The sequence below is a fragment of the Streptomyces sp. NPDC041814 genome (assembly GCF_055590565.1).
In genome coordinates this window covers 169,344-223,684 of sequence record NZ_JBVJAM010000015.1, presented here as the reverse complement: position 1 = coordinate 223,684, position 54,341 = coordinate 169,344, and the positions used below count along the sequence as shown (strand labels likewise).

At 72.3% G+C, this 54,341-nt stretch carries 53 protein-coding genes (2 of these 53 cut by a window edge); 20 read left to right on the top strand and 33 right to left on the bottom strand.

All coding sequences use genetic code 11. From position 1 onward, the window contains the following. A protein-coding gene (trxA, locus tag ACZ6C6_RS31070; protein ID WP_469207606.1) for a thioredoxin crosses the window boundary here: on the top strand, positions 1-337 show its 3' portion. The gene continues 50 nt to the left of window position 1, outside the view; the window shows 337 of its 387 coding nt (coding positions 51-387); its start codon lies beyond the left edge, outside the window; it ends in the stop codon at positions 335-337. Between the two features lie 26 nt (positions 338-363). On the opposite strand, the gene ACZ6C6_RS31065 is transcribed toward trxA, so the two are convergent. Both ACZ6C6_RS31065 and ACZ6C6_RS31060 read right to left on the bottom strand, forming a co-directional pair. Beyond that, positions 364-693 carry a hypothetical protein gene (locus ACZ6C6_RS31065; RefSeq protein ID WP_469207604.1) on the bottom strand — a complete coding sequence of 110 codons (330 nt, stop codon included), beginning with the start codon at positions 691-693 and terminating at the stop codon, positions 364-366. 50 nt (positions 694-743) lie between these two features. Next, positions 744-1,766 (bottom strand): LacI family DNA-binding transcriptional regulator, encoded by a 1,023-nt coding sequence (locus ACZ6C6_RS31060; protein ID WP_469207602.1) that lies wholly within the window; start codon positions 1,764-1,766, stop codon positions 744-746. A gap of 76 nt (positions 1,767-1,842) precedes the next feature. Here ACZ6C6_RS31060 and ACZ6C6_RS31055 point away from each other — a divergent pair, with 76 nt between their 5' ends. Continuing rightward, positions 1,843-2,307, top strand: a complete 465-nt coding sequence (locus ACZ6C6_RS31055; protein ID WP_469207600.1) for a type II toxin-antitoxin system PemK/MazF family toxin — start codon at positions 1,843-1,845, stop codon at positions 2,305-2,307. A gap of 46 nt (positions 2,308-2,353) precedes the next feature. Here the strand turns inward: ACZ6C6_RS31055 and ACZ6C6_RS31050 are convergent, their stop codons facing one another. Beyond that, positions 2,354-3,181, bottom strand: coding sequence for a TIGR02452 family protein (locus ACZ6C6_RS31050; RefSeq protein ID WP_469207598.1), 828 nt, complete (start codon positions 3,179-3,181; stop codon positions 2,354-2,356). A gap of 147 nt (positions 3,182-3,328) precedes the next feature. Here ACZ6C6_RS31050 and egtA point away from each other — a divergent pair, with 147 nt between their 5' ends. The 4 genes from egtA to egtD are packed head-to-tail and all read left to right on the top strand — an operon-like array spanning position 3,329 to position 7,690. After that, positions 3,329-4,645, top strand: coding sequence for an ergothioneine biosynthesis glutamate--cysteine ligase EgtA (gene egtA, locus ACZ6C6_RS31045; protein ID WP_469207596.1), 1,317 nt, complete (start codon positions 3,329-3,331; stop codon positions 4,643-4,645). After that, the gene (egtB, locus tag ACZ6C6_RS31040) at positions 4,642-5,976 is read left to right on the top strand and encodes an ergothioneine biosynthesis protein EgtB (protein WP_469207594.1); all 1,335 of its coding nucleotides are present in this window, start codon (positions 4,642-4,644) and stop codon (positions 5,974-5,976) included. Before egtA ends, egtB begins: the two co-directional genes overlap by 4 nt. Further along, on the top strand, positions 5,976-6,731 hold the full coding sequence (egtC, locus tag ACZ6C6_RS31035; RefSeq protein ID WP_469207592.1) for an ergothioneine biosynthesis protein EgtC: 756 nt from the start codon (positions 5,976-5,978) through the stop codon (positions 6,729-6,731). Before egtB ends, egtC begins: the two co-directional genes overlap by 1 nt. Further along, on the top strand, positions 6,728-7,690 hold the full coding sequence (gene egtD, locus ACZ6C6_RS31030; protein WP_469207590.1) for an L-histidine N(alpha)-methyltransferase: 963 nt from the start codon (positions 6,728-6,730) through the stop codon (positions 7,688-7,690). The genes egtC and egtD overlap by 4 nt, the downstream gene beginning before the upstream one ends. A 57-nt stretch (positions 7,691-7,747) precedes the next feature. Here egtD and ACZ6C6_RS31025 read toward each other — a convergent pair whose 3' ends face one another. Beyond that, entirely contained in the window at positions 7,748-9,004 is a 1,257-nt protein-coding gene (locus tag ACZ6C6_RS31025) for an extracellular solute-binding protein (protein WP_469207588.1), read from the bottom strand. 201 nt (positions 9,005-9,205) lie between these two features. Here ACZ6C6_RS31025 and ACZ6C6_RS31020 point away from each other — a divergent pair, with 201 nt between their 5' ends. Beyond that, complete coding sequence (locus tag ACZ6C6_RS31020; protein WP_143622752.1) at positions 9,206-9,421, top strand: dodecin; 216 nt, start codon at positions 9,206-9,208, stop codon at positions 9,419-9,421. Positions 9,422-9,457: 36 nt separating this feature from the next. Here ACZ6C6_RS31020 and ACZ6C6_RS31015 read toward each other — a convergent pair whose 3' ends face one another. Then, positions 9,458-9,943, bottom strand: coding sequence for a phosphatase domain-containing protein (locus tag ACZ6C6_RS31015; protein WP_469207586.1), 486 nt, complete (start codon positions 9,941-9,943; stop codon positions 9,458-9,460). An 85-nt stretch (positions 9,944-10,028) separates the two neighbouring features. Here ACZ6C6_RS31015 and ACZ6C6_RS31010 point away from each other — a divergent pair, with 85 nt between their 5' ends. Both ACZ6C6_RS31010 and ACZ6C6_RS31005 read left to right on the top strand, forming a co-directional pair. Beyond that, complete coding sequence (locus tag ACZ6C6_RS31010; protein WP_469207584.1) at positions 10,029-12,449, top strand: excinuclease ABC subunit UvrA; 2,421 nt, start codon at positions 10,029-10,031, stop codon at positions 12,447-12,449. Between the two features lie 247 nt (positions 12,450-12,696). After that, positions 12,697-14,466: a glycosyl hydrolase family 18 protein gene (locus ACZ6C6_RS31005; RefSeq protein WP_469207582.1), complete on the top strand. Its 1,770-nt coding sequence runs from the start codon at positions 12,697-12,699 to the stop codon at positions 14,464-14,466. An 81-nt stretch (positions 14,467-14,547) separates the two neighbouring features. Here the strand turns inward: ACZ6C6_RS31005 and ACZ6C6_RS31000 are convergent, their stop codons facing one another. The 3 genes from ACZ6C6_RS31000 to ACZ6C6_RS30990 are packed head-to-tail and all read right to left on the bottom strand — an operon-like array spanning position 14,548 to position 17,949. After that, entirely contained in the window at positions 14,548-15,294 is a 747-nt protein-coding gene (locus ACZ6C6_RS31000; protein WP_469207580.1) for a succinate dehydrogenase/fumarate reductase iron-sulfur subunit, read from the bottom strand. Continuing rightward, on the bottom strand, positions 15,291-17,240 hold the full coding sequence (locus ACZ6C6_RS30995) for a fumarate reductase/succinate dehydrogenase flavoprotein subunit (protein WP_469207579.1): 1,950 nt from the start codon (positions 17,238-17,240) through the stop codon (positions 15,291-15,293). The genes ACZ6C6_RS31000 and ACZ6C6_RS30995 overlap by 4 nt, the downstream gene beginning before the upstream one ends. Before the next feature lies 1 nt (position 17,241). Beyond that, entirely contained in the window at positions 17,242-17,949 is a 708-nt protein-coding gene (locus ACZ6C6_RS30990; protein WP_469207577.1) for a succinate dehydrogenase, read from the bottom strand. Between the two features lie 95 nt (positions 17,950-18,044). Here ACZ6C6_RS30990 and ACZ6C6_RS30985 point away from each other — a divergent pair, with 95 nt between their 5' ends. Further along, complete coding sequence (locus tag ACZ6C6_RS30985; protein ID WP_469207575.1) at positions 18,045-18,947, top strand: LysR family transcriptional regulator; 903 nt, start codon at positions 18,045-18,047, stop codon at positions 18,945-18,947. Positions 18,948-18,969: 22 nt separating this feature from the next. Here ACZ6C6_RS30985 and ACZ6C6_RS30980 read toward each other — a convergent pair whose 3' ends face one another. Both ACZ6C6_RS30980 and ACZ6C6_RS30975 read right to left on the bottom strand, forming a co-directional pair. After that, complete coding sequence (locus tag ACZ6C6_RS30980) at positions 18,970-21,144, bottom strand: putative bifunctional diguanylate cyclase/phosphodiesterase (protein WP_469207573.1); 2,175 nt, start codon at positions 21,142-21,144, stop codon at positions 18,970-18,972. Next, complete coding sequence (locus ACZ6C6_RS30975) at positions 21,141-21,959, bottom strand: SAM-dependent methyltransferase (protein ID WP_469207571.1); 819 nt, start codon at positions 21,957-21,959, stop codon at positions 21,141-21,143. Before ACZ6C6_RS30975 ends, ACZ6C6_RS30980 begins: the two co-directional genes overlap by 4 nt. Positions 21,960-22,528: 569 nt before the next feature. Between ACZ6C6_RS30975 and ACZ6C6_RS30970 the strand changes: the two genes are divergently transcribed. The 3 genes from ACZ6C6_RS30970 to ACZ6C6_RS30960 all read left to right on the top strand — a co-directional run bounded on the left by ACZ6C6_RS30970 (position 22,529) and on the right by ACZ6C6_RS30960 (position 24,562). Beyond that, positions 22,529-23,062 (top strand): hypothetical protein, encoded by a 534-nt coding sequence (locus tag ACZ6C6_RS30970; RefSeq protein ID WP_469207569.1) that lies wholly within the window; start codon positions 22,529-22,531, stop codon positions 23,060-23,062. Positions 23,063-23,077: 15 nt separating this feature from the next. Further along, positions 23,078-23,845, top strand: a complete 768-nt coding sequence (locus tag ACZ6C6_RS30965; RefSeq protein WP_469207567.1) for a bestrophin-like domain — start codon at positions 23,078-23,080, stop codon at positions 23,843-23,845. Between the two features lie 162 nt (positions 23,846-24,007). Then, positions 24,008-24,562, top strand: coding sequence for a hypothetical protein (locus ACZ6C6_RS30960; protein ID WP_469207566.1), 555 nt, complete (start codon positions 24,008-24,010; stop codon positions 24,560-24,562). Positions 24,563-24,656: 94 nt separating this feature from the next. Here ACZ6C6_RS30960 and ACZ6C6_RS30955 read toward each other — a convergent pair whose 3' ends face one another. Continuing rightward, entirely contained in the window at positions 24,657-25,289 is a 633-nt protein-coding gene (locus tag ACZ6C6_RS30955; RefSeq protein WP_469207564.1) for a hypothetical protein, read from the bottom strand. A gap of 313 nt (positions 25,290-25,602) precedes the next feature. Here ACZ6C6_RS30955 and ACZ6C6_RS30950 point away from each other — a divergent pair, with 313 nt between their 5' ends. Continuing rightward, complete coding sequence (locus ACZ6C6_RS30950; protein WP_469207563.1) at positions 25,603-26,262, top strand: class F sortase; 660 nt, start codon at positions 25,603-25,605, stop codon at positions 26,260-26,262. Positions 26,263-26,271: 9 nt separating this feature from the next. Here ACZ6C6_RS30950 and ACZ6C6_RS30945 read toward each other — a convergent pair whose 3' ends face one another. Next, positions 26,272-27,114 carry a polysaccharide deacetylase family protein gene (locus ACZ6C6_RS30945; protein ID WP_469207561.1) on the bottom strand — a complete coding sequence of 281 codons (843 nt, stop codon included), beginning with the start codon at positions 27,112-27,114 and terminating at the stop codon, positions 26,272-26,274. A 163-nt stretch (positions 27,115-27,277) separates the two neighbouring features. Here ACZ6C6_RS30945 and ACZ6C6_RS30940 point away from each other — a divergent pair, with 163 nt between their 5' ends. From ACZ6C6_RS30940 to ACZ6C6_RS30930, 3 genes are all read left to right on the top strand, one after another. Then, entirely contained in the window at positions 27,278-27,739 is a 462-nt protein-coding gene (locus ACZ6C6_RS30940) for a universal stress protein (protein ID WP_143622725.1), read from the top strand. A 161-nt stretch (positions 27,740-27,900) separates the two neighbouring features. Beyond that, positions 27,901-28,458 (top strand): sigma-70 family RNA polymerase sigma factor, encoded by a 558-nt coding sequence (locus tag ACZ6C6_RS30935; protein WP_469207558.1) that lies wholly within the window; start codon positions 27,901-27,903, stop codon positions 28,456-28,458. Between the two features lie 131 nt (positions 28,459-28,589). Then, complete coding sequence (locus tag ACZ6C6_RS30930; protein WP_469207557.1) at positions 28,590-29,072, top strand: hypothetical protein; 483 nt, start codon at positions 28,590-28,592, stop codon at positions 29,070-29,072. A gap of 22 nt (positions 29,073-29,094) precedes the next feature. Here ACZ6C6_RS30930 and ACZ6C6_RS30925 read toward each other — a convergent pair whose 3' ends face one another. The 10 genes from ACZ6C6_RS30925 to ACZ6C6_RS30880 form a co-directional block, all read right to left on the bottom strand. After that, positions 29,095-30,285 (bottom strand): sensor histidine kinase, encoded by a 1,191-nt coding sequence (locus tag ACZ6C6_RS30925; protein WP_393773092.1) that lies wholly within the window; start codon positions 30,283-30,285, stop codon positions 29,095-29,097. Beyond that, positions 30,282-31,763: a sodium:solute symporter family transporter gene (locus ACZ6C6_RS30920; protein ID WP_161212748.1), complete on the bottom strand. Its 1,482-nt coding sequence runs from the start codon at positions 31,761-31,763 to the stop codon at positions 30,282-30,284. Before ACZ6C6_RS30920 ends, ACZ6C6_RS30925 begins: the two co-directional genes overlap by 4 nt. Then, the gene (locus ACZ6C6_RS30915) at positions 31,760-32,122 is read right to left on the bottom strand and encodes a hypothetical protein (protein ID WP_073967248.1); all 363 of its coding nucleotides are present in this window, start codon (positions 32,120-32,122) and stop codon (positions 31,760-31,762) included. Before ACZ6C6_RS30915 ends, ACZ6C6_RS30920 begins: the two co-directional genes overlap by 4 nt. A 64-nt stretch (positions 32,123-32,186) precedes the next feature. After that, a complete protein-coding gene (locus ACZ6C6_RS30910; protein WP_469207554.1) occupies positions 32,187-32,942 on the bottom strand; it encodes a LytR/AlgR family response regulator transcription factor in 756 nt (251 codons plus the stop codon). 39 nt (positions 32,943-32,981) lie between these two features. After that, positions 32,982-33,842, bottom strand: a complete 861-nt coding sequence (locus tag ACZ6C6_RS30905) for an Fpg/Nei family DNA glycosylase (protein ID WP_469207552.1) — start codon at positions 33,840-33,842, stop codon at positions 32,982-32,984. Positions 33,843-33,875: 33 nt separating this feature from the next. Further along, the gene (locus ACZ6C6_RS30900; protein ID WP_469207550.1) at positions 33,876-34,733 is read right to left on the bottom strand and encodes an amidohydrolase family protein; all 858 of its coding nucleotides are present in this window, start codon (positions 34,731-34,733) and stop codon (positions 33,876-33,878) included. Position 34,734: 1 nt separating this feature from the next. Further along, complete coding sequence (locus ACZ6C6_RS30895; protein ID WP_469207549.1) at positions 34,735-35,046, bottom strand: L-rhamnose mutarotase; 312 nt, start codon at positions 35,044-35,046, stop codon at positions 34,735-34,737. Between the two features lies 1 nt (position 35,047). Further along, positions 35,048-36,031 (bottom strand): aldo/keto reductase, encoded by a 984-nt coding sequence (locus tag ACZ6C6_RS30890; RefSeq protein WP_469207624.1) that lies wholly within the window; start codon positions 36,029-36,031, stop codon positions 35,048-35,050. Between the two features lie 148 nt (positions 36,032-36,179). Beyond that, on the bottom strand, positions 36,180-37,556 hold the full coding sequence (locus tag ACZ6C6_RS30885; protein WP_469207547.1) for a wax ester/triacylglycerol synthase family O-acyltransferase: 1,377 nt from the start codon (positions 37,554-37,556) through the stop codon (positions 36,180-36,182). Between the two features lie 150 nt (positions 37,557-37,706). After that, the gene (locus ACZ6C6_RS30880; RefSeq protein WP_469207546.1) at positions 37,707-39,773 is read right to left on the bottom strand and encodes a SpoIIE family protein phosphatase; all 2,067 of its coding nucleotides are present in this window, start codon (positions 39,771-39,773) and stop codon (positions 37,707-37,709) included. Between the two features lie 272 nt (positions 39,774-40,045). On the opposite strand from ACZ6C6_RS30880, the gene ACZ6C6_RS30875 reads away from it, so the two are divergent. After that, entirely contained in the window at positions 40,046-41,413 is a 1,368-nt protein-coding gene (locus tag ACZ6C6_RS30875) for an FAD-dependent oxidoreductase (protein WP_469207544.1), read from the top strand. Positions 41,414-41,477: 64 nt separating this feature from the next. On the opposite strand, the gene ACZ6C6_RS30870 is transcribed toward ACZ6C6_RS30875, so the two are convergent. Then, complete coding sequence (locus ACZ6C6_RS30870; RefSeq protein ID WP_469207542.1) at positions 41,478-42,074, bottom strand: hypothetical protein; 597 nt, start codon at positions 42,072-42,074, stop codon at positions 41,478-41,480. Between the two features lie 179 nt (positions 42,075-42,253). Between ACZ6C6_RS30870 and ACZ6C6_RS30865 the strand changes: the two genes are divergently transcribed. Then, positions 42,254-43,687: a carotenoid oxygenase family protein gene (locus ACZ6C6_RS30865; protein WP_469207540.1), complete on the top strand. Its 1,434-nt coding sequence runs from the start codon at positions 42,254-42,256 to the stop codon at positions 43,685-43,687. 13 nt (positions 43,688-43,700) lie between these two features. On the opposite strand, the gene ACZ6C6_RS30860 is transcribed toward ACZ6C6_RS30865, so the two are convergent. Next, on the bottom strand, positions 43,701-44,864 hold the full coding sequence (locus ACZ6C6_RS30860) for a DUF6777 domain-containing protein (protein ID WP_469207538.1): 1,164 nt from the start codon (positions 44,862-44,864) through the stop codon (positions 43,701-43,703). 132 nt (positions 44,865-44,996) lie between these two features. Between ACZ6C6_RS30860 and ACZ6C6_RS30855 the strand changes: the two genes are divergently transcribed. After that, entirely contained in the window at positions 44,997-46,400 is a 1,404-nt protein-coding gene (locus tag ACZ6C6_RS30855; protein WP_469207536.1) for a lipase maturation factor family protein, read from the top strand. 4 nt (positions 46,401-46,404) lie between these two features. On the opposite strand, the gene ACZ6C6_RS30850 is transcribed toward ACZ6C6_RS30855, so the two are convergent. The 9 genes in view from ACZ6C6_RS30850 to ACZ6C6_RS30810 are tightly spaced (at most 53 nt apart) and all read right to left on the bottom strand, a layout consistent with a single transcriptional unit that may run on beyond the window. Next, positions 46,405-47,754, bottom strand: coding sequence for an ammonium transporter (locus ACZ6C6_RS30850; RefSeq protein WP_469207534.1), 1,350 nt, complete (start codon positions 47,752-47,754; stop codon positions 46,405-46,407). A 33-nt stretch (positions 47,755-47,787) separates the two neighbouring features. Continuing rightward, complete coding sequence (locus ACZ6C6_RS30845) at positions 47,788-48,759, bottom strand: urease accessory protein UreD (RefSeq protein ID WP_469207532.1); 972 nt, start codon at positions 48,757-48,759, stop codon at positions 47,788-47,790. A gap of 1 nt (position 48,760) precedes the next feature. Then, positions 48,761-49,381, bottom strand: a complete 621-nt coding sequence (ureG, locus tag ACZ6C6_RS30840; protein ID WP_018099943.1) for an urease accessory protein UreG — start codon at positions 49,379-49,381, stop codon at positions 48,761-48,763. 29 nt (positions 49,382-49,410) lie between these two features. Then, positions 49,411-50,157, bottom strand: a complete 747-nt coding sequence (locus tag ACZ6C6_RS30835; RefSeq protein ID WP_469207531.1) for an urease accessory protein UreF — start codon at positions 50,155-50,157, stop codon at positions 49,411-49,413. A 5-nt stretch (positions 50,158-50,162) separates the two neighbouring features. Continuing rightward, positions 50,163-51,887: an urease subunit alpha gene (gene ureC / locus ACZ6C6_RS30830; RefSeq protein ID WP_469207529.1), complete on the bottom strand. Its 1,725-nt coding sequence runs from the start codon at positions 51,885-51,887 to the stop codon at positions 50,163-50,165. Next, positions 51,887-52,363 carry an urease subunit beta gene (locus ACZ6C6_RS30825; RefSeq protein WP_469207527.1) on the bottom strand — a complete coding sequence of 159 codons (477 nt, stop codon included), beginning with the start codon at positions 52,361-52,363 and terminating at the stop codon, positions 51,887-51,889. Before ACZ6C6_RS30825 ends, ureC begins: the two co-directional genes overlap by 1 nt. Next, a complete protein-coding gene (locus ACZ6C6_RS30820) occupies positions 52,360-53,202 on the bottom strand; it encodes a sirohydrochlorin chelatase (RefSeq protein ID WP_469207622.1) in 843 nt (280 codons plus the stop codon). Before ACZ6C6_RS30820 ends, ACZ6C6_RS30825 begins: the two co-directional genes overlap by 4 nt. Then, complete coding sequence (locus tag ACZ6C6_RS30815) at positions 53,199-53,504, bottom strand: urease subunit gamma (protein WP_469207525.1); 306 nt, start codon at positions 53,502-53,504, stop codon at positions 53,199-53,201. Before ACZ6C6_RS30815 ends, ACZ6C6_RS30820 begins: the two co-directional genes overlap by 4 nt. A 53-nt stretch (positions 53,505-53,557) precedes the next feature. After that, positions 53,558-54,341, bottom strand: the 3' portion of a protein-coding gene (locus tag ACZ6C6_RS30810; RefSeq protein ID WP_469207523.1) for an urea transporter. The gene runs 176 nt beyond the window's last position; 784 of the gene's 960 nt are visible here — the last part of the coding sequence; its start codon lies beyond the right edge, outside the window; its stop codon occupies positions 53,558-53,560.

The window sequence follows — 54,341 nt, the reverse complement described above, 5'->3', positions numbered from 1 at the left end:
CAACGAGTTCGTCCTGATCGACTTCTGGGCTTCCTGGTGCGGCCCGTGCCGGCAGTTCGCCCCGGTGTACGACGCGGCGTCCGAGCGCCACGCGGACCTGGTCTTCGCCAAGGTCGACACGGAGGCGCAGCAGGAGCTGGCGGCGGCCTTCGACATCCGCTCGATCCCCACGCTGATGATCGTCCGGGACAACGTGGCGGTCTTCGCGCAGCCCGGCGCGCTGCCGGAGGCGGCCCTGGAGGACGTCATCGGCCAGGCCAGGAAGCTGGACATGGACGAGGTCCGCAAGGCCGTCGAGGCCGAGCAGAAGGGCAAGGCGGAGGGGCAGCAGCAGTAGCGGCGCCCCTCCCCGCCACGCGGGCCTCAGGTCTCCGCGGCGCGCTCCGCGACCCGGGCCGAGAGCCCGTACGCGAGTTCCGAGCCGTCGACGAGCAGACCCTCGACGGTCTTGGTGCCGGGGTCGATGTCCGCCACCATGCCGTCGCCCGCGTACCGGGGGTAGCCGGTCTCGCCCGTCTCTCCCGTGGCGGTGACCACGGCCGACCGGATGGCGGCGCCCGGTCCCCCGCCGTCGGAGCCCCTGGCCGCCGCGCCCCTGACGCTGGCCCCCGTCGCGCCTTCTCCGGCCGCGGGGGCCTTGTCGTCGGTGAACTCGGGGACGATGAGGATTTCGTAGCTCTGCGGATCGCTCATGGTCACGACGCTAGGCACGGGTGGTGCGCCGCGCATGTCGTCGGGCCGGTTCAGCTGGATTCCCTTCGTACGGCGCGGGCGCGCAGCAGGTCGTGCCGTTCGGGCGGGGTCCGGGGGTGCCGGACGAGCCGGTCCACCAGGTCGGCCAGCGGCTGGGCGGTCGCCAGCTCCATCCGTACGCTGCTGAGCCTCGGGCGCAGCAGCCGCCCGAGCATGGAGTCGTCGGCGCCCACCACGGCGGCCTCGGCGGGTATCCCGATCCCGGCGTCCTGGAGAGCCCGCATCAGCAGCATGGCGTAGGTGTCGTCGTACGCGAAGACGGCGTCCAGGCCGAGCGCGGGCCAGCCGGCGGCCAGGGAGGCGGCCGAGTCCTCCTCGTAGCGCAGCGGAAGCACCTCGACGTGGGCGCCGCCGTTCAGCGCGGCTTCGCGGGCCCCGGCGAGGCGCGGGCCGGCGAAGAGCGTGGTGGCGGGGTCCTCGGGCACCACGACGCCGATGCGGCGCCTGCCGCGTTCCAGCAGATGGCGCACCGCGCAGGCGCCGACCTCCCGCTGATCCATGATCAGGGCATGGGCGCCCTCGACCGGGTGGGGGCCCAGGGTGATGACGGCCTTGGCCCCGGAGCGCCGGAGCACGGCGGTTCCGCGTGGGGCGAGGGGAACGGAGCCGGGCACGATGACGGCGGCGGGGCGGAGTTCCGCCCACGCGCGGGCCGCTTCGTCGGCGCCGAGGCCGAGCGAGCCGTACTGGACGACCGTGTAGTCGAGGCGCCGGAGCCCCGCCTCCAGGTCGCGCAGGAAGCGGAGGTGAAGGGGGCCGGCCGGCAGGTTGCCGGTGGGCAGCAGCACCATGCGCGAGTGGCCGGCGCGCAGGGTGCGGGCGGCGGCATGGGGGACGTAGCCGAGTTCGTCGGCGGCCTCCCGTACCCGGCGGCGGGTCTGATCGCTGATCCGCACCTGCGCGTTGTTGTTGAGGACGTAGGACACGGTGGCCCGGGAGACACCGGCGAGCCGCGCCACGTCGGCGCTGGTCGGGACGGGGCCTTCGGCGGGCTGATCGGGTAACTGACTCATGGCTCCGCGCAGTCTTCCAGACCGCCGCGAGGCACCGGCGCGCAGGCTGCGCGGGGGGACCGCCTAGGGTGATGCGATGACGATCCAGCACCGCGACAGTTACGACGGGCCGGCCGCCTTCCCGGGCCGGACCGGTTCCGCAGCCACCGCCCAGGCCGATCCGCGCGAGGTGGGGCCGGTCCGCACCTCGTACGCGCCCGACCGGGACGGCGCGCCCGACCCCGGGGAGATCGTCTGGACGTGGGTGCCGTTCGAGGAGAACGACGGGCGCGGCAAGGACCGGCCGGTCCTGGTGGTGGCGCGGGAGGCGAAGGGCACGCTGCTGGCCGTGCAGCTGTCCAGCAAGCAGCACGACATGGACCGGGAGTGGGTGTCGCTGGGCGCGGGCCCCTGGGACAGTTCGGGGCGTCCGTCCTGGGTGGATCTGGACCGGGTCCTGCGGGTCCACGAGGACGGGATGCGGCGCGAGGCGTGCGCCCTGGACCGGGCGAGGTTCGAGCTGGTCGTCGGGCGGCTGAGGGAGCGTTACGGCTGGGCGTGAGGGCGCGCGGCGGATCCGGCCCTCACCCTCGGCCTCAGGGTGAGGGTCACCCCCGGTCGGCGAACACCCGGTCGAACGCCACCCGGGTGGGCGCGTCGTCGTCGCGTCCGAGGATGCCGAAGACGACCTGCTCGAAGTGGCCCGCGAACCGGCCCTCCCCGGTGAGCAGCGAGCGGAAGGCTCCGGCCACCTCCGCCGGGTCGTTGCGGAACACGCCGCACCCCCAGGCGCCCAGGACGAGCCTGCGGTAGCCGCACACCGCCGCGACCTCCAGCACCCGTTCGGCCCTGGCGGCCAGCGCGGCCGGGATGCGGTGCGCCTCCTGGGGGGTCCGGGCCCGGATGACCCCGGCGTTGGGGGCCGGCGAGGTGAGGAAGCCGGCCGCGTAGGGGGCGTCGAGCAGCCGGCCGCGGTCGTCGCGGAAGACCGGCACGCCGGGCGAGTGGATGACCCGGTCGGTGTAGAACGCGTCGCGTTCGGCGCGGTGGTGGGCGTAGAAGCCGGGCGCCCGCAGCAGCGTGGCGTACAGCGCGGAGCCCCGGCACAGGGCCTCCTCCTGCGCCTGGGCTCCGTTGAGGTAGCCGCCGCCGGGGTTGCGGGCGGAGGCGTAGTTCAGGACGGCGACCGCGCCGGGGCGTTCGCGGGTCATCCGGGCGGCCGCCTGGAGGCTGCTCTCACCGGTGACCTCGATGGCCGGGGTCCGGTCCCGGTCGGGGGCCACCGGCACCGGCTCGGGGCCGTACAGCCGCGTACCCGCCAGGGCTGCCGCCACGCTCTTTCCGATGCTGATCTCGCGACCGTTTCCGGCGCGGTAGGAGCCCGCCCGGACGATCGCTTCCGTTTCGCGCGCGATGCCGCGCAGCCGGGCGCTCATGCGCCCTCCCCCTTATGGTGCATACGGGGCATGATCGGCGTTCTTCTCCCGGCCACGCAATCGAATTTCCGGCGAAGAAGGCACTCTTGTGCGATGCCTCGGCAGCGGTTTGGGTAGGACGGACGCACCGGAACAAGGAGGCCCGGCATGTCATCCGAGACACCCGGCGGCCACGGTCCGCCACCCGGTCTGATCCCGCCCCTCGGTGAGGGCGAGGCGGAGGATTTACTGCGCGGCATCTGCTTCAAGACGGGGCCGCCGCGCACGGTGGGCGTGGAGCTGGAATGGCTCCTGCACGACCGTGACCACCCGCATCGCACCGTCCCGCCCCACCTGCTGGAGGCGGCCGCAACGGCCGTCCGGGCGCTGCCGCTGAGCGCGGCGCTCACCTTCGAACCCGGCGGCCAGCTGGAACTCAGCTCGCGGCCCGCCGCTTCGCTGATGGCGTGTGTCGAGGACACCGCCGCCGATCTCACCGCCGTACGCGACGCCCTGGGCGCACTGGGCCTCGTTCCGGCCGGTCTGGGCGTCGATCCCTGGCAGACACCGCGACGGCTCCTGCGCGAGCCCCGGTACGAGGCCATGGAGAAGGCCCTCGACCGGTGGGGCCCGGCCGGCCGCGCCATGATGTGCACCACCGCATCCGTCCAGGTCTGCCTGGACGCCGGGGAGGAGGAGCCCGGTCCGCTCGGCTACGCGCGACGCTGGCAGCTCGCCCACCTGCTGGGCGCCGTTCTGGTGGCGGCCTTCGCCAACTCGCCGTTCCGGACGGGCGCGCCGACGCCCTGGAGGTCCACCCGCCAGGTGCTGTGGGCCGGCCTCGACCCGAAGCGGACGCTGGCCCCCGACGGGCTGCTGCCGCCCCGGGACGCCTGGACCGCGCACGCCCTGGACACGCCCGTGCTGTGCGTACGGGGCGAGGGGCCGTGGCAGGTGCCGGACGGGCTCACGTTCCGCGACTGGATCCGGTCGGGGGTGCCCCGGCGCCCGGACCGGAGCGACCTCGACTACCACCTCACCACGCTGTTCCCGCCGGCCCGGCCGCGTGGGCATCTGGAGCTGCGCATGATCGACGCGCAGTCCGGTGACGACGGCTGGATCGTGCCCCTCGCCGTCACCACGGCCCTGTTCGACGACCCGGAGGCCGCGGAGACGGTGTACCGGACCGTGAAGCCGCTCGCCGAGACGGCCGGTGGCGGCGCCGCACCGCGCAATCCGCTGTGGACCGCGGCCGCCCGCGACGGCCTGGCCGACCCGGAGCTGCGCCAGGCGGCGGACGTCTGCTTCCGGCTCGCCCTGGAGGCGCTGCCCCGGCTGGGCGCGGACGTCGCGGTACGGGACGCGGTCGCCGGTTTCCACGACCGCTATGTCGCCCGGGGCCGATGCCCGGCCGACGACCTGCGGGACCTGCTCACCACGGGCGGGGCGCGCCGCCCGGCCCATCCGAAGGGGACCCTGTCATGACCGAATCCCCCGCGCCCCCGCACGCCGGGGACGCCGAGGCGCTGCGCGAGCACGCGCTCGCCGCGCTGCTGACCGCCCGCCGGCGGACCGCGCTCCTCACGGACAGCGTGGACGACCACGAGCTGACCGCCCAGCACTCCCCGCTGATGTCGCCGCTGGTCTGGGACCTGGCCCACATCGGCAACCAGGAGGAGCTGTGGCTGCTGCGCGGTGTGGCGGGACGGGAGGCGATGCGCCCGGAGATCGACGGGCTGTACGACGCCTTCGAGCATCCGCGCGCCACCCGGCCCTCGTTGCCGCTGCTGGCGCCCGGTGAGGCCCGCTCGTACGCCGCCGAGGTGCGCGGCAGGGCGCTGGACGTGCTGGAGTCCGCGCCGCTCGGTGACGGGCCCGCGCTGGTCAGGTCCGGTTTCGCCTTCGGGATGATCGCGCAGCACGAGCAGCAGCACGACGAGACGATGCTCATCACGCATCAGCTGCGTTCGGGTCCGGCCGCGCTGACGGCCCCGGAGCCGCCGCGCCCGGCGGGCGACGTCCCGGCGCTGCCCGCCGAGGTCCTGGTGCCCGGCGGCCCGTTCACCATGGGCACGTCGGCCGAGCCGTGGGCCCTGGACAACGAGCGCCCCGCGCACCGGCGGGACGTCCCCGGGTTCGTCATCGACACGGGTCCGGTGACGTGCGGCGCGTACCGGGCGTTCATCGAGGACGGTGGTTACGGCGACCGGCGCTGGTGGGCGCCCGAGGGTTGGGCGATGGTCCAGGAGCACGAGCTGCGCGCCCCGCTGTTCTGGCACCGGGACGCCGGGCAGTGGCTGCGGCGGCGTTTCGGGGTGACCGAGCCGGTGCCGGACGACGAGCCGGTGCTGCATGTCAGCTGGTACGAGGCCGACGCGTACGCGCGCTGGGCGGGCCGCAGGCTGCCGACCGAGGCGGAGTGGGAGAAGGCGGCGCGCCACGATCCCGCCTCCGGGCGTTCGCGCCGCTATCCGTGGGGCGACGAGGACCCGACGCCGGAGCGGGCCAATCTGGGCCAGCGCCATCTGCGGCCCGCGCCCGCCGGGGCGTACCCGGCCGGGCGGGCGCCGTGCGGGGCGGGTCAGCTGATCGGTGACGTGTGGGAGTGGACGGCGAGCGATTTCCTGCCGTACCCGGGGTTCGCGCCGTTCCCGTACCGCGAGTACTCGGAGGTGTTCTTCGGCCCGGAGCACAAGGTGCTGCGGGGCGGGTCGTTCGCGGTGGACGCGGTGGCCTGCCGGGGTACGTTCCGCAACTGGGACCTGCCGGTCCGGCGGCAGATCTTCGCGGGGTTCCGTACCGCGAGGGACCTCTGATGTGCCGGCACATCGCCTACCTGGGGCCGCCGGTCGCCCTGGGCGAGCTGCTGTCGCGCCCGGCGCACTCCTTGGTGCGGCAGTCCTGGGAGCCCCGCCGCCAGCGCCACGGCACGGTCAACGCCGACGGTTTCGGGGTCGGCTGGTATGCGGAGGGCGATCCCGTCCCGGGGCGTTACCGCCGCCAGGGCCCCGTCTGGGGCGACCAGACCTTCGCCGATCTGGCCCGGGTGGTCCGGAGTCACGCCCTGCTCGCCGCGGTCCGGGACGCGACCGGCGCCGATCCGGACGGCGAGGCGGCGGCGGCGCCGTTCGCCGCGGACCGGGTGCTGTTCAGCCACAACGGCGCGGTGAAGGGCTGGCCCGGCTCGATGGCCGCCGTGGCGGCGACCCTGCCACCGGCCGAGCTGCTGCGGCTCGCCGCGCGCAGCGACTCCGCCCTGGTGTGGGCGCTGGTGCGGCACCGGCTGGCGACGGGCGACGCGCTCGCGCAGGCCGTGGCGGACACCGTGCCCGAGGTGGCGGAGGCCGCGCCGGGCTCCCGGCTCAACCTGCTGCTCACCGACGGCCGCACCATCGTGGCCACCGCCTGGGGCGACACCCTGTGGCATCTCACCGAGCCCGGCCGCCACACGGTCGTCGCCTCGGAGCCGTACGACAACGATCCCCGCTGGTCCGAGGTGCCCGACCGCACCCTCCTGACCGCGACCGCCGGCGACGTCCTGCTGACCCCGCTGAAGGAGCCCCGCACGTGAGTCCCTTCCTGCTGACCCGCACCCTGCCCGAGGACGCGACGGACGCGGCGCTGCGCGCAGATGTGCTGCACGGCCTGTCCCGGCGTCCGAAGACGCTGCCGCCCAAGTGGTTCTACGACGCCCGGGGCAGTGAACTGTTCGAGGAGATCACCCGGCTCCCCGAGTACTACCCGACGCGTGCCGAGCGGGAGATCCTGATCGACCGGGCGGGCGAGATCGCCGCGGCGTCCGGCGCCCGCACCCTGGTGGAGCTGGGGTCCGGCTCGTCGGAGAAGACCCGCCATCTGCTGGACGCGCTGCCGGGCCTGCACAGTTACGTGCCGGTCGACGTCAGCGAGAGCGCGTTGCGCGGGGCGGCCGAGGCCCTGCTGACGGAGCGGCCGGGGCTGTCCGTGCACGCGCTGATCGCCGACTTCACGGCGGGGCTCTCGCTGCCGGAGACGCCTGGGCCCCGGCTGGTGGCGTTCCTCGGCGGCACCCTGGGGAATCTGCTGCCGGGCGAGCGGTCGGTGTTCCTGAAGTCGGTACGCGAGCTCCTGGCGCCCGGGGACACGCTGCTGCTCGGCACGGATCTCGTGAAGGACGAGGAGGTGCTGGTCGCGGCGTACGACGACGCGGCGGGGGTGACGGCGGCGTTCAACCGCAACGTGCTGTCGGTCGTCGACCGGGAGCTGGGCGCGGACTTCGTACCGGAGGATTTCGCGCACGTGGCGCGGTGGAATCCTCGTGAGGAGTGGATCGAGATGCGGCTTCGGGCCCGCCGGTCGCTGACGGTGAAGATTCCGGAGCTGGATCTGGTGGTGCCGTTCGAGGCGGGTGAGGAGCTGCGCACCGAGGTGTCCGCGAAGTTCCGCGAGGACGGGGTGCGCGGTGAGCTGGCCGCGGCGGGGCTCCGGCTGGCCCACTGGTGGACGGACTCCGGGGACAGGTTCGCGCTGTCCCTGTCGACGGTGGACTGACCGGGTGCGGTGCGGGTACGGGGCCGGCGGTGTCCGGTCCCGTACCCGCGCCGGGCGTCAGCTGCCGGCGAGGACCGCGGTGATCTTCTCGGAGGCGGTCTTCGCCTCGGTCGCCGGGTCGCCGCCCTGGAGGACCGACGTCATGTAGGACTTGATGGGGTTGTCGGCCTCGACCGCGGCCCACTGCGGGGAGTTGGGGGTGGCGTGGCCCTGCGCCGCGCCCTCGGCCATCGCGGCGGTGCTCTCCTCACCCTCGATGACATGGGCCAGGGAGGGCTTGTTGGGCACGTAGCTCATCGTCTTGGCCAGGTCCTCCTGCCACTTGGCCCCGGCCAGCGCCTTGATGACCTCGTAGGCGGCGGAGCGCTGGTCGGACTTCTGGGGCACGATCAGGTCGGAGCCGCCGGTGAACACCGAGCCGGGTGCCTTGGCGGTCTTGCCGGGAATCGGGAAGTAGCCGAGCTTTCCCTTGAGTTCGGGGTTCTTCTTCTCGATCAGGGTCGCCGTGCTGGGGGTGGAGATGATCTGTGCGACATTCCCCTCGGCGAACACATTGGCCTGCGGGGGCTTTTCCTCGTCGGCGTCCTTCGGCCCGTCCCCCAGCGCCTGGAGCTTGGAATAGAACTCCATGCCCCTGAGCGCGGCGGGCGTGTCGAGAGTGCCCTCCCAGTCGCCTTCCCCATCGCTGGCGAGTTGCCCGCCCTCGTCCCAGATGAACCCGGCGAGGACGTACCAGTTCTGCCCCGGCAGATACATGCCCTGGATTCCGTCGCGGTTCAGTTTCCCGGTGTCCTCGATCCACTGCGCGCGCGTCTTCGGGGGGTTCTTGATGCCCGCTTCCTCGAAGATGTCCTTGTTGTAGATCACCACGCGGTTGGCCGCGTACCACGGGATTCCGTACTGGACGCCGCCGATGCTCCCCGGCTCGGCGAGACCGGGCAGCCAGTCCTCTCTGCCCAGGTCACGCATGGATTCGAGGGTGAGGTCGCGCAGGTTGCCGCTCTCGGCGTACTGGGCGACCTGGGTGTTGCCGACCTCGATGACATCGGGCGTGTCCTTGCCGGCGAGTGCCTCCAGGACCTTGGGGCCGATGCCGCCCCATTCCTGGATCTTGAACTCCAGTTCGACCGATGAGTGCTCGTCCTCGTACGACTTCTTGAAACGGTCCAGGAAGTCGGCGGTAACACTGTCCTTCATCAGCCAGATCGTCACCTTCTCGCCGCCGGAGCCGCCGGTTCCGGGGATCACGCCGCAGCCACCCAGCGCAACAGTGGAAATAAGGGCGACAGCTCCGACGAGCATGCGGTTTTTCACGATTCACCTTCTGCGGAACGGCAGGACGAAATTTGCGGACCCGGTGTGGGGGACTGCGGGCTGCGCTCGCACGGGCGTGGCTGGATTTTGGTATGGACCAATACTTTGGTCAAGCTCCGTCACGGACATGCGCGATGTCCCCGATCCCTCGCGAACCGGGCCGAGGTAGGGCACCTTGGTAGGAACGAGAGGAGACAAACCGTGTCAAATCACACGTATCGCGTCACCGAAATCGTAGGAACCTCCCAGGAAGGCGTCGACGAGGCCATCCGCAACGGCGTCGCAAGAGCCTCGGAAACGTTGCACAATCTCGACTGGTTCGAGATCACCCAGGTGCGCGGGCAGATCGAGGATGGCCGAATCGCGCACTACCAGGTCGGCCTGAAAGTGGGCTTCCGGCTCGACGACCCGAAGTGACGCGACCGCCCGCCGCCCCACGCGTGCGGGGCCCGTTCAGGTGCGCCCCTCGCGCTCCTGCGCGTCCTTCAGCGCCGGCGAGGCCGAGGTCCAGCGGGCCCGCACCACGGTGAATCCGGCCAGCTCGGCGGCGTCGCAGACCAGTTCGTCGTCGTCCACGAGCATGCGTACCGTACGGTCGCGACCGAGCCGCTCCAGGGTCTCCAGCTTGGTCCGGCGCGCCGGCCTGCGGTCGTCGTTGCGCCGCATGTGCAGCCGCCCCTCGGGCAGCCCCTGGCGGGCGAGCCAGGCCACGGTGTCCTTGCGGCACCGCTCGGGCCGGCCGGTGAGATAGACGGTCTCGCACTCCTCGGCGCTGCTCAGCACCAGCCGTACGCCCTCGTCCAGCGGCGGGTCGTCCACGGCGGCGGCGAAGAAGGCCGCCCAGTCCCGGCGGCCCTCCAGGAAGTGCTGGCGGTGCGTGGTGTCGGCGAGCGTACCGTCGAGATCGAACACGGCCAGCGGCCGGACGTCGTGTGTCATGCGGCCAGCAAACCAAGCGGCCGCCCCGTCCGGCCAGCCGGCACGACCACCGGCACACCGCACCGAGCACGGAGACCTCTCCCCCATGACCTCGCCCCACGATCCGTACGTACGGGTCCGAGGCGCCCGCGAGCACAATCTGCGGAACGCCGACGTCGACATCCCGCGCGACACCCTCACCGTCTTCACCGGCGTCTCCGGGTCCGGCAAGTCCTCGCTGGCCTTCGGCACGATCTACGCGGAGGCCCAGCGCCGCTACTTCGAGTCCGTCGCCCCGTACGCCCGGCGGCTGATCCACCAGGTCGGCGCGCCCGCCGTCGGCGAGGTCACCGGGCTGCCCCCGGCCGTCTCGCTGGAGCAGCGCAGATCGGCGCCGGGCGCCCGGTCGTCCGTGGGCACGGTGACGACGCTGTCCAACTCGCTGCGGATGCTGTTCTCACGGGCCGGGGACTATCCGGAGGGTGCCGAGCGGCTGGACTCGGACGCCTTCTCGCCGAACACCGCCGTCGGGGCGTGCCCACGCTGCCACGGCCTCGGCCGGGTCCACCGCACCAGCGAGGAGCTGCTGGTCCCGGACCCGGAGTTGTCGGTCAGGGAGGGCGCGATCGCCGCCTGGCCGGGCGCCTGGCAGGGGAAGAACCTGCGCGATGTGCTGGACGCCCTCGGCTACGACGTGGACCGGCCCTGGCGGGAGCTGGACCCCTCCGACCGGGAGTGGATCCTGTTCACCGACGAGCAGCCGGTGGTGACCGTCCATCCGGTGCGCGAGGCGGGGCGCATCCAGCGGCCCTACCAGGGCACGTACATGAGCGCGCGACGCTATGTGATGCACACCTTCGCCGATTCGAAGAGCGCCACCCTGCGGGCGAAGGCCGAGCGTTTCCTCAGCAGCGAGCCCTGCCCGGTGTGCGGGGGCAGCAGGCTGCGGCCGGAGGCCATGGCCGTCACGTTCGCGGGGCGCACCATCGCGGAGCTGGCGGGTCTGGCGCTCACCGGACTGGCCGACGTGCTCGCGGCGGCGGGCGGGGACGAAACCGCCCGGGTGCTGACCGCGGACCTCCTGGCCCGCATCGGGACCGTCACCGAACTGGGCCTCGGCTACCTGAGCCTGGACCGCACGGCGCCCACACTCTCCTCCGGTGAGCTCCAGCGGCTGCGGCTGGCGACCCAGCTGCGCGCGGGGCTCTTCGGCGTGGTGTACGTCCTGGACGAGCCGTCCGCCGGTCTGCATCCGGCGGACACCGAGGCGCTGCTCGCGGTGCTGGGGCGGCTGAAGGAGGCCGGGAACACCGTCTTCGTGGTGGAGCACCAGATGGACGTGGTGCGGCGGGCGGACTGGCTGGTGGACGTGGGGCCGCTGGCCGGTGAGCACGGTGGCCGGGTGCTGCACAGCGGGCCCCCCGCCGAGCTCGCCGGGGTCGCGGAGTCGGCCACCCGGCGCTTCCTGTTCCCGGACGCGCCGCCCGCGCCGCGCGGGGCCCGCGCGCCCTCGGGGTGGCTGCGGCTGTACGGGGTGGAGCGGCACAACGTGCGCGGGGTGGACGCGGCGTTCCCGCTGGGCGTGTTCACGGCGGTGACCGGGGTCTCCGGCTCGGGCAAGTCGACGCTGGTGGGGCAGGTCCTCGCGGGGGCGCTGGCGGACCGGGACGGCGCCGAGGAGGACCGGGGCGGCGAGCAGCCGGTCGCCGGATGCGCGCGGGCCGAGGGGCTGGACGCGGTGGACCGGCTGGTGCAGGTGGACCAGCGGCCCATCGGGCGTACACCCCGTTCCAACCTGGCCACGTACACCGGTCTCTTCGACGTGGTGCGCAAGCTCTTCGCGGCCACTCCCCTGGCCCGGGAGCGGGGGTACCGGGCGGGCCGGTTCTCGTTCAACGTGACCGGCGGGCGGTGCGAGACGTGCCAGGGCGAGGGGTTCGTCTCGGTGGAGCTGCTGTTCCTGCCGAGCACCTACGCGCCCTGCCCGGACTGCCACGGCGCGCGGTACAACCCGGAGACGCTGGAGGTCACGCTGCGCGGGCTGAACATCGCCCAGGTGCTGGACCTGACGGTGGAGTCGGCGGCCGGCTTCTTCGCCGGGACCCCGGCCGCCGCGCGCAGCCTGGGGACGCTGCTGGACGTGGGGCTCGGCTATCTGCGGCTCGGGCAGCCCGCGACGGAGCTGTCCGGCGGCGAGGCGCAGCGGATCAAGCTGGCGGCGGAGCTCCAGCGGACGCGCCGGGGGCACACGCTGTACCTCCTGGACGAGCCGACGACGGGGCTGCATCCGGCCGATGTCGAGGTGCTGATGCGGCAGTTGCACGGGCTGGTGGAGGCCGGGTCCACGGTGGTCGTCGTGGAGCACGACATGGCCGTGGTCGCGGGTGCGGACTGGGTCATCGACCTCGGTCCGGGCGGCGGTGACCGGGGTGGCCGGATCGTGGCCGAGGGGCCGCCGGTGGAGGTGGCGCGGGCGCCGGAGAGCCGTACGGCGGGGTATCTGCGGGCGGCTCTGGGGCTTGCCTGAGCGACCGGCCCGCATCAACTCCTCTGGGTGTCATGCGGGTTGGCGCTCGACACGGGGAAGGGAAATGAAACAGTAAAGAACGTTGACAGTTATCTGGTCCATACCAATCATGGGCATGCCACACGGTCGTACACCGCCGTGCGGCATGTGACCCCCGGCCGGGAATCACAGGAACGGGCCGCGCCCCTCCCCGGGCGCGGCCGAGCCGTGCATCCGCCCGTTGTCCCACCCCGCTGGGAGCTGCCCCATGAGACGTCCAAGAACACTCGGCGCCGTCCTGAGCGCCTTGGCCACCGCCGTCGCGTCCGCAGGCCTGGTCCTCGGATCAGGCGCCGGCGCCCAGGCCGCCACCACCGCCGCCACCCCCATGCCCGCGCACGTCTTCGCCCCGTACTTCGAGGCGTGGAACGGCGACAGCCCGGCCGCCCTCGCCCAGGCGTCCGGAGCCAAGTACCTGACGATGGCCTTCATCCAGGCCGCGACCAAGGGTTCCTGCACGCCGTACTGGAACGGCGATTCGAGCATGCCGATCGCCCAGTCCGAGTTCGGCGCAGACTTCACCACGATGCGGTCGCGCGGCGGTGACGTCATCCCGTCGTTCGGCGGCTACACCGCGGACAACACGGGCACCGAGATCGCCGACAGCTGCACCAGTGTGGACTCGATCGCCGCCGCGTACGAGAAGGTCATCACGACCTACGACGTGTCGCGCCTCGACATGGACATCGAGGACAACTCCCTCGACAACAGCGCCGGGATCGACCGCCGCAACAAGGCGCTCAAGAAGGTCCAGGACTGGGCCGCCGCCAACGGGCGCCCGCTCCAGATCTCGTACACGCTGCCCACCACCACGCACGGGCTCGCCGAGTCCGGGCTCGCGGTGCTGGAGAACGCGGTGTCCAACGGCACCAAGGTCGATGTCGTCAACCTCATGACGTTCGACTACTACGACGGCGCCACGCACGACATGGCCAAGGACACCCAGACGTCCATCACCGGGCTGAAGGGCCAACTGGCCTCGCTGTACCCGTCGAAGACCGATGCCCAACTCTGGGGCATGACCGGCATCATCGAGATGCCCGGCATCGACGACTACGGACCGGCCGAGACCTTCACCACGGCCAACGCCCCCGTGGTGTACGACTGGGCCGTCTCCAAGGGCGTCAACACCCTGTCGTTCTGGGCGCTCCAGCGCGACAACGGCGGCTGCCCGGGCACCGGCGGGAGCGACACCTGCTCCGGCATCGCGCAGGACACCTGGTACTTCACGCACACCTTCGCGCCCTTCACGAGCGGCGGCAGCGGCCCGGTGACCGACGACTACTCGGTGGCCGTCACCCCCTCGTCGGCCACCGTCGAGCCGGGCAAGTCGGCCACCGCCACCGTGAAGACCGCGGTGACCTCGGGCGCCGCCAAGACGGTCGGGCTGACCGTCAGCGGAGCCCCCGCCGGGGTGACCGCCGCGCTCAACCCGTCCTCGGTGACCGCGGGCGGCTCCGCCACGCTGACGCTCAGCGCCTCGGCGTCGGCGGCCCCCGGCACGTACACCGTCACCGTGACCGGCACCTCCGGCACCCTCAGCCACTCGGCCTCGTTCACCCTGACGGTGCCCGGCTCCGGCGGCGGGACGGGGTCCCTGGTGAACGGTGACTTCGAGACCGGCGCGCTGGGTCCGTGGACCTGCCAGTCCGGTGGCGCGGTCGTCTCCTCGCCGGTGCACGGCGGCACGCACGCGCTGGCCGTCGCGGCCACCTCGTCGCAGACCGGGGAGTGCGCGCAGACGCTCACCCTCTCCCCCAACACCAAGTACACCCTCGCGGGTTACGTGCAGGGGAACTACGCCTACCTCGGCGTCCGGGGCGACGCGACGGCGAGCACCTGGGGCCTCTTCAACGGCTACACCAAGCAGTCGGTGACCTTCACCACCGGCTCCAGCGGCTCGGTCACGGTCTACCTGCACGGCTGGTACGGCCAGGGCACGGTGTACGGGGACGACCTCTCGGTCACCAAGTCCTGACCCGGTACGCGTAAAGGCCTTCGGGCCCCGGAGGCGGGCGGCCTCCGGGGCCCTCGGGCCGGTACGGCGCCTCCCGTGCGTTCAGCGGCGGACCTTGCGGGTCGCCCGCAGCCACTCCTTGTTCATGGCCGAGATCGACGGCAGCGGGATGCCCTTGGGGCAGGCAGTGGCGCACTCACCGGTGAGCGTGCAGCCGCCGAAGCCCTCGCTGTCCATCTGCTCCACCATGTCGAGCACCCGGGTCTCCCGCTCGGGGGCACCCTGCGGGAGCACGTTGAGGTGGTTGACCTTCGCCGAGGTGAAGAGCATCGCCGAACCGTTGGGGCAGGCCGCGACACAGGCGCCGCAGCCGATGCACTCGGCGTGCTCGAAGGCGAAGTCGGCGTCCGGCTTCGGCACCGGCGTGGCATGCGCGTCGGGGGCCGTGCCGGTGGGCGCGGAGATGTAGCCGCCGGCCTGGATGATCCGGTCGAAGGCCGAGCGGTCCACGACCAGGTCCTTGACGACCGGGAAGGCCGAGGCACGCCAGGGTTCGATGTCGATGGTGTCGCCGTCGCGGAAGGCGCGCATGTGGAGCTGGCAGGTGGTGGTGCGCTCCGGACCGTGCGCGTCGCCGTTGATGACGAGGCTGCACGCGCCGCAGATGCCCTCGCGGCAGTCGTGGTCGAAGGCGACGGGGTCGTCACCGGCGAGGATCAGCTCCTCGTTGAGGGTGTCGAGCATTTCCAGGAACGACATGTCCCGCGAGATGCCGTCCACCTCGTACGTGGACATGGCGCCGGGGGCGTCGGCGTTCTTCTGGCGCCAGACGCGCAGGGTGAGCTTCATGCGTAGCTCCGCTGAGTGGGGTGGACGTACTCGAAGACGAGGTCTTCCTTGTGCAGGACCGGGGCCTCGCCGGTGTCGGTGAACTCCCAGGCGGCGCCGTAGGAGAACTCCTCGTCGCGCCGGGCGGCCTCGCCGTCCGGGGTCTGGGACTCCTCGCGGAAGTGACCGCCGCAGGACTCGGCGCGGTGCAGGGCGTCGAGGCACATGAGCTCGGCGAGCTCCAGGTAGTCCACGATGCGGTTGGCCTTCTCCAGCGACTGGTTGAGCTCCTCGCCGGTACCGGGGACCTTGATGCGCCGCCAGAACTCCTCGCGGATCAGGGGGATCCGGGCGAGCGCGGTGCGCAGCCCCTCCTCGTTGCGGGCCATCCCGCAGTACTCCCACATGAGTTCGCCGATCTCGCGGTGGAAGGAGTCGGGGGTGCGGTCGCCGTCGACGGCCAGCAACAGGTGGAGCCGGTCCTCGGTCTCGGCAACGACCTCTTCGACCGCGGGGTGGGAGCCGTCGACCTCGTCGCGGTGCGGATTGCGGGCGAGGTAGTCGTTGATGGTGGACGGCAGGACGAAGTAGCCGTCGGCGAGCCCCTGCATCAGCGCGGAGGCGCCGAGCCGGTTGGCTCCGTGGTCGGAGAAGTTGGCCTCACCGATCGCGAAGAGGCCCGGGATCGTGGTCTGGAGGTCGTAGTCGACCCAGAGGCCGCCCATCGTGTAGTGCACGGCCGGGTAGATCCGCATCGGGGTGACGTACGGGTCCTCGGCGGTGATCCGGGCGTACATGTCGAAGAGGTTGCCGTACTTCTCCTCGACCTTGGCCCGGCCCATCCGCCCGATGGCCTCGGCGAAGTCCAGGTAGACGCCCTGGCCGCCGGGTCCGACGCCGCGCCCCTCGTCGCAGACGTTCTTCGCGGCGCGCGAGGCGATGTCGCGGGGTACCAGGTTGCCGAAGGAGGGGTACTGGCGCTCCAGGTAGTAGTCGCGCTCGTCCTCCGGGATCTCGTTGGCCGGCCGGGTGTCGCCCTTGGCCTTCGGAACCCAGATACGGCCGTCGTTGCGCAGCGACTCGCTCATCAGCGTCAGCTTGGACTGGTGGTCGCCGGTGCGCGGGATGCAGGTGGGGTGGATCTGGGTGAAGCAGGGGTTGGCGAAGTAGGCTCCGCGCCGGTGGGCCCGCCAGATGGCGGTGGCGTTGGAGTTCATCGCGTTGGTCGACAGGTAGAAGACGTTGCCGTAACCCCCGCTGGCGAGGACCACCGCGTCGGCGAAGTAGGTGTCGATCCTCCCGGTGACGAGGTCGCGGGCGACGATGCCGCGCGCCCGTCCGTCCACCACGATCAGGTCGAGCATCTCGGTGCGGGGGTGCAGCTCGACGTTGCCCGCGGCGATCTGCCGGGACAGCGCCTGGTAGGCGCCGAGGAGCAGTTGCTGTCCGGTCTGGCCGCGGGCGTAGAAGGTGCGGGAGACCTGGACGCCGCCGAAGGAGCGGTTGTCGAGGAGCCCGCCGTACTCACGGGCGAAGGGGACGCCCTGCGCGACGCACTGGTCGATGATCTCGACGGAGATCTGGGCGAGCCGGTGCACGTTCGACTCGCGGGCGCGGAAGTCGCCGCCCTTGACGGTGTCGTAGAAGAGGCGGTGGACCGAGTCGCCGTCGTTGCGGTAGTTCTTCGCGGCGTTGATGCCGCCCTGCGCGGCGACCGAGTGTGCCCGGCGGGGCGAGTCCTGGAAGCAGAACTGGACTACGTGGTAGCCCTGTTCGGCCAGGGTGGCACCGGCCGAGCCGCCGGCCAGGCCGGTGCCGACGACGATGACGGTGTGCTTGCGCCGGTTGGCGGGGTTGACCAGCTTGGCCTCGAAGCGGCGGGTGTCCCAGCGCTCGGCGACCGGACCGGCGGGGGCCTTGGTGTCGGCGACGGGCTCGCCGGTCGTGTAGTGGGTGTAGTCGTTCATGTCAGCTCACGACTCCGGTCATGACGGCGACGGGTACGGAGATGAAGCCCACCGTCAGCACCAGCGCGAGGACGTTGGCGAGGGTCTTCAGGGCACGGTCGCGGCTCGCGCGGCCGGCGCCGAGGGTCTGCGCGGCGCTCCAGAACCCGTGCCGGACGTGGAGTCCCAGGGCGAGCATCGCGACGATGTAGATGACATTGCCGTACCAGGTGGAGAAGGTGTCGATGACGTTCTGGTACGGGTGGCCGGACTGGAATCCGCCGGAGTGCACGGTGCCGGTCGTCAGGTCCAGGATGTGCCAGACGATGAACAGCCCCAGGATGACCCCGCCGTAGCGCATGGTGCGGGTGGCGTAGCTCGCGCGCGGTCGCTTGTGCGCGTACGCGCTGGGCCGGGCCCGCAGATCGCGGCGGCTGAGCTGGTACGCGGAGACCGCGTGCAGCACCACGGCGGCGACGAGCACCACGCGCACGATCCACAGTGCCCACTCGTGGTGCAGGAACGGCTCGCCCATCACGCGCAGCCAGTGCGCGTAGCCGTTGAACTCGCCGGACCCGAAGAAGATCTTCAGGTTGCCGATCATGTGGACGACCAGGTAGAGGAGCATGACCAGACCGCTGACGGCCATGATCGCCTTCTTGCCGACGGTCGAGCCCCAGAGCGTACGCGTCATGGACGGCCGTCGGTCCGTCCGGGTTGCCAATGCCATGGACACGACGCTAGGGCCGGTGGACCCGATCAGTCCAAGTCATGGAACGGCTGATCTCCATAGGCTGAGCCTATGAGGCGGGGTAGCGTGGGGTGATGCAGTTCCAGCAGCTCACCTATTTCGTGGCCGTCGCCGAGGCCCGGCACTTCACCCGCGCCGCCGAGGACGTGCACGTCTCGCAGCCCTCGCTCTCCCAGCAGATCCGGGCCCTGGAGAACGAGCTGGGCGCCGAGCTGTTCAGCCGGGCGCGCGGCAACATCACGCTGACGGACGCGGGCGAGGCGCTGCTTCCGCTGGCCCGGCGCATCCTGGCCGACGCCGACACGGCCCGCCACGAGGTGCAGGAGCTGGCGCAGCTGCGCCGGGGCCGGGTGCGGCTGGGGGCGACGCCCAGTGTGTGCACGGGCCTGCTGCCGGAGGTTCTGCGCGCCTTCCACGACCTCCACCCGGGCATCCAGCTGCTGTTGGAGGAGGGCGGTTCGCACGATCTCGTACGGGAGCTGGCGCGCGGGGCGCTCGATCTGGCCCTGGTGGTGCTGCCGCTGCCGGCCGCCTCACCGGCACTGACCACGGTCGAGCTGCTTCAGGAGGACCTGGTGGTCGTCTCGTCGGCGCAGCGTCCCCGGCCGGGCCGGGGCGGGCGGGTCCGGATCGCGGATCTGGAGGGCGAACCGCTGGTGATGTTCCGGCACGGCTACGACCTGCGGGAGCTGACGGTGGCCGCCTGCCGGGCGGAGGGCTTCGAGCCGTCGTTCACGGTGGAGGGCGGCGAGATGGACGCGGTGCTCGGCTTCGTCCGCGCGGGCCTGGGCATCGCCGTCGTCCCGACCATGGTCGCCGCCCGCTCCGGGGCCGACCTGCGTGCGACTCCGCTGGCCCGGCCCGGGCTGCGCCGCACCATCGCGCTGGCACACCGCAGCGACGTGGCCCCGCCGCGCGCGGCCCGCGAGCTCCAGCGGGTCCTGCTGGCAGGGCGGGCGGGCGCGGCGAGCCCGTGAAGGACCGCCGCGCCCGCCCGGCTCACACCGCGTCGGCCAGCAGCAGCGAGTGGATGCGGTCCGGGGCTCCGGGGCGGGCGTAGTACCAGCCCTGGGCCGTGTCGCAGCCCAGCTGCCGCAGCTGCTCGGCCTGGGCGCCGGTCTCCACGCCCTCCACGGTGACCGCCAGGTCGAGGCTGTGCGCGAGCGACACGATCCCCTCCACGATCTTCAGGTCGACCGGGTCCGCCGGATGGTGCTGCATCCCCTGCGTGAAGGACCGGTCCAGCTTCAGCACGCTCACCGGAAGCCTGCGCAGGTTCGCGAGGTTGGAGTAGCCGGTGCCGAAGTCGTCCAGCGCGATGTCGACGCCCATCTCGGCGAGCTGGCGCAGCGGCTTCAGGACGTCCTCGTCCGCCCCGATGAGCGCCGACTCGGTGACCTCCAGGCAGAGCGCGCCCGCTTCGAGCCCGGAGCGCTCCAGGACCTCGACGGTCTCCGCGACCAGCTGCGGGTGGTGCAGCTGGGCCGGCGAGAGGTTGACGTTGATCCGCAGCGGGCCGCCGTCGGTGTGCCGCTCCTGCCAGAAGTTGGCCTGCCGGACCGATTCCTCCAGGACCCAGCGGCCGAGCGGCACGATGAGCCCGGTGTGTTCGGCCAGCGCGATGAACCGGTCGGGCCCCAGGACCCCGTGCTGCGGATGGCACCAGCGCACCAGGGCCTCGGCGCCGTGCACCGTACCGTCGTCGAGGTGCACCAGCGGCTGGTACTCGATGAAGAACTCACCGCGTTCCAGGGCGGCCGGCAGGGCCGTGGTCAGACCGTGCCGGGTGATGGCCCTGGCGTCCGCCTCCGCGTCGGCCAGCTCGAAGCGGTTGCCGCCCGCGGACTTGGCCCGGTACATGGTGATGTCGGCGCTGCGCAGCACCTCGGCGGCGCTGCGTTCTCCGGCGGGGCCCTCCACGACTCCGATCGAGCCGCGCACCGTCAGCTCACGCCCGTCCAGCCGGATGGGCGTGCCGAGGACGCCGAGGATGCGGCAGGCGAGCTCGTCGACCTCGGCGGGGCTGTCGAAGCTCGTCGTGAGCGCCACGAACTCGTCGCCGCCGAGCCTGGCGACCATCTCGCCCGAGGCGGTCGCGCAGCTCTGGAGCCGGTCGGCGACCTCCACGAGCAGCCGGTCGCCCGCGGCGTGGCCCAGGCTGTCGTTGATCGCCTTGAAGCCGTCCAGGTCCAGGTAGCAGAGGCCGAAGCGGCTGCCGTCGCCGGCTGAGAGCGCTTTCTCCAGGCGCTCGAAGAAGAGGGTCCGGTTGGGCAGGCCGGTGAGCGCGTCGTGGGTCGCCTCGTAGCGGAGACGGAGGTTGAGCAGACGGCGCTCGGTGGTGTCCTCCAGCAGCGCCAGCTGGTATTCGGGCCGCCCCTCGGCGTCGCGCAGCAGCGACACCGTGAGATTGGTCCACAGGACGGTGCCGTCGTTGCGGTAGTACGGCTTCTCGACCCGGTAGTGCTCGCGTTCGCCGCGTACCAGCTCGTTGTAGTACTTCCAGACCTGCGGGGAGTCCTCGGGGTGGACCCACTCGTTGACGCGGTGGCTCAGGACATGGTTCTCCAGACCGCCGAACATCCGGGTGAGGGTGTCGTTGACCTCCAGCACATTGCCGTCGAGGTCGGCGATCCCGATGCCGATGGCCGCGTCCTTGAAGACGGCGCGGAAGCGTGCCTCGGTGGCGTGCAGGGCCTGTTCGGCGTGGGAGCGGGCGGCGAGCGCGGAGCGGGCGATGGCCTCCTGCTCGGCCAGCGTCCGTTCGCGCAGGGCCTGGGTGAAGCCGGCGGCCACCGCGTGCTGGATGCGGGCGCAGCGGGACCGGCTGTCCTCGGTGGCGAGGGCCACCGGCCCGTTGCTGCCGCAGTAGAGCACCAGATAGGAGTCGACGACGCCGAGCGTGGAGCTGAGCGCGTCCGGGTCGGTGCAGTGGGCGGCGACGAGCGCGCCGCCCACCTCCGTGGCCGCGGCCGCGTCGAACGGGCGGGCGTGCAGGATTTCGCTGAGCGTACGGGCCAGCGGCAGCAGGTGCTGCTCGAACTCGGGCCGGGTCAGGGAGGTGGCCGTCGACGGGAAGATGGCCCGGCTCCAGATGGTGGCGAACCTCCGGAGCCGGTCCTCGGGGCCGTCGGGCGCCGCCTCCGGGGATCCGGACGGCTGGGCGGGAATGCTCACGCCTTGCGTCCCACTCCCGCGATGCCCGAGAAGGCGTATGGGTCCTCGTTCTCGGGGGCGGCGGCGTTCTCGGGGCGCCATTCCGGCATCGCCACGAGGCCGGGCTCGACCAGCTCGTAGCCGTCGAAGAAACGTGCGACCTCGTCACGCGTGCGCATGATCAGCGGGTTGCGGATGTTCCGGTACACGCCGACCGCGCCGCCGGCCTCCTCACGGCTCAGCGGAATGCCTTCGTACGCGGCGTGGGTGACGATCAGGAGGCTGCCGGGGGCGAGCATGTCGCGGAGCGTGGCGACGGCGCCCTGCGGGTCGTCGGCGTCCTCGATGAAGTGGAGGACGGCCACGAGCAGCAGCGCCACCGGGCGGTCGAAGTCGAGGAGTTTGCTCACCTCGGGGCTGTCCCGGATCTCCCAGGGGCGGCGCAGGTCGGCCGAAGCGATCGTGGCGCCCGCGTTGCCTTCGAGGACGGCCTGGCTGTGCGCGACGGCGACCGGGTCGTGATCGACGTAGGCGACCTTGGCAGCGGGGTCGATGGCCTGGGCGACCTCGTGGACATTGCCGAAAGTGGGTATGCCGGAACCGATGTCGAGGAACTGGCCGACACCCTCGCTCAGCGCGTAGCGCACCGCGCGACGCATAAAGGCCCGGTTCGCCTGCATGACCTTGGGAAGCCCCGGCATGAACTCCATGGCCTTCCGGGCCGCTTCCCGGTCCACCTCGAAATTGTGCGAGCCGCCCAGATAGAAGTCATACATTCGGGACACGCTCGGCACCGAAATGTCAATGCCTTGCGGTGCCCAGGCGGGACGCTCCATCGATGTCTCCAACAAGTCGCCACGGCGATCCGGCCATGTCCATGGTCAGTGTGGACCAGAGGCTACTGATCGACCGCCAAGAGAGCGAGCGGAAACGGAAATTAGCCGTCCGTTATTGGTCACACTCCTATGGCATGTGCAACCGCCTCGTCGCTGCCCGTCACATTCGCCGAACGAGAGGGATCGAATAGTTCACTCCCGGACTACTTTGGCACGTCAGGGACGTCGGAGTCCGTGAAGGACGGGCACCATGTCCCGCAAGGGCCTTGGACGTTGGTGTTCGCACTCCGGACGCGCCCCGGGCGGGGCGGGCCCGTCCGGACCCCGGGAGAGCGGCACGCGTCCCCTCGTCGCGGTCCCAAGGCCGGGAATGCGCGGGGCCGGTGACACAGCCTTTGGCGCCATTCCCGCGAAGAGGGTCGACAATCGGCCATTTCCGGAGACCGGGCCCCGAAGGCGCCCGTTCCATTTCACGGGCGCCAAACCCCGCGCACCCCAGGTCCCCTCCATCAGGCGAATCCGGGGTGGGTCCGGCGTGCCACCGCACGGCCCGGAACATGCTCCCGGTCGTGTACGGATCACTCTTCTGGCGGCTGGCCGCGGCGCTCGCGCTCACCTGGCTGCTGACCGCCCCCGCCCCCGCGGCCGCCGACAGTTGCGCGTACGCGTCCATCGGGGACGGCGACGGCGGCACGGCCGTGGCCGTCAGCGGCGACGGCAGCTGTTTCGCCGGCCCGGAGCCCACACCGACGCCCCCGCCGAAACCGAAGCCACCCCCGCCACCCCCGCCCCCGCCGAAGCCGGCACCGCCGCCACCGCCGCCTCCTCCTCCGCCACCACCGGCACCGGCACCCGAACCCGTACCGGCACCGCCGCCACCGCCTCCGCCCCCTCCCCCGCCGGCCCCGAAGCCCGAACCGAAGCCGAAGCCGAGCCCTCGGCCGTCCGTACGGCCCTCGCCTTCCGTCCGCGTCGCCCTTCCCGCCTACCGCAGACCGGTGCGGAAGCCGCCCCAGCGCCACACCTCCCTGGTCACGCTCACCCTGATGATCACGGCCCCCGCGGTGTTCGCCGTCGCCGTGCTGCGCCCCCGTTCCCGATGAATCCCGGAGACGCCCATGTCGGAATGGCTCGTCCTCACGCTCGCCATGGTGGCGGCCACCGCCGTCGTCCTGACCATCGCCGTCCTCAGCAACCGCAGACTCCCGGAGGACGACGACCCGTCCGAAACCCCCGACGTCATCGAGTACATGACGATGATGATCGGAGTGATCTACGCGATCGTGCTGGGCCTCGCCATCGCGGGCGTCTGGGAGGGGCGGGGCGCCGCGCAGGAGTACGTGCGCCAGGAGGCCCAGGCCCTGCACGAGGTGAGCGAGCGCTCCGCCGTCTATCCGCAGGAGGTGCGCACCCGCATCCGGGCCGACGTCGACGCGTACGTGAGCTACGTGGTGCACGACGAGTGGCGGACCATGACCGAGCACGGGACGCTCAGCGACCGCGGGGCCGAACTGCTGGACCGGGTGCGCGACGACGTCACGGACTACCGGCCGAAGACGGACCACGAGGGGCAGGCGTATCAGCCGCTGGTCGACCAGGTGGCCGCGGCCGACGACGCCCGCAGCGCGCGCGGGCAGAGCGCGGGCGCGACCATGCCCGGCGTGGTGTGGTTCGGGCTCGTCATCGGCGCCCTGGTGACCGTGGGGCTGATCTTCACGCTCCAGATCCGCCGCACCTTCAGAGAACTCCTGCTCGCGGGGCTCTTCAGTGTGCTGATCGCCTTCCTCCTCTTCCTGATCTGGGACTTCGACTCACCGTTCGGCCGGGGATTCTCGGCCACCGCCGCCCCGTTCCTCGACCTCTTCCCTGCGGCGGCGGACGGATAGCCGGGCCGGTGCGCCGCCCGGGGGACAGCGGTGCCCCATTCGCCGGACCCCGATCGCGGGCGAAATGCACCACTTCTAGCGTGGGCGACGTTCGAGGTGCATTTCTGACACTTTGTGGAAATCCGTTCCGCAGCTGCTCCTCGGGGACCCGGAGGATTCACCATGCGCGCAATACGCGTCGCCCCCGTCGCTCTGCTCGGCGCCGCCGCACTCGCCCTGACCGGCCCGGCCGTGACCGCTTACGCCGCGACCGCGGGCGGTCCGTCGGGCGGCGGGAACGGGTACACCGTGACGCCGTCGGTGGTCGCGCCCGGGGGCAAGGTCACCCTGGCGGCCCGGGGTTGCTCCACGACGGCCACGGCGTCCTCGGGGGTGTTCGACACCGTCACCATCCCGGTGAACGGCAGCGCCCAGGCCACCGTGGACTGGGACGCCAAGCCGGGCGCCGCCTACGAGGTGACGTTCATCTGCAACACCTCGCCCAGTTCCACGGCCAAGGTGAATCTCACCGTCAGCGCGGCCACGGGCACGCCCACCACGAGCTCGACCAGCACGGCGGCCGCCACTGCCTCACCGGCCGGTGTGCAGGGCGGTCTGGGCGGCAGCATCGACAGCGTGAACTCCGGTGAGATCGTGGCGGGCACCGCGCTCGCCGTGGCCGCCGGTGCCGGTGTCGTGTTCTTCGTACGCCGCCGCAGGGTGAGCCGCTCGCACTGACCGGTACGAGCGGATGGGCAACGAGAGTCGCCCCGGGTCCTGGCACAGGACCCGGGGCGACTTCGTTATCGGTCCGGCTGAGGCGTCCTGACGGTCAGGCCGTCCCATCGCCCGTCCTCCGGCGGCGCATGATGTACACGCCTCCGCCGAGGGCCGCCGAGGCGACCAGACCGGCACCGACACCCATCTCCGCCGGGGTCGCCGCCATCGAGCCGCCGAGCCCGCCCTGGGCGCCCCGGCTGTCGAGCACGGTGAAGCGGTGGCCCGCCGTCCGGTCGGTCCCGTCGCACCGGACCGTCAGGTTGTACGTGCCGGGCGTCGCGTCGTTGAAGATGCGGACCCGGGCGTGGCCGACCCGCCCGGCCGAGAGCCGGGTGGTGCGGAAAGCGTTGGACGAGACGCTGCCGCCCCGGCCGCAGCCCTCGGCGCTGACCTGCATGGCCGCACCCTGGTGCACGCGCTCGGGATCGACGGTCACGTTGTTCGGGCCGTTGTTGCGCCCGTTCCCGTTGCCGTTGTTGTTCCCGTTGCCGTTGTTGTTCCCGTTGCCGTTGTTGTTGCCGGTGTTCCAGTCGCCCGGGTCGTTCCAGTCGTTCTGGTTGTTGCCGTTGTTCTGGTTGTTGTTCTGGTTGTTCCCGACGTCTCCGCCGGCGGCCGCCATCGGGGCGCCGGCCCCGAGGGCGGCGACGGCGGCCGCCGCGACCACCAGAGCGCGTGTAGCACGCATCGTTCCAACCTCCACCGGGAAGCGCCCCGGGGCTCTGTGCGCCGGGATGGATCGACGAGAACGCCTCCCATGACGAACCCTCACCAGAACCTTGATCGACCGCATTTCGGCGCTGCTCCGGACCGGTGATCCGACACGCCGTGCGGACGCCCCGGAAGCTGACGGATGCCCAGGTCACGGGCCGTCAGAAGTTTTATCCGCGCGCTACTCCGATAAGCATCCGAGTGGCACGCCGCCACCCGTTCGCCCTTCTCTGATCGCCGCCCGGTGGCACCGCGCCTAGCGTTCTGCTCGTCGCGACGAAGGGAGAACCATGGGCCGGGACAACTGGCGACCGGAACGGATCCGACACTCGCCGTGGGGCGCGCTCGCCCTGGCGATGCTCTCCGGTCTGGCACTCATGCGCAACGGGGCGGACCTCTCCCCCGGCCCCCCGCAGCCGGTCGCCGCAGCCTCCGTGGGCCACCAGAACAACGCGCCCGCCGCCCCGGCCGCGGGCCCGGCCGTCAAGCCGCTCCCCTACGCACCCGTCGCCCGGCTGGCGATCCCCGACATCCAGGTCGACGCACCGGTCATCGACGTGAACCTGGACCCGGACGGCTGGATCGAGACCCCGCCGCCGGAGGACCCCAACCTGGCCGGCTGGTACCAGAACGGCATCGCCCCCGGCCAGACCGGCACCTCCGTCATCGTCGGCCATGTCGACAACAAGGCGGGACCCGCCGTGTTCTACGGACTCGGCTCGCTGAAGAAGGGGGACCACATCGAGGTCGACCGCAGCGACGACCGGGTGGCGGTCTTCGAGGTGTACGGCGTCGAGGTCTTCGCCAAGAACGACTTCCCCGGCGCCCGGGTGTACGGCGACACCGGCCGGCCGGAGCTGCGGGTCATCACCTGCGGCGGCGGCTACACCAAGGCCAACGGCTACGACGGCAACGTCGTTGTCTTCGCCCGCCTGGTGGACACCCGCTGACCCGCCCCGTCAGCGGCGCCGCGGCACCGTGAGCCGGTATCCGTCGTCCAGCAGCTCCGGCAGATACCGGCGCAGCGCCGCCACGCTCTGCGAGCGGTTGCCGCCCGCGTCGTGCGAAAGCACCACGACCCCGGCGCCCGCGCCCTCCCTGACCCGGCGCACGATGGTGTCGGTGCCGGGCATGGTCCAGTCGAGCGTGTCCACCGTCCAGGCCATCGGCTCCATGCCCATCGCGGCGCCGATCTCGAACGAGTCGCGGTTCCAGGCACCGTAGGGCGCCCGGTACCAGAGCGGCGCCTCGCCGGTGATCTCCTCGATGACGTCGCTGGTACGCCCCAGCTCGTCGGTGATCCCGGCCCGGGAGAGCTCGGTGACCAGGGGGTGCGTCCACGAGTGGTTGCCCACGGTGTGCCCCTCGTCGGAGATCCGGCGGACCAGGTCGCGGTTGTCGTTCGCCATCTCCCCGCACAGGAAGAACATGGCCCGTACGTCGTGTTCGCGCAGCGTGTCCAGGATGTGCGGGGTGTACAGCGGGTCGGGGCCGTCGTCGAAGGACAGCACCATGGCGTGCCCGATGTCGGACAGCTGCTCGAACGGCCGGGTGCGGACCGGCGGGGCCGCCGGGCGGTACCGGGGCGGCGTCTGTCCCGTCATGGGCCGCAGCCTATAGGCGAGTGCCCGGCCGCGGAAGGCGGTGGCCGGTGAGCCCGCCGCACCCTCGACGGGGGTCGTCGGACGGACCGGGGAGGTAACGGGGTCCGCCGCGACGACCCCTGCCGCGGTGGCTGCTCCCAGCCCGGCGGCCAGCCGCAGGACCGTTCTCCGCAGGAGCGGCCTGTGATCACTCTTCATCCCCCACTGCTCGCACGCCCGCCCCTCCGCCCGCCTCAGCGACACCGGCCGCCGGGTCTTTTGCACCCGGATGGCGGGAAAGACGTGGCGGCAGCGGTGAGCGGCGGGCAGCCACCGGGAGGCCGGGCCGGAAGCCGCGGGGCGAGCCGATAGCCTCACTGCCGTGACAGATCAGCACTCCCACCAGTTCGAACGTGGCACAGACGGTCCGAAGGTGATCGTCGCGGGCCTCGACGGCTCCGAGTCGTCCATGCGCGCGGCGGCCTACGCGGCCGGGCTCGCGCGCCGGCAGCGGGCCATGCTGGCGCTGGTGTACGTCCAGCCGGTGCTGGCGGCGGGCGCGGCGCTCGGGGCTCCGGTCGGCGACGCGACCGCCGAGGTGGCCGAGGGCCTGGTGGAGGAGATCCGCCGGTCGACGGCCCGGATGAAGGACATATGGGATGTCCGCTGGGAATTCCACACCTTCCGTGGGGACCCGTACAACGGTCTGGTGACCGCCGCCGACGAACTCAAGGCGGATGCCGTGGTGGTGGGCGCCTCGGAGTCGGCGGGGCACCGTTTCATCGGCTCGGTGGCCGTCCGCCTGGTCAAGGCGGGCCGCTGGCCGGTCACCGTGGTGCCGTAGGGCCTTTCCCGGGGCGCCGCCCGACCGTTCACCGCACCATTCGCCGCTCTGAGCGACCGCTCGTCGCACGGGGCGGCTTTTGTCCTGTTCCTCGTGGCCCGAATGCGCTCGTATACGCCAGGTCGGCAGCGAGGCGGACCTTGGCGGGAAGGGCGTTCACCATGACCACGACGAAGACCGATGAGCGGGCGCTCGCGGAGCTCCAGCGTGACCACGGCCCCGCCCTGTTCCACTTCCTGCTCGGTCTGACCTTCGGTGACCGGCAGCGGGCCGAGGACCTGCTCCAGGAGACGCTGGTGCGGGCCTGGCAGCACCCGGAGGCCTTCGACGGACCGTACGAGTCGATGCGGCCCTGGCTGTTCACCGTGGCCCGACGGCTGGCGATCGACGCCCGGCGCTCCCGGCTGGCCCGGCCGGCCGAGGTCAGCGACGCGGGCCTGGAGTGCGCACCCGCGGGGGCCGACACGGCGGAGTCCGCGGTCGCCGCGCTCGATGTGCGCGAGGCGGTACGCGCCCTGAGCCCGGAGCACCGGTCGGTCCTGGTGCAGATCTACTTCCGCGGGCTGAGCGTGGGCGAGACGGCCGAGGTCCTCGGGATACCGGCGGGCACGGTCAAGTCGCGTTCGCACTACGCGCTCCGGCTGCTCTCCCGCAATCTCCCCGGCTACACGCGCCGCCCCTCCCGGGAGCGGACGGTCGTCGGCGCCTCGTGCATGTGACGCATCCGGTGCGGCGGATCCTGCCTTTTCGGCCACGCGGGACGCGCTCCCCCGGTTCAATGCTGCGTGGGCGATCGGCCGGGCCCCGCCGGCCGTACGGCCCCGAGACCGAGGGAATGGGGCGATACGGGATGCCTCCGGAACGTCATGAGGGGTCCGGCGCGGACGAGCTGCCGGTCCCGATGGCCTGGATGTACGCGGAGTACCTGGCCGACGAACTGCTGCGCACCGGCGACCTGATGGAGCCGGCGACGCTGGAATTCCGTGCGGGGCGGGACGCGCTGGCGCTCACCATCTTCCTGCTGGACGGTGCGGTGGCCGGGACGCTGCCGGCCGCGCGGGTGGACGAGCTGCGGCTGCTCACCGCGTCCGGGACTCCATGGCGCCACTGGGTACGCGCCCGGCTGGCCGCCCCGGTGGCGGGCGGCACCGAAGCGGATCTGGCGCTGGCCCGGTCGGCCTGGCGGTGGCTGGAGGAGACCGAGCTGCTGGCCGCCGACCTGGAGGCCATCGGCCCTCCGCCGCCCTGGGAGCCGGAGGAGGAGGCGCAGGTGTGGACCCCGGCCTGGCAGCTGGGCCTGCCGCTGGGACACCTCGCGGTGCATCTGTACTAGGGCTCAGGGCAGGGCCCGCCGCTCAGGACCCGTGCACCCCCGCGCGGTACTTCGGCAGCCGTACGGTGATCCGCATCCCGGCCCCGATGCCCGTCTCGATGACGAGCCCGTACTCGTCCCCGTACACCTGGCGGAGCCGTTCGTCCACGTTGAGCAGGCCGATGCCGGTCGATCGGCCGCCCTCGCCGCGCAGGATGTGGCGCAGCCGCTGGGGGTCCATGCCGGTGCCGTCGTCCTCGATCACGACCTCGGCCTCGGAGCCGGCGTCCAGGGCGCTGATGGTGATGCGGCTTGAGGTGACGGCGCCTTCCAGGCCGTGTTTGACGGCGTTCTCCACGAGGGGCTGGAGGCAGAGGAAGGGCAGGGCGACGGGAAGGACCTCGGGGGCGACCTGGAGGGTGACGGAGAGCCGTTCGCCGAAGCGGGCCCGGACCAGGGCGAGGTACTGGTCGATGGAGTGCAGCTCGTCCGCGAGCGTCGTGAAGTCACCGTGGCTGCGGAACGAGTACCGGGTGAAGTCCGCGAACTCCAGGAGCAGTTCGCGGGCCTGCTCCGGGTCGGTGCGGACGAAGGACGCGATGGCGGCCAGTGAGTTGAAGATGAAGTGCGGGGAGATCTGCGCGCGCAGGGCCCTGATCTCGGCCTCGATGAGCTGGGTCCGGGAGCGGTCGAGTTCGGCCAGTTCCAGCTGGACGCAGACCCAGCGGGCGACCTCGCCCGCCGCCCGGGCCAGGACGGCCGATTCGCGCGGGGCGTAGGCGACGAGGGTGCCGAGGACGCGGTGGTCGACGGTCAGTGGCACGGCGACGGCCCACTTCAGCGGGCAGTCCAGGTCGTCGCAGTCGCTGCGGAAGGCGGTGTCGCGGCCGGTCTCCAGGACGCCCGCGACCTGCTCCATGACGTCCCGGCCGTGGTGGTCGCCCTCGCCGTCCCAGACGAGGATCCCGTCGCGGTCGGTGAGGCACAGCGCGTCGGTGCCGAGGAGTGAGCGCAGCCGGCGGGCGGACCGGCGGGCGCTGTCCTCGGTGAGCCCGGCGCGGAGCGGGGGCGCGGCCAGGGACGCGGTGTGCAGGGTCTCGAAGGTGGCGTGCTCGACGGGCGTGCCGACGTCGCTGGTGCGCAGGGGCCGGGCGGTGCGGCGGCCGAGCAGGAGGCCTCCGCCGAACAGCAGCAGGGCGAGCACGACGATGACGGCGTATCCGGCCCCGGTCACCGGTGCCTCCCGGTGGTGAGCGCTTCGGGCAGGTGGAAGCGGGTCATGGCGGCGTTGGTGCCGGGGGGTATCCGGCTCGGTGTGGCGAGCGAGACCAGGATCATGGCGAGGAAGCCGACGGGCACGGACCAGACGGCGGGCCAGGCGAGCAGGGCGTGCGGCCAGCCGGGCGGGCGCACCGCGCCGCTGACCGTGATGGCGACGGAGAGCAGCGCGGAGCCGCCGCCGAGCAGGAGCCCGGCCACCGCTCCGGGCGGGGTGAGCCGCCGCCACCAGATGCCGAGGACGAGCAGCGGGCAGAAGGAGGACGCGGAGACGGCGAAGGCCATGCCCACGGAGTCGGCGACGGGGACCCGGCTGACCATCAGCGAGCCGGCCAGGGGCACGGAGATGGCGAGGACGGTGGCCAGCCGGAAGTGCCGCACCCCGCGCGAGGGCAGTACGTCCTGGGTGATGACCCCGGCGACCGCCATGGTGAGCCCGGAGGCGGTGGAGAGGAAAGCGGCGAACGCGCCGCCCGCGACGAGCGCCCCGAGCAGGTCGCCGCCGAGTCCGCCGATGACCCGGCCGGGCAGCAGGAGCACGGCGGCGTCCGCGTCTCCGCCGTGGATCAGCTCGGGGGCGTACAGGCGGCCCAGTGCGCCGTAGACGGGCGGCAGGAGGTAGAAGACGCCGATGAGGGCGAGGACGGCGACGGTGGTGCGGCGGGCGTCACGGCCGTTGGGGCTGGTGTAGAAGCGGACGACGACGTGCGGCAGGCCCATGGTGCCGAGGAAGGTGGCGACGATGAGGCCGTAGGTCGCGTACAGCGGGTGGTCGGCGCGGAACGCGGAGAGGTGTTCGTCGAAGGTGATGCGGGGCTGTCCGTCGCCCTGCCAGGCCAGCACCAGGAAGATCGCGGGGACGAGGAGCGCGGTCAGTTTCAGCCAGTACTGGAAGACCTGGACGAAGGTGATCGAGCGCATCCCGCCGGCCGCTACGGCGAGCACGACGACGGAGGCGACGAGCACGTCTCCGAGCCAGCCGGGCGCTCCGGTGAGGATCTTGAGCGTCAGTCCCGCGCCCTGGAGCTGGGGCACCAGATAGAGCCAGCCCGCGCCGACGACGAGGACGCTGACGAGTCTGCGCACCTGCCGGGATTCCAGGCGCCCTTCGGCGAAGTCGGGCAGGGTGTACGCCCCCGAGCGGCGCAGCGGAGCGGCGACGAAGACCAGCAGGACCAGATAGCCGGCGGTGTAGCCGACCGGGTACCAGAGCATGTCGGGCCCGTGCACGAGGACCAGGCCCGCGATGCCGAGGAAGGAGGCGGCCGAGAGGTATTCGCCGCTGATGGCGGCGGCGTTGAGCCGGGGGCGCACGGTGCGCGAGGCCACGTAGAAGTCGGAGGTGGTCCGGGAGATCCGCAGCCCGAAACCGCCGACGAGGACGGTGGCCAGGACGACGACGGCGACGGCCGCCACCGCGTACGTGCGGCTCACGGGGCGGAGCGGCCTTCCACGAGCCGGGCGAAGTCGCTCTCGTTGCGCTCGGCGCGGCGCACGTACCACCAGGCGAGCACGGTGAGCGGCGGGTAGGCGGCGAAGCCGAGCACCGCCCAGACGACGGCGGAGCTGTGCAGGGCCTCGAAGACGAGGGGCAGGGTGCCCACGACGGCGGCGAGGACGGCGAAGGCGGTGAGTCCGGCCCGCAGCTGCCCCCGCATCAGGGAGCGGACGTAGGCGCCGCCGAGCGCGGTCTGCTCGTCGATCTCCGACTGGGTGCGGTAGCGCGGCAGCGGGCGCACCCGCCGGGGCTCCCCCGTCACCACTTCGCGCCGGGGTGTGGGCTCTGCGGACATGGGGCCGGAGTGTAGGCGTCACCCGGTCCCGCTGGGAAGGGGTTCGCGGGCCGGTAGCCGCTGGTCAGCGGCCGGTCCGCCGCATGAGCAGATCGCGCAGGGCGCGGGTGTGGCGGCGGCTGACGGCGAGTTCGGCGGTGCCGATGCGGACGCTCATGCTCCCGGCGTCCAGGCGCAGTTCGTCGATCCGGCCGAGGGCCACGAGATGGCGGCGGTGGATGCGGACGAAGCCGCGGGTGCGCCAGCGCTCCTCCAGGGTGGTGAGGGGGACGCGGACGAGGTGGCTGCCGTTGGGGGTGTGCAGCCTGGCGTAGTCGCCCTGGGCCTCGGCGTAGGTGATGTCGCCGATCGGGACGAAGCGGATGACGCCGCCCAGTTCAACGGCGATCTGGTCCTGCGCGGTGTCGTGGACGGCGGGGGCGGAACGGTCCTGGACCTGCTCGGCGACGCGTCGTACGGCCTCGGCGAGGCGTTCGCGGCGGACCGGTTTGAGGACGTAGTCGACGGCCTTGAGGTCGAAGGCGTGCACGGCGAAGCCCTCGTGGGCGGTGACGAAGACGATGAGCGGCGGCGCGGCGAACCCGGCGAGGAGCTGGGCGACGTCGAGCCCGGTGAGACCGGCCATGTGGATGTCGAGGAAGACCACGTCGATGGCGGACGGGTTGTCGGGCCCCGCCTCGACGGCGCTCCCGATGCGGCGCAGCGCCTCGGTGGCCCCGGTGGCCCCCTCGGCGCTGCGGATACGGGGGTCGGCGCGCAGGAGGTAGAGCAGTTCCTCCAGGGCGGGTTCTTCGTCGTCGACGGCGAGTACGCGGAGCATGAGGCCGGAGTGTAGGGCGTGCTTCCGCGGGGCGCGCCCCTACTTGAGGAGCCGGGACAGTCGGCGGTCCGCGAGTGGTTTGCCGCCCGTCTGGCAGGTCGGGCAGTACTGGAGGGAGGAGTCGCTGAAGGAGACCTCGCGAATGGTGTCCCCGCAGACCGGGCACGCCTGGCCGGTGCGCCCGTGGACGCGCATCGCGCTCTTCTTCTCGGCCTTGAGGCGTCCTGCCTCGACGCCGCCGGACCGGGCGACGGCGTCCTCCAGGGTGGTGCGCATGGCCTCGTGAAGGCGGGTGATCTCGTCATCGGTGAGGTTCGCGGTGAGCTTGAACGGCGACATCCTGGCGACGTGCAGGATCTCGTCGCTGTACGCGTTGCCGATGCCGGCGATGAGCGACTGGTCACGCAGTGCGCCCTTAATCTGGCGGCGTTCCCCGTCGAGCAGTGCGGCGAACGCGTCCCGGTCGAATTCCGGGCCGAGCGGGTCGGGTCCGAGGCGGGCGATGCCGGGGACCTCGGCCGGGTCGTGCACGAGGTGGACGGCGAGGCGTTTGGTGGTGCCGGCCTCGGTCAGGTCGAAGCCGTCGCCGCCGGTGAGGACGGTACGCAGGGCGAGCGGGCCCTTGCCGGGGCGCGGCGGGGCGGCCGGGAAGGCGTCGTTCCAGCGGAGCCAGCCGGCCCGGGCGAGGTGGGGGACCAGGTGGAGCGGGCCGACGCCGATGTCGAGGAACTTGCCGTGCCGCCGGACGTCGGTGACCGTGCCGCCGTGCAGGGCGGTGAGCGGCGGGTCGTACGTCTTGAGGACGCTGATGGCGACGGGCAGGACGCGGTCGATCTCCTTGCCGACGAGGTGGTCGTCGAGGAAGAGCCGCAGGGCTTCGACTTCCGGCAGTTCGGGCATGGTCCCAGCCTGCCGCAGCGGCGCGCGGGACGCCTATCGGAGGCCGTACACGCGTTCGGCGGTGGCGCCGAGCACGGCGGCCCGCTCGTCGTCGCTCAGGTCCTGGATCAGGGCGCGGGCAGTGTCCAGGACCTCGGTGTACGTGGCGGCGAGGCGGCACACCGGCCAGTCGGAGCCGAACATGAGCCGCCCGGGCCCGAAGGCGTCGATGACGGTCTCCGCGTACGGGCGCAGGCCGTCCGTGGTCCAGGTGCGCCAGTCCGCTTCCGTGACGAGTCCGGAGAGCTTGCAGACGGTGTTGGGGAGGGCGGCGAAGGCGCGCAGGTCATCGGCCCAGGGCCGGGTGCGCCCGGTGGCGACGGGCGGCTTCCCCGCGTGGTCGAGCACGTGGACGAGCCCGGGGAGCGCCGCGGCGGCCCGGGTCGCGGCGGGCAGCTGGTGCGGGAGGACCACCAGGTCGTGGACGAGCCCGGCGTCGGCCACGGCGGTCAGACCGCGCAGCACGTCGGGCCGCAGCAGCCACTCGGGGTCGGGTTCGCCCTGGACCTGGTGGCGCAGCCCGACGAGGCGGTCGCCCCCGGGGAGTTCGCGCAGGGCGGCCAGCGTGTCGGCGATGTCCGGAGCGGTGAGGTCGGTCCAGCCGACGACTCCGGCGACCAGCTCGCGGCGGTCGGCGAGCGCGAGGAACTCGGGCGTCTCCTCGGCCACGGTGACGGTCTGGACGAGGACGGTGGCGCTCACCCCGGCCGCGCGGGCCTCGGGCTCCAGGTCGGCCAGGGTGAAGTCGCGGCGCAGGGGGGCCAGGTCCTCCCCGGTGATCCAGTCCTGGTCGCGGACCGCGAGGTCCCACACATGGTGGTGGGCGTCCACGACGCGGGGCCCGGCGGCCACCTCACAGCTCCCAGACGACGGGGAGCCCGGCGTCGGCGCCCTCGGCGGAGTAGTCGTGGACGACGTCGAGGAGACCGTCCATCCGGGCCTGCCAGGCGACGTTGACGGGCAGCTGCTCCAGCTCGGCGAGGAGGCGCGCGTAGTCGTCGCACTCGATGAGGTGGAAGAGGTCGGTGCCGCTGCGCCAGATCGTCCAGGAGCCGGCGCCGGCCGCCCGGATCGCCCGGGTCAGCTCCGGCGGGACCTCGCGGTGGGCGGCCTCGTACTCGGCGATCCGGTCGGCGCGGACCTTGGTGTGCAGGGCGATGCGCATGTCAGTGTCCGTTCCCGGGCAGCAGGCCCTGGTCGCGCAGGTCGTCCCAGAGTGCGTCGGGGATCTCCCGGTCGAGCTGTGCGGCGGCGTCGCGCACCTCGTCCGGGGAACGGGTGCCGACGAGCACTCCGGCGACGGCGGGGTGGGTGAGCGGGTAGTGCAGGGCGGCGGCGCGCAGCGGCACGCCGTGGGCCTCGGTGATGCCTCGCAGCCGGAGGGCGCGGTCCAGCAGGCCGGCCGGGGCGGTGGCGTAGTCGTAGGTGGCGCCGGGGCGCGGGTCGGCGAGGAGGCCGGAGTTGAAGACCCCGCCGACGACGACGCTCCGGCCGCGCGCGGCGGCGGCCGGCAGCAGGTCGGTGAGGGCCGACTGGTCGAGGAGGGTGAACCGGCCGGCGCACAGGACGACGTCGACGTCGGTGTCGCGGACGAAGCGGGTGAGCATCGCGGTCTGGTTCATGCCCGCGCCGATCGCCCCGACGATCCCTTCGGCACGCAGCCTTTCCAGTTCCGGATACGCCTCGCGGAAGGCGGATTCGGCGTGCTCGTCGGGGTCGTGGAGGTAGGCGATGTCGATGCGGTCGAGGCCCAGGCGGCCGAGGCTGTCCTCGATGCTGCGGCGGACTCCGGCCGCGCTGAAGTCCCAGCGGCGGCGGTGCGTGGCGCGTACCGCGAAGCCCTCGGAGAGTCCGTCGGACGCGGCGGTCTCCTCCGGGGGGAGCGGGTCGAGGAGGCGACCGACCTTGGTGGAGAGCGTGTACGCGGCGCGGGGGCGGTGGCGCAGGGCCTCCCCGAGGCGGCGTTCGGAGAGGCCGAGTCCGTAGTGCGGCGCGGTGTCGAAGTAGCGGATGCCCGCGTCCCAGGCGGCGTCGACGGTGGCCGCCGCCCGTTCCGGTTCCACCGCGCTGAAGAGGTTGCCGATGGCGGCCGCGCCGAAGGAGAGTTCGGTGATCTCGACCGTGCCGCCGCCCAGCCTGCCGCGCCGCATCCCGCCGTCGCCCTCCTCGATGATCGCTGCCACACAGCGAATATTCATCGGATCACTTGGGCGCGTCAACACTCCTGCAGCCGCCAATTACAGCGATGAGGCATCGATCTGTCCGATCTATGCCTTGATCACCGCTACTTGCTCACCGCTACTGGGTCACCTCTGCGAGGAGCGCTTCCAGCTCCGCGTCGACGCATCGCGCAAGCCCGTCCAGGCCGGGCAGCGCCTTGCCGTCGGCCACGATTCCGATGTGGACGCGCGAGCCGTACGTCGTCAGCGCGACGGCCATCGACTGCCCCCGGGCGAGCGGCGCCATCGGGTAGAGGGCGCTCAGCGGGCAGCCGGCCAGCGAGAGGCGCGAGCGCGGCAGGGGCACGCTGGTGACCAGGACGTCGAAGAGCATCCGGGCCGCGTTACCGGCGAGCGGGGCGCCGAAACGGTGGGCCAGCGACGGCAGCTGGTCGGCCAGCACGGCGACCGCCCCGGCCCCCCGCAGCGGGCCCGCGGCCTTGTTCCGGTCCATCGCCTCGCGTACCGCCCGCAGGCGCTCCCGGGGGTCCGGCTCCGAAACGGGGAGGTCCAGGAGGTAGGCGGAGAGCCGGTTGCCCGTGGCCACGGCCGCGCCGCCGGGCCGGCGGCGGGAGACCGGGACCAGGGCGCGCGGGTCGTCGCGCGGCGGGGTCTCGCCGCGCTCCAGCATCCAGCGCCGCAGCGCACCCGCCACGACGGCGAGCAGCACATCGTTACCGGTGCCCCCGGTCACGCGGCGGACTCGCCGCACGGAGTCGAGGTCGAGGTCGGCCGTGGCCAGCCGCCGGGTCCCGCTGGAGCCGGCCCGGAGCACAGCCGCCCCCCGCGGATCGAGGCGGCCGGCCCGGACCAGCGAGGCGCCGACTCCGAAGGCGCGGCCCAGGTCCTCGATCCGGCCGAGCGCGAACCCGGCCACCTGGCGGGGGCCCGGCATCCAGGACCGGGGCGGGACCGGACGCTGCCGGGCCGAGGGACGGGGGCGGGCGGTCGCGGAGGCGATCTGGTCGAAGATCCCGGCCCCGATGGCGACCGCGCGCATCCCGTCGGCGAGTGCGTGATGGAGCTTGACGAGCACGGCGAACGGGCCGCCGTCCGGTCCGTCGATGAGGTACATCTCCCAGGGCGGCAGGCCCCGGCGGAGCGGCCGCTCCATCAGCTCCCCGGCGAGCCGGGTCGCCGCCGCCATGAAGCCCGCGCCGCCGGGCGCGGCCTCCCCGGCGGGCAGCTGGACGCGCCGGACGTGCCGGTGTACGTCGAACTCCGGATCGGTGGACCAGGCCGCGCCGCCGACGGGGAGCAGCACGTCGCGCACCCGCATGCGCAGCCGGGGAATCGCGGCGGCGCGGGTGCCGAGGAGACCGAGGAGCGCCTCGGGGCCGGGGGCGGCGCCGGGGGGCGGCGTGAAGACGGCGAGCGCGCCGAGGTGCATGGGGTGGGCATCGGACTCGAGGTGCCAGAAGGCGAGATCGAGGGGTGCCAGAAGCTCAGTGCCCAACGGGTCCTCAATGTCGTCGAAGACGGGAGACCGACCAGGTCGCAGTCAATCTCCGGCGGTCCATCACGGTCAAGTACAGACACGTTACGTTCAGTTACGTTCTTATTGCGCGCCACTGCTCGCCCGTCCGGACGAGGGGCCGGCGCGGGGTCAGTCGCGTGGCGGAACGACGAATTCGCTCCAGACGCACTTGCCGGTCCCCCGGGACTCCACACCCCAGGAGTCCGCGAGCTGGTCGACCAGGAGCAGGCCGCGCCCGGAGACCCCGGCCTCGCCGGCTTCCCGGCGGCGCGGCAGGGCGCTCGACCGGTCCTCGACGTCGACCCGGAGCCGCCGCTCGGGTCCGGTGAGGACCCGGATCGTGACGATGGCTCCGCCGTCCGTGTGCATCAGGGCGTTGGTGACCAGCTCGTCGGCTGCCAGCTCGACCTCGTCGGCCCGGTCCTTGGCGCCCCAGGCCCGGACCGCCGCGCGGATCATGTGCCGGGCCGAGCTGAGGGCTTCGGGGTCGTTCTGGGCGACGTGCTGCTGGAGCCGGCCGCCGGGCTGCGGGGCCTGGGCGGCCTTGCGGCGCAGGAGCAGCAGGGCCACGTCGTCCTCGCCGCCGCGCTCGTCCACGGACGCGCAGAGGCGGTCGGCGAGCTGGTCGAGGTCCTGCGGGCCGTTGGTGACGAGGGCGGTGAGCCGCTGGGTTCCCTCGTCCAGGTCGGCGCCCGGGAGTTCCACCAGCCCGTCGGTGAACAGCACCATGGTCTGGCCGGGGTCCAGCTCGACCGTGCTGACCGGGTATTCGAGCCGGCCGAACTCGGCGGAGAGCCCGAGTGGCAGCCCGCCTTCGGACGGCACCCTGCGGCAGCCGCCGTCGGCGTCGCGGACGAGCGGGTCGACGTGTCCGGCGCGGACCAGCTGGACCACGCCGGTCGTCAGGTCGGCCTCGGCGTAGGTGCAGGTCGCGAAGCGGTCGGTGTCGAGCTCGTGCAGGAAGACGGAGGCCCGCGCCATGACCGTGGCGGGGCTGTGCCCCTCGGCGGCGTACGCGCGCAGCACGATGCGGAGCTGGCCCATCACGGCGGCCGCATGGGTGTCGTGGCCCTGGACGTCCCCGATGACGGCTCCGACCCGGCCGCCGGGGAGCGGGATGACGTCGTACCAGTCGCCGCCGATGTCCCGGCCGAGCCGGGCCGAGCGGTAGCGCACGGCGATCCGGGCGCCGGGCACGTCGGGGATCCGGCGCGGCAGCATGGCCTGCTGGAGCCCCTCGGCGAGGTCGTGCTCCTGCTCGTAGAGCATGGCGCGCTGGAGGCTCTGGGCGATGGAGCTGCCGAGGGCCAGCAGCAGGTTCCGCTCGTCGGCGGTGAAGCCGTCCTTGCCGCTGTAGAGGAGGCCGAGCGCGCCGATCGGGCGGGCCTGGGCGATCAGCGGGAGATAGGCGGCGGAGGTGATGCCGAGGTGGCTGATGTGCGGCCACAGGACGGGGTAGGAGGCGGCGAAGTCCTCGGCCGACTCGATGAACCGGGGGCCGAGCGTGCGGACGACTTCACTCATCGGGTACTGCTCGTCCGTCCGGGTATAACGGGTGCCGGGCACGAACGATCCCTCGGGCCCGTCGGCCACCAGGTGGATGCGCCCGGCCTCGATGAGCCCCATGACCAGGCTGGTGGCGCCCAGCAGGGCCAGCCCCTCGGAGTTCTTCAGGACCTCGATCACGTCCTTGACGGTACGGGCGTGGGCCAGGGCGGCCGTCGTGGAGTCGACCAGGCTGGTGCGGCGGCGCAGCTCCTCGTCCAGCTCGCGGCGGGCTGCGGACTCGGCGAGCTCCCGGCCGGCGTCCCTGACGATGCCGATGATCCGGCGAGGACGGCCGCCGTCGTCGCGGCGCACGAAGCCCTGGGTGTGCGCCCAGCGCAGGGTGCCGTCGCGCGACAGGAGGCGGAAGTACGCCCCGTAGGTGCTGCGGCCGCTCTTCAGCGTCTCCGAGACGAGGGCGTCCAGCCGGACGCCCTCGTCGGGCGGCACGCGCAGCCCGAGCGTCTCGGGCCGGTTGTCGTATTCGTCGGCCCTCAGATCGAACACGTCGAGGGCGGGCCGGTCCAAGTGCATGAGGCCGCTGTCGAGATCCCAGTCGAAGCTGCCCATTCGGTTCAGGGCGAGGCTGAGATCCGGGTGGGCGGGCCAGTCGTCCGGGAGTGACAGGGCACCCGCTACCCGATCATCCATGTGCGTCACTCTGCCACCATTTGTCCGATTCTTCGACTGAACCGTCCATTTGGTGAACGTGCGATAGGACACATCCGCAGAACACGCCGGAGGCCCGCCCCGCAAGGATTCCCGGCCCAGCGGTGCGGAAGGGAGGCCCGGATACCGCCCAGTAACGCCGCCCCGCCCCGAAAGCGGGTCCGGGCAGCGGCTAACGTGTGCGAGGGGTCGACTAAGCCTTGCCTTACCAACCGGCCCCGCTTCTGCTCGCCCGTTCGAAGGAACAGCTCGCCATGACACGCCCCGTCCGCGTCGCCATCGTCGGAGCCGGTCCCGCCGGCATTTACGCGGCGGACGCGCTGCTCAAATCCGACGCGGCCGCCGACCCGGGCGTCTCCATCGACCTCTTCGAGCGGATGCCCGCCCCCTTCGGTCTGATCCGCTACGGCGTGGCGCCCGACCACCCGCGCATCAAGGGCATCGTGCAGGCGCTGCACCAGGTGCTGGACAAGCCGCAGCTGCGCCTGTTCGGCAACGTCGACTACCCGAACGACCTGGACCTCGACGAGCTGCGCACGTTCTACGACGCGGTGATCTTCTCGACCGGCGCCGACGCGGACCGCGCGCTCGACATCCCCGGCCACGACCTGGACGGCTCCTACGGGGCCGCCGACTTCGTCTCCTGGTACGACGGCCACCCGGACGTCCCGCGCACCTGGCCGCTGGAGGCCGAGAAGGTCGCCGTGCTGGGCGTCGGGAACGTGGCCCTGGACGTGGCCCGCATCCTCGCGAAGACCGCCGACGAGCTGCTGCCGACGGAGATCCCCGCCAACGTCTACGAGGGCCTGAAGGCGAACAAGGCGCTGGAGGTGCACGTCTTCGGGCGGCGCGGCCCGGCCCAGGCGAAGTTCAGCCCCATGGAGCTGCGCGAGCTGGACCACTCGCCGAACATCGAGGTCATCGTCAACCCCGAGGACATCGACTACGACGCGGGTTCGATCGAGACCCGGCGCGGGAACAAGCAGGCCAACATGGTCGCCTCCACGCTGGAGAACTGGGCGATCCGCGATGTCGGCGGCCGCCCGCACAAGCTCTTCCTGCACTTCTTCGAGTCCCCCGTCGAGATCACCGGCGAGGACGGCCGGGTGACCGGCCTGCGCACCGAACGCACGGAGCTGGACGGCACCGGCAACGTGCGCGGCACCGGCACCTTCCACGACTGGGACGTCCAGAGCGTCTACCGGGCGGTCGGCTACTACTCCCGCGAGCTGCCGAAGCTGCCGTTCGACGTCGCTTCCGGCACGGTCCCGCACGCCGCGGGCCGGGTCCTCGAAGGCGGCGAGCCGATGGAGTCGGTGTACGTCACCGGCTGGATCAAGCGGGGCCCGGTCGGCCTGATCGGCCACACCAAGGGCGACGCCAACGAGACGGTCGCCTGCCTGCTGGAGGACCACGCCGCCGGGCGCCTGCCCGCCCCGGAGCGGCCCGAGCCGGAGGCCGTCACCGCCTTCCTGGAGGAGCGCGGCATCCGCTACACCACCCGTGAGGGCTGGTACCGCCTCGACGCGCACGAGCGCGCCCTCGGGGCCGAGCAGGATCGCGAGCGCGTGAAGGTCGTGGAGCGCGAGGCGATGCTGGACGCCTCGGAGGCCGGCCACTGACACCACGGCGAGGGCCCCGCACACCCCGGAAGGGTGTGCGGGGCCCTCGCCGTGAGGCCGTGCTTCATGGGGAGGCGTGGGCGCTGCGGGACCGCTCGCGCACCCGGTCCGGATAGTTCTCGGTGAACCGGACCGCGAGCACCAGCAGCACCACCGGGATGATCCAGTTGAACCAGTCTCGCCCCGACGAGGTGTGCAGCGCGAGAAGGCCCAGCAGGGCGGTGGCCGCGAAGACCGCACCCCACAGCAGCGTCAGCACCCGATTGACGTGGCGGAACACCGGCGTACCCCACACCTCCCGCGGGGTCGACTCACGTGCGTACTGCTCGGTGAACGGGACGAACGCCAGCGAGCCGAGCGCCACAACGGCGATCACGGCGCTGGACAGCACCTGGGCGTACCTCTCGACCCAGTCCAGGTCCTGACGGTCCAGGAAGAGGGCCAGAACGCTCAGCAACGCGAAGAAGACAATGCCGGTGACCTCCAGGATCTTGAAGGAACCCCGGCGCATGTCCGGCAGGTTGAGCACCACGGCGGCCACCAGACCGGCCAGTGCGGCGTACTCCCAGGTGCTGGGAGAGGCGACGACGACGAAGATGATCCAGGGGGCGAACGCGAAGAACAGGTTCCCCGTCCGCCGCCCGGAGCGGGTTTCGGACACCGGACACCTCCGGCGGTGTGGCCCGGCGCGGCGATCTGCCGCGTCTTCCATGGTGGGCCCGGGGACTGCCCTTCGCACCCCACCACTGGCGTTGCGGCGGCCCTGGGCCGGGGATTGAATGAGAAGTCAGCCCGGCCCGCATCCGGGTGCGCCCTCACGTCCCGGCAAGGGAGGCCGCCATGGCCGCACATGCCGCACACCCCTTCGACCCGAGCCGGGTCGTCCACCTCTCGGGGCGCTTCGCCCCCGTGACCGAAGAGGTCGACGAGGCGGACCTGGACGTGACGGGCGAACTGCCCGGCGAGCTGGACGGCGTGTTCCTGCGCAACGGCCCCAACCCCCGCTTCACGCCGATCGGTTCGTACCTCTACCCGATCGACGGCGACGGCATGCTGCACGGTGTTTGGCTCTCCGGGGGCCGGGCCCGCTACCGTAACCGGTTCGTCCGGACACCCGCCGTGGTCGCCGAGGAACGGGCCGGGCGGGCGCTGTGGGGCGGCATCGAGTCGATGATCCTGCCGCAGGAGCCGGACGTCGGTCCCGAGCTGGCCGGCACCTTCCGCGACATGCCCGACATCAACGTGGTGCGTCACGCGGGGCGGCTGCTGGCGCTCGCCGAGTCCGACTGCCCGTTCCTCATGACGCCCGGTCTGGCGACCGTCGGCAAGGAGACGTTCGGCGGGGCGCTGCCGGCAGGCATCACCGCGCACCCGAAGACCGACCCGGTCACGGGCGACATGCTGGTCTTCTGCTACGGCCTGGAGCCTCCCTTCCTCACCTGGTCCGTGATCGGCCCCGGGGGCGACGTGCTCCGGGGCCCCACGCCGGTGGACGGGGTCGACGAGCCGATGATGATCCACGACATGGCGATCACCCCGCGCTTCCTGGTGATCGTGCTGGCACCGGTGTTCTTCGACATCGCGGCGGCCATGAACGGCGGTTCCATGCTCGACTGGCGCCCCGAACGCGGCACCCGCCTCGCCCTGATCCCCCGCGACGGGAGCCCGGTGCGCTGGGCGTCCGACGACGCCTTCTGGCTGTGGCACACGGTCAACGCGTTCGACACCGAGCCCGGCGGCGGCGATGTGGTGCTGGACTACGTGCAGTGGACCCGCCTGTCGCTCGGCGCGCCCGCCGAGGGGGCGGAGCCCAACCGGGCGGGCCTGGTCCGCGCGGTCATCGACCCCGTCGCGGGCACGATGCGCCGGACCGTGCTGGACGACGTCCGGATGGAGCTCCCCCGCACCGACGACCGGCTGATCGGCAGGCGCCACCACCAGCTGGCCGTCGCCTCGGACTCCGGCGGCCCGGACCTGCTGCCCGGCGAGTACGACACACTGCGCTGGTACGACGGCAACGACCCCTCAGGCCCGCACGTGGCGTGGCGGGCCGGGGACCTGTCGGTGGGCGAGCCGGTCTTCGCGCCCGTCCCCGGCACCGGACCGGGCGAGGCCGGCTACTGGATGACGTACGCCACCGACCGCACCGACGGGACCAGCTGGCTGCTCGTCATCCCGTCCGAGGACCCGGCATCCGGCCCGGTGGCCCGGGTCCGCATCCCGGTCCGCGTCCCCCTGGGCCTCCACGGCAACTGGCTGCCCACCGAGGAGTGAAGCCCACCGCCCTTCACCACCGCCCGGCCGGGCCGTCGTCGGCGCCCCGGGGCAGCCGGATGGACGTCGGCGGCTCGTCGGACCCGGGCGGCCGGTCCGGCACCGGCGGCACCCCGGAGGGCCCGTCCGTGGGCTCCCCGGTCGGCGCCGGGCAGCGGGAGTCCCCCGGCACCCGGGCGGGCACGCCGCGGGCCGCCACCGGCTCACCGGGCGGTGTGGGCGTCTCCGGCGCGGGTACGTCGGGCGTCGGGCAGTCCTCCGGAGACCGGGACGGTGTGGGCTCCGACGGCTCCTCGGGCCGGGCGGACCCCGTAGGGGGCTCCGGCCGCTCCGTGCCGGGTGGCGGGACACCGGGGAGCGGGCCGGTGATGTCGGTGTCGGGCGCGTAGGGCGGCGGCTCCTCCGGAACGCGGTCGCCGGTGCCCTCGTCGCCGGCCGGACGAGCGATCCAGCGGTGGTGGGCCAGGTCGGCGATCACCAGTTCCTCCACGGGCCGCGCGGCGGGCTCGACCACGACGGTCCGCGCCGGGTCGAACCCCTCCCACCGCTTGCCCGTCCCGGCCGACGCACCGCCCGCCCCGGACGGCCGCTCCAGCGGGTTGCCGCAGACGCAGCGGACCCGGGGCAGCCCCCGGGCGTCGACCATGACGGCGGTGCCCGCCTGCAACACGGACTGGTACGTGGTGACGGAGCCGTCCCGGAAGCCGTGCCCGGTGACCAGGGTGTCGGCGCGCAGCAGGACGGGCGTCAGGCCCCGGAGGAAACCGGCGACCCGGCCGCGTGCGACGGACACGGTGCGCGCGAACGCCTCTTCCCGCGCCGGGTCCACGGCAAGCATCCGGATCTGCGCCTCGACGTCGCAGGAGGGCACGGCGCGGGATCCGGCGTACAGGCCGGGCGTGGACCCGGCACGCTTGAGCGGCTGCCCGGGCGCCGACGGGGAGCGGGGCGCCCGGGTCCGTGCGGCGTCCGGCAGCGCCGGGCCGCCCGCCGTCGAGGCGGTGAAGGGGGCGGTCCCGGGATCGGCCGCGGGCTGGAGGACGGGTCCGGCGGCGGCGCCCGTTCGCGTGGCCGGGGCGCCGCCGCCGGAGGTGGCCCGGGCGCAGCCCGCGGTCAGCAGGAGGCCGGCGCAGAGCAGGGCGGGGACGGTGCGGCGCGGTCGTATGCGTGAGGGCACGGGCGGTTCTCCTGCCTGGTCACCGGTCTCCCGGTCGCTCCCCTCATGTCTGCCGCACTTCCCGGTCCGCCGCAAACGGACAGGACCGGGAAGATCCGGCGGGCGGCGGGCGCACGGCCGATACTGGTAACGATGGAGTGGTTCACCGCTGACGGGTACTGGCTCGGCCGGCTGGTCTTCCAGAAGGCCCTCGCCGTCGTCTACCTGACCGCCTTCCTCACCGCGGCGCTTCAGTTCCGTGCGCTGATCGGGGAGCGCGGCATGCTGCCCGCGGCCGGGGAGCTGCGGCGTACGTCCTGGCGCACCGCACCGGGGCTCTTCCGCGTCCACTGCTCCGACCGCTTCTTCGCCGTGGTCGCGTGGACCGGGTGCGCCGTCTCCGTCGCGCTGCTCGCCGGGGCGGACAACCGGCTGCCGCTGGGGGCGGCGATGGCGCTGTGGGCGGTGCCGTGGCTGCTGTACCTGTCGATCGTTCAGGTGGGCGGTGTCTGGTACGGGTTCGGCTGGGAGTCGCTGCTCCTTGAGACGGGTTTCCTCGCCGTCTTCCTGGGGAACGCGGGCACGGCGCCACCGGTGCTGGTGCTCTGGCTGCTGCGGTGGCTGCTGTTCCGGGTGGAGTTCGGCGCCGGGCTCATCAAATGGCGCGGCGACGCCTGCTGGCGGAAGCTGACGTGTCTGGACTTCCACCATGAGACACAGCCGATGCCGGGCCCCCTGAGCTGGTTCTTCCACCGGCTCCCCCGGCCCGTGCACCGGGCCGAGGTGGCGGCCAACCATGTGGTCCAGTTGCTCGTTCCGGTGCTGCTGTTCACCCCGCAGCCGGTGGCGAGCGCGGCCGCCGGGCTGATGATCGTCACGCAGCTGTGGCTGGTGCTCTCGGGGAACTTCGCCTGGCTCAACTGGCTGACCATCACGCTCGCCCTGCCCGTAATCGACTGGTCGCCGGTGACCGAGCCGCCCGCCCAGCGGGGCGCCCCCGTCTGGTACGAGGTGGTGGTCATCGCGGTCACCGCGCTGGTCCTGGGCCTCAGCTACCGTCCGGCCCGCAATCTGGTCTCCCGCCGCCAGGTGATGAACCGGTCCTTCGACCCGCTGCACCTGGTCAACACGTACGGCGCGTTCGGCAGCATCAGCCGGGTCCGTCTGGAGGTGGTGGTCGAGGGCACGGACGACGCGGTGGTGCACCCGGGCACGGTGTGGAAGGAGTACGGCTTCAAGGGCAAGCCGGGCGATCCGCGCCGGATGCCGCGCCAGTTCGCCCCGTACCATCTGCGGCTCGACTGGATGATGTGGTTCGCGGCGCTCTCCCCCGCGTACGCCAGGTCCTGGTTCGGGCCGTTCGTGGAGCGGCTGCTGGAGAACGACCCGGACACGCTGCGGCTGCTGCGGCAAAATCCGTTCCCGGACGCCCCGCCCGCCCAGGTGCGGGCCAGGGTCTTCCGCTACCGGTTCACGACCTGGCGCGAGCTGCGGGCCACCGGCCGCTGGTGGCACCGCACGTTCGTACGCGATTTCCTGCGCCCGACCAGGGCGTGAGCGGCTACTTCTCGCTCTCGCGGGCCCGCAGCAGGCGGCTGATCTGCTGGACCAGTTCGTCGTCGCTCGCCACCCGCCGCCCGGAGACCAGCGCGCCCAGGCGCTCGGCGGTCTGGAAGTCGTAGGCGCGCTCGGCCTCCTCGCCGGGCACGTTCGCGTACTCCTCCTTCGCCCGGAAGCCGACGGTCAGGTCGACGGCCTTGGCGATGAGCCAGGTGAGGATGAACGAGAACGCGATCACGGACACGATCGCGACGAGCTGTTTGCCGAGCAGGCCCCAGCCGCCCCCGTAGAACAGCCCCTCCTTGCCGCTGATCCGGGCCGTGGCGAAGAGGCCGACCATGACCAGGCCGATGAACCCGCCGACCCCGTGCACCCCGACCACGTCGAGCGTGTCGTCCACGTTGAAGCGGAACTTGAGGGTGATCGCGTACGCGCTCACCGCGCCGACGACCAGGCCCGTGATCACCGCGCCCAGGGTGTTGATCTCACCGCACGCCGGGGTGATGGCGACCATGCCCGCTACGGCGGAGGAGACGACGCCCATGGTGGTCACCCTGCCCGTGCGCCACTTCTCGACCAGGGGCCAGGTCACCATGGCGCCCGCCGCGCCGAGCTGGGTGTTGATGAAGGCGGCCGCGGCCGTGCCCTGGTCGGTGAGCGCGGAGCCGGAGTTGAAGCCGAACCAGCCGAACCACAGCAGCCCGACGCCGACGACCACGAGCGGAATGTTGTTCGGGCGCTCCTCGCGGCGCGCGAAGTCGCGGGGGGCGCGCAGCACGAGGGCGACGGCGAGCCCGGCGACCCCGGAGTTGAGCTCCACCGGCAGCCCGCCCGCGAAGTCGAGGGCGCCGAGGTGCTTCACGATCCAGCCGTCCTTGTCGAACACCCAGTGCGCGATGGGGATGTAGACGATCAGCAGCCACAGCACGACGAAGACGAGCCAGCCCCGCATCGTGGCGCGGTCGGCGATGGAGCCGCTGATCAGCGCCACGGTGATGACGGCGAAGCCCATCTGGAAGGTGCTGTAGATGTACGTGGGGATGGCGCCGGTCAGCGTGTTGAGCTGGATGCCCTTCATGAACACGTGGTCGAGGTTGCCGATGAGCCCGGCACCGCCGACGTCCGGCCCGAACGCCAGGGTGTAGCCGATGACCCACCAGACGAGGGTGCCGAAGGCCAGCGCGGCGAAGCTCATCTTGATCATCATGAGCACGTGCCGGGTGCGCACCATGCCGCCGTAGAAGAACGCGAGGCCGGGCGTCATCAGCAGGACCATGGCGGTGGCGGCGAGCAGCCAGGCGGTGTCCCCGGAGTCGTACGCGGCCGGCATGGGCGCGGGAGCGGTAATCATCGGCGGTACCTCGTGTAGGGGGGGTGGGAAGGGCTACGGCTTGCGCAGGTCGGGCGCGTGGTGGCCGGTCAGCAGTTGGCGTACGGCGTGCCAGGCGGCGCGCTGCGCCTCGGCGACCCGGACCGGGCTGTCGTCCAGGAGCCGCACCCACGCCCCGCAGTCCCGGGGAAGCACGCTCACCCCGTACAGGACGCCGAGCCCGGCAAGGGCCTCGTGCAGGGTGTCGGCGAGCCCGGCGGCGGGAACGCGGTCGGTCACCACGAAGAGCGAGGCGACGTGGTCGTGGCCGGCGAACACCCCGGGGCCGAGGACTCCGGGCCCCGGCTGCCCGTTCCCCTGCTGCCCCGGCGCCAGGCGCAGGGTGTCGATGGCGAGGAGGGTGCCGTCGGGCCTGCTGACGCGGAGGTCGGTGGCGAGCGTCCGGTACGCGTGGCGCTCGCCCCGGGCGAGCCGGCCGGCGGTGAGGGTGTCGCCGACGAGAACGGTGGCGCCGGGCGCGACGGTGACCTCGGTGCGCTGGTAGAACCGGGCGTCCCGGAACGGGATGAGCGGGTCGGGGAGGTATTCGACGTAGCTGCCGGCCTCGGCGGTGAGGTGCACGCGCTGGCTCGCGTAGTCGTGCTCCATCCGGAAGACCTTGGTCGCGGCCTGGGTCGTCAGATGGACCTGCGTGCCGGGTCCGCAGTGGAAGTCCATCCGGTAGCGGTCGGCCTGGGCGATGCCGCCGCCGGTCGCCATGAGGTAGACGTACGCCATCCCGGGCTGCGCGGGGTCGATCCACAGCGGGCGCATGATCTGGAGCGGGGTCTTCTGGTAGCGCCCGACGAGTTCGGTGCGCCCGCCCCGCACGGCGAAGGAGAGGTCGAGGATGCCGACCTTGGCCGGGGAACCGGGCGCCAGGGTGTCCGGGACGGACGCCAGGGCCGCCACGTCCGGGGGGACGCGGACGGGCGTGTAGTACTCCTCGGTGAGCCGGGCCTTCGGCCGTCGCGGGGCGAGCGGCATGTCAGATCAGCACCTTGCGGCGCGATTCGAGGTAGCCGGCGATCTCGTCCACGCCCACGCCGGTCAGGCAGTCGGTGAGGACGACGGGGCGGTCGCCCCGCACCCGGTGGGCGTCGGACTCCATGACGTTGATGTCCGTACGCACGTACTGCGCGATGTCGATCTTGTTGATGACCAGGAGGTCGGAGTCGGTGATGCCGGGTCCGCGCTTGCGGGGCATCTTCTCGCCCTCCGCCGTGTCGAGCACGAAGAGGAAGAGGTCGACCAGGGCCGGGCTGAACGTCAGGGTGAGGTTGTCGCCGCCGGACTCGTACAGGAGCGTGTCGGTGTCCGGGAAGCGCTCCAGCATCTCGGCGCCCGCCGCGAGGTTCATCGTCGGGTCGTCGCGGACGGCGGTGTGCGGACATGCGCCCGTCTCGACGCCGACGACGCGCTCGGGTTCCAGGACTCCGGCCAGCGTGCGGCGCACGTGCTGGGCGTCCTCCTGGGTGTAGATGTCGTTGGTGATGACGGCGGGGCGGTGACCGCGTGCGATCAGGACCGGGACCAGCGCCTCGATGAGTGCGGTCTTGCCGGAGCCGACGGGTCCGCCGATGCCGACCCTGAGTACGTTGTCGTCCATGGTGCTCCTAGGAGTGTCGTGGTGGGTGCTCAGCTGGCGAAGAGGCGGGCTTCGGCACGCTCATGACGGCCCGACATGACGTCCGAGGCGAAGACGGTGGCGCCGACGTCGTCCAGCTCCCTGCGCAGCGCCGCGTCGACGGTGGCCTCGATGACGGGCGCGGCGCCTCTGAGCAGGATCTGCGCCGTACGGTGATCGGTCAGCCTCAGCCGCAGGGCGGCGCCCGCGAAGCTCACGCAGAACGCGAACAGGTCGGCGGCGACCGCCTGGCGGACCGGGACTCCGGTCGCCGCGTAGACGACCCCGGCCGCCACCGCCTGGGTGCCGGGGGCCTCGCGGCGCACGACCCGGTCGTAGTAGTCGCCGATCTCCGGGCGGGCGAAGACCTCGTGGCCCAGGTCCAGGAGCTGGCGCCCGGTCCGGGTGGCGGCCTGCCGCATTTCCCGGCCGAGTTTCGTGGCGAACAGGTGCTCGTCGATGCGGACCACGGTCTCCGGGTCGCCCGCCGCGGTCGCCCGGTGGGCGAGGGCGAGCGCGGTGGCGTCGGCGGGCCCGACGCCGTGCAGCAGCAGGTCCGCCAGCAGCGACGGCAGGCTCTCCGCGCCCACGGCGCCCGCCTGGGCGAAGCCCTCCAGGCTGTGCGAGAGGGTGTAGAAGCCGCTCGGGAACGCCGAGTCGGTCAGCTGGAGGCTGACCAGCAGCGGCCCGAGGCCGGTGGCCGCCGTGGTCCCCGCCGGGCCGGGGTCGCCCGCGATGTCGCCCTCCTTGCGGTACATCGGCCCTAGACCAGGAAGTAGAGGTGGTTCAGGGGCAGCGTCTCGGCCGGGTCGATGGTGGCGACCTTGCCGTTGAGCGTGACCTTGAACGTCTCCGGGTCGACCTGGACGTCCGGCAGGACGTCGTTGCGGACCATGTTGTGCTTGCCGATGGTGCGGGTGCGGCACACGGGCAGGACCTTGCGGTCCAGGCCGAGCCGCTCCGGCACACCGGCGGCGATGCCCGCCTGCGACATGAACGTGGCGTGCGTGGCCTGGAGCGCCTTGCCGTACTGCCCGAACATCGGCCGGTAGGTCACCGGCTGCGGGGTGGGCAGCGAGGCGTTGGGGTCGCCCATCTGGGCCCAGGAGACCAGGCCGCCCTTGATGACCATCTTCGGCTTGGCGGCGAAGGAGTGGATGGGCCAGAGCACGATGTCGGCGAGCTTGCCCTTCTCGATCGAGCCCACGTAGTCGGAGATGCCCGTGGCGATGGCCGGGTTGATGGTGAGCTTCGCGAGGTAGCGCAGCACCCGCTGGTTGTCGTTGCGCTCCGAGTCGCCCTCCAGCACACCGAGCTTGTCCTTGCAGTGGTGCGCGGTCTGGAAGGCCCGGGTGACGGACTCGCCGATGCGGCCCATCGCCTGGGAGTCGGAGGAGAACATGCTGATCACACCGAGGTCGTGCAGCACCGACTCGGCGGCGATCGTCTCGGCCCGGACCCGGCTGTCCGCGAAGGAGACGTCCTCGGGGATGTCGCGGCTCAGGTGGTGGCAGACCATCACCATGTCGAGGAGTTCGTCCACCGAGTTCTTGGTGTACGGCAGCGTCGGGTTGGTGGACGAGGGCAGGACGTTGGGTTCGCCGGTGACGCGCAGGATGTCGGGGGCGTGGCCGCCGCCCGCGCCTTCGCTGTGGAAGGTGTGGATGGCACGCCCGTCGATGGCGGAGCGGGTGTCCTCGAAGAACCCGCCCTCGTTCAGGCTGTCGGTGTGGATGGCGACCTGGACGTCGTGCTCGTCCGCGACGTTCAGCGCGTTGTCGATCACGGCCGGGGTGGATCCCCAGTCCTCGTGCACCTTGAGGGCGCAGGCACCGGCGGCGATCTGCTCCTCCAGGGCGCCCGGCAGACTGCCGTTGCCCTTGCCCATGATGCCGAGGTTGACCGGCAGCGTCTCGGCCGCCTGGAGGAGCAGGCCGATGTTGTACGGGCCCGGGGTGCAGGTGGTGCCGTTGGAGCCGTCCGTGGGCCCGGTGCCGCCGCCGATGAGGGTGGTGATGCCGTTGGTCAGCGCCTGTTCTGCCTGCTGCGGGGCGATCAGGTGCACATGGCTGTCGATGGCGCCCGCGGTGGCGATCAGGTGCTCGCCCGCGATGGCTTCCGTGCCGGGGCCGATGACCAGGTCCGGGTCGACGTTGTTCTGGGTCTGCGGGTTGCCGGACTTCCCGATGCCGACGATGAAGCCGTCCTTGATGCCGATGTCGCACTTGACGACGCCGACCATCGGGTCGATGACGACCACGTTGGTGATGACGGTGTCGAGCGCGCCCTGGGCGGCGGTTGCCTGCGGGTCGGAGGCCATGCCGTCGCGCATGGTCTTGCCTCCGCCGTAGACGACCTCGTCGCCGTACAGGCCCTCGCTGTAGTCCTTCTCCACCTCGACGACGAGGTTGGTGTCGGCGAGGTAAAAGCGGTCACCGACCGTCGGACCGAACATGTCGGTGTACTGCTTGCGGGGCAGGATGGGCATCAGCGCGAACCCTTCTTCTTGTCCTTGGCGGCCTTGGAACCCTTGGACCCGTCCTTGCCGGAGCCCTTGGACCCCGTCTTGGAGCCGGTCCCGGAGGGCGCGTTCCGCGCACCCTGGAAACCGCGTTCGATGGCCTTGCGGACGGCTTCGACGCGAGCGGGGTGGGAGGCGAGGCTGCCGTTGAGCAACCCGCTGAAGCCGGTGAGCCGGCCGGTCCCGGCGTACGCGCAGAGCTCGACCTCGCGCGTACCGCCGGGCTCGAAGCGTACGGAGGTGCCGGCGGCGATGTTGAGGTGCGTGCCGAGGGTCGCTTCGCGGTCGAAGGAGAGCGCCGAGTTCACCTCGAAGAAGTGGTAGTGCGAGCCGACCTGCACCGCCCGGTCGCCCGTGTTGCTCACGGTGACCTTGACCGTGCGCCGGCCCGCGTTGAGTTCGATGGGGTCGTCCCCGTACAGGTACTGCTGACGGAACGTCATGCGATGCTCCTGATGCCGAGGTCCGCCGCGGCGGCGGACGGGTGGTGGTGATGCCGGTGCCCGGTCCCGGGGCCGTGCTCGTGCGGGTGTCCGTGCGCATGGCCGTGGCCCTCGCCCGGTGGGTGGGTGTGCGCGTGTCCGTGGTGGTCGGCCGCCGCGAGGCCGGTCGTGATGCCCTCGTCGCCGTGCTCGTCCCAGCGCCGGGTCGCCTCGGCCACCCGCTCGTCCAGCACCCGGCGCAGCGCCGGGTCCGGCACGAGGGGGCCCGCGTCCGCCACCGGCACAGGTGCCGCGCCACCCGGTTCCACGGCCGCGAACGAGGCGGGCAGCAGCGCCACGCGCTCCGCGCCGAGCCGTGCGCAGCGCCGGACGCCTCCGGCCGGGTCGGGGTCGCCGCCTTCGAAGGCCACCTCGACCAGGTCGTGGCGCCCGTAGCGGCGTACGAGCGCGGCGACGCGGTGGAGTTCGGCGTCCTCGAACGGGTCGCCGGCGGGGGCGGTGACGAGGAGCGCCGCGTCGGCGGGCACCCGGCCGGCGGCGGCGCGCAGCCAGGCGACGAGGTGCTGGGCGGTGCCGAACGGCTCGGCGAGCAGCACGGCTCCCCCGCCGGCACCGGGAACGGCGCGCAGCGTACGGGCGGTGTCCGCGACGAGCCCGGGCTCCCGGCCGAGGGTCATCGGGACGACGACGACGCGCTCGCCCCTCCGCAGACGGGCGGCGGCGGCCCGGAAGAGCGCCCGCCCGTTGGGGACGATGTCCGTGTCCGGGCCGAGACGCCCTTCCAACGCCCGGCCGTACGCGGCTTCGTGACCGCAGACGGTGATGACGGCCACGGTCAGCCGCCGATGGGGTCGTGAACGGAGACCAGCTTGGTACCGTCCACGAAGGACGCCTCGACCTGGAGGAGCCCGAGCATCTCGCGTACGCCGGGCATGGTGGCGTCCTCGCCCACGACGTGGCGCCCCAGTTCCATGCAGTCCGCGACGCTCTTGCCGTCGCGGGCCGCTTCGAGGATCGCCTCGGTGATCAGCGCGACCGACTCGCTGTAGTTGAGCTTGAGGCCGCGGTCCTGGCGCTTGCGGGCCAGGTCGGCCACGACGTACACGAGCAGTTTGTCGATCTCGCGGGGGGCGAGGTTCATCGTGGATCCCTTCCTCGGGAGGTGCGGTGGGGGGCTGCTGGGCTCGGGTCCGGTCAGCTGCGGCGCAGGCGGGGCAGCAGGGGGACGGCCGCCAGCAGCGTCCAGGTGGTGAGGATGAACGGCCACGTGAAGGTGTGGCCGCCGAACGGTTTGAAGAAGGAGGTGAGAGTGGCGGTGAGGCCGGTGCTGACCATCGCGCCGAAGATCGCGTAGGCCGCGGTCCAGGCCGTGTTGGCCATGAAGACGGCCCCGAGGCCGATGGCGACGAGCACCGCGTTGTAGCCGTAGATGCCGTTGGCGATCAGGTCGGTCGGCGCGCCGAGCAGCCAGGCCGCGACGATTCCGGCGATGCTGCCGACGGCCGCGTAGAGCACCACGCGCAGTCCGGCCAGGGCGAGGCCGACGAGCATGATCAGCCCCACGTACCAGCTCTCGACCAGGAAGACCTGCGAGACGTTGTTGAAGAAGGCGTGCCAGAGATCGTTCCAGGTGATCCCGGTGTCGCCGCTGGTCGTGCTGGAGACGGCCGCGGGGGCGCCGTGCCAGATCCGGTCGAAGGAGGGGGCGCCGACCACCATCACACCGGAGACCAGGCAGAAGGGCGCGGTCATGGGTGAGAGGTTGTACGGCGTGAGGAACGTGGTCAGGGTCGCCATCAGGATGACGCAGAGGACGGCGCCCACGACGGTCAGCACATAGGTGGCCGGGTGGTTGCCCAGCGAGGAGACGAGGGCGATGCCGGTGAGGCAGCCCGCGAACCCCTGCATGCCGAGCGCGATGCTCCCCCGGTCGACGGCCAGCACATAGGCGGCGGCCGTGGCGATCAGGGTCCCGATC

What these genes read in the sequence shown, in the direction of transcription:
- ACZ6C6_RS30995 (WP_469207579.1), bottom strand. Translation starts at nt 17,240, where the DNA reads ATGAACGACTACACCCACTACACGACCGGCGAGCCCGTCGCCGACACC.
- ACZ6C6_RS30915 (WP_073967248.1), bottom strand. Translation starts at nt 32,122, where the DNA reads ATGTCCGCAGAGCCCACACCCCGGCGCGAAGTGGTGACGGGGGAGCCC.
- ACZ6C6_RS30880 (WP_469207546.1), bottom strand. Translation starts at nt 39,773, where the DNA reads ATGGATGATCGGGTAGCGGGTGCCCTGTCACTCCCGGACGACTGGCCC.
- ureG (WP_018099943.1), bottom strand. Translation starts at nt 49,381, where the DNA reads ATGGACGACAACGTACTCAGGGTCGGCATCGGCGGACCCGTCGGCTCC.
- ACZ6C6_RS30850 (WP_469207534.1), bottom strand. Translation starts at nt 47,754, where the DNA reads ATGATTACCGCTCCCGCGCCCATGCCGGCCGCGTACGACTCCGGGGAC.
- ACZ6C6_RS30950 (WP_469207563.1), top strand. Translation starts at nt 25,603, where the DNA reads ATGGGCCGGGACAACTGGCGACCGGAACGGATCCGACACTCGCCGTGG.
- egtA (WP_469207596.1), top strand. Translation starts at nt 3,329, where the DNA reads ATGTCATCCGAGACACCCGGCGGCCACGGTCCGCCACCCGGTCTGATC.
- ACZ6C6_RS30865 (WP_469207540.1), top strand. Translation starts at nt 42,254, where the DNA reads ATGGCCGCACATGCCGCACACCCCTTCGACCCGAGCCGGGTCGTCCAC.
- ACZ6C6_RS30965 (WP_469207567.1), top strand. Translation starts at nt 23,078, where the DNA reads ATGTCGGAATGGCTCGTCCTCACGCTCGCCATGGTGGCGGCCACCGCC.
- ACZ6C6_RS30910 (WP_469207554.1), bottom strand. Translation starts at nt 32,942, where the DNA reads ATGCTCCGCGTACTCGCCGTCGACGACGAAGAACCCGCCCTGGAGGAA.
- ACZ6C6_RS30855 (WP_469207536.1), top strand. Translation starts at nt 44,997, where the DNA reads ATGGAGTGGTTCACCGCTGACGGGTACTGGCTCGGCCGGCTGGTCTTC.
- ACZ6C6_RS30990 (WP_469207577.1), bottom strand. Translation starts at nt 17,949, where the DNA reads ATGGCATTGGCAACCCGGACGGACCGACGGCCGTCCATGACGCGTACG.
- ACZ6C6_RS30815 (WP_469207525.1), bottom strand. Translation starts at nt 53,504, where the DNA reads ATGAACCTCGCCCCCCGCGAGATCGACAAACTGCTCGTGTACGTCGTG.
- ACZ6C6_RS30905 (WP_469207552.1), bottom strand. Translation starts at nt 33,842, where the DNA reads ATGCCCGAACTGCCGGAAGTCGAAGCCCTGCGGCTCTTCCTCGACGAC.
- ACZ6C6_RS31000 (WP_469207580.1), bottom strand. Translation starts at nt 15,294, where the DNA reads ATGAAGCTCACCCTGCGCGTCTGGCGCCAGAAGAACGCCGACGCCCCC.
- ACZ6C6_RS30975 (WP_469207571.1), bottom strand. Translation starts at nt 21,959, where the DNA reads ATGGAGCGTCCCGCCTGGGCACCGCAAGGCATTGACATTTCGGTGCCG.
- ACZ6C6_RS31015 (WP_469207586.1), bottom strand. Translation starts at nt 9,943, where the DNA reads ATGACACACGACGTCCGGCCGCTGGCCGTGTTCGATCTCGACGGTACG.
- ACZ6C6_RS30845 (WP_469207532.1), bottom strand. Translation starts at nt 48,759, where the DNA reads ATGCCGCTCGCCCCGCGACGGCCGAAGGCCCGGCTCACCGAGGAGTAC.
- ACZ6C6_RS30960 (WP_469207566.1), top strand. Translation starts at nt 24,008, where the DNA reads ATGCGCGCAATACGCGTCGCCCCCGTCGCTCTGCTCGGCGCCGCCGCA.
- egtB (WP_469207594.1), top strand. Translation starts at nt 4,642, where the DNA reads ATGACCGAATCCCCCGCGCCCCCGCACGCCGGGGACGCCGAGGCGCTG.
- ACZ6C6_RS31060 (WP_469207602.1), bottom strand. Translation starts at nt 1,766, where the DNA reads ATGAGTCAGTTACCCGATCAGCCCGCCGAAGGCCCCGTCCCGACCAGC.
- ACZ6C6_RS30955 (WP_469207564.1), bottom strand. Translation starts at nt 25,289, where the DNA reads ATGCGTGCTACACGCGCTCTGGTGGTCGCGGCGGCCGCCGTCGCCGCC.
- ACZ6C6_RS30945 (WP_469207561.1), bottom strand. Translation starts at nt 27,114, where the DNA reads ATGAAGAGTGATCACAGGCCGCTCCTGCGGAGAACGGTCCTGCGGCTG.
- egtC (WP_469207592.1), top strand. Translation starts at nt 5,976, where the DNA reads ATGTGCCGGCACATCGCCTACCTGGGGCCGCCGGTCGCCCTGGGCGAG.
- ACZ6C6_RS30890 (WP_469207624.1), bottom strand. Translation starts at nt 36,031, where the DNA reads ATGCGGCGCGGCAGGCTGGGCGGCGGCACGGTCGAGATCACCGAACTC.
- ACZ6C6_RS30825 (WP_469207527.1), bottom strand. Translation starts at nt 52,363, where the DNA reads ATGACGTTCCGTCAGCAGTACCTGTACGGGGACGACCCCATCGAACTC.
- ACZ6C6_RS31065 (WP_469207604.1), bottom strand. Translation starts at nt 693, where the DNA reads ATGAGCGATCCGCAGAGCTACGAAATCCTCATCGTCCCCGAGTTCACC.
- ACZ6C6_RS31010 (WP_469207584.1), top strand. Translation starts at nt 10,029, where the DNA reads ATGACCTCGCCCCACGATCCGTACGTACGGGTCCGAGGCGCCCGCGAG.
- ACZ6C6_RS30930 (WP_469207557.1), top strand. Translation starts at nt 28,590, where the DNA reads ATGCCTCCGGAACGTCATGAGGGGTCCGGCGCGGACGAGCTGCCGGTC.
- ureC (WP_469207529.1), bottom strand. Translation starts at nt 51,887, where the DNA reads ATGCCCATCCTGCCCCGCAAGCAGTACACCGACATGTTCGGTCCGACG.
- ACZ6C6_RS31050 (WP_469207598.1), bottom strand. Translation starts at nt 3,181, where the DNA reads ATGAGCGCCCGGCTGCGCGGCATCGCGCGCGAAACGGAAGCGATCGTC.
- ACZ6C6_RS30875 (WP_469207544.1), top strand. Translation starts at nt 40,046, where the DNA reads ATGACACGCCCCGTCCGCGTCGCCATCGTCGGAGCCGGTCCCGCCGGC.
- ACZ6C6_RS30835 (WP_469207531.1), bottom strand. Translation starts at nt 50,157, where the DNA reads ATGTACCGCAAGGAGGGCGACATCGCGGGCGACCCCGGCCCGGCGGGG.
- ACZ6C6_RS30935 (WP_469207558.1), top strand. Translation starts at nt 27,901, where the DNA reads ATGACCACGACGAAGACCGATGAGCGGGCGCTCGCGGAGCTCCAGCGT.
- ACZ6C6_RS31005 (WP_469207582.1), top strand. Translation starts at nt 12,697, where the DNA reads ATGAGACGTCCAAGAACACTCGGCGCCGTCCTGAGCGCCTTGGCCACC.
- ACZ6C6_RS30985 (WP_469207575.1), top strand. Translation starts at nt 18,045, where the DNA reads ATGCAGTTCCAGCAGCTCACCTATTTCGTGGCCGTCGCCGAGGCCCGG.
- ACZ6C6_RS30895 (WP_469207549.1), bottom strand. Translation starts at nt 35,046, where the DNA reads ATGCGCATCGCCCTGCACACCAAGGTCCGCGCCGACCGGATCGCCGAG.
- ACZ6C6_RS31055 (WP_469207600.1), top strand. Translation starts at nt 1,843, where the DNA reads ATGACGATCCAGCACCGCGACAGTTACGACGGGCCGGCCGCCTTCCCG.